Origin of the sequence: Acinetobacter sp. CIP 102529 (assembly GCF_000368325.1) — a bacterium.
Taxonomy (GTDB): domain Bacteria; phylum Pseudomonadota; class Gammaproteobacteria; order Pseudomonadales; family Moraxellaceae; genus Acinetobacter; species Acinetobacter parvus.
Genome location: NZ_KB849355.1, coordinates 235175 through 282251 on the forward strand (window position 1 = coordinate 235175; position 47077 = coordinate 282251).

Below are 47077 nucleotides of genomic sequence, written 5' to 3' on the forward strand. Positions count from 1 at the left end.
ATTCAAATCAATCGCAGTACGTTGTATTACAAGCCCAAAGAGATTTCATCAACTGATTTGAGTTTGATGCGTCTGATCGATGAAATTCATCTCGACTACCCATTTATGGGCAGTCGAATGATACGAGATATGCTACAGCGTCAAGGGCATCAAATAGGTCGGCGTAAAGTCCGACGTTTAATGCGCTTGATGGGAATACATGCCTTGTATCCAAAACCCAATACCAGTAAGCCTAATCTTGCACACCGTATTTTCCCATATCTGTTGAAAAACATGGTCATCGATCACTCTAATCAAGTCTGGTGTACAGATATCACATACATTCCTATGGCTAAAGGCTTTGTCTATTTGTGTGCAATTATAGATTGGCATAGTCGTAAAGTACTGGCTCATCGTGTATCGATCAGTATGGAAACAGACTTTTGCATAGATGCGTTGCAAGAAGCAATTGTGAAATATGGTTGTCCTGAGGTGTTTAATACAGACCAAGGCAGTCAATTCACAAGCGAGGCATTTTTGAATGAGTTAAAATTGCGAAATATCCGTATCAGTATGGATGGGAAAGGACGGTGGAGAGATAATGTGATGATTGAGCGGTTATGGCGCAGCTTGAAGCATGAGGAAGTCTATTTGAAGGCTTACGATACGGTTAAACAAGCGAAACAATCAATTGCTGAATATTTGGATTTTTATAACATGATACGTCCTCATTCAAGTTTGAATAAGGCAACACCAAATGAATTTTATGATCAACATTTACTAAAAGTAATGGCAGCATGATTTAAATATTTAGAGCGGATTTATCACTTATAAAACTGAATTGAGTGGTCTAATTAACGGAACCACATCAGTGTTCATCTACTCCAAATAAAGAACTCACTCCACCAAAAATTGGTATGGTAAATCCAGCAAGCAAGTTTTGTGTAGAGCAGGGTGGTCAGTTAGAGATCAGAAATGAAGCCAATGGTCAGGTTGGCTATTGTAAGTTGGCCAATGGTCAGATTGTTGAAGAATGGGAATTCTTCCGTGCTAATCAACCGAAATGCTTGGCGGATGAAGCACGAAAATTGATTGGCCAGTCAGGTTTAAGTGAAGAACAAATCAAGCAAAAAACCAAATCTGAGATTGTTCGTAGTGTTGGGCCAAACCAACCAGTCACAATGGATTATCGGGAAAATCGTGTGACGGTGACCATTGATCCACAAACTAAAAAAATCAGCAATGCAAACTGTGGTTGATCTTTAGAGAAAGCCTAAGCTCTCAATTAGTGATGATTTAATTGGGAGCTTTTTTATGCAGCTCACACTAACAGCACTTGATAAATTGAAAAAAGTACCCATCAACTTATTTATTGAATTCATTTTATGTATTGTGTCAGCCTAATTGACCAGTTTTTTGCACAAGTTTTTAATTTTGAGATTTGAAATGACTCTACTTCTTATCGTGGTATTTGGCACAATTGCTGAAGTTTTAGTATGGATTGGCGTGGGCGACCTCGTTGGAAGTATGTGGTATGTCTTTTTCTGGTTCATCATTGCATTTTTCATTGGTCTGAACCTTGTTCGCTCAAGCACCTCCAACATTATGCCGCAATTACAGCAAATGCAGATGACTGGACAGCTTGGGAGTGATCCAGCAGTAACCAAGAAGCTGGCAATTGCGATGTCTGGTTTTCTGCTAATGTTACCAGGTTTGATTTCCGATGTACTGGCTGTATTGGTACTTATCCCAGCCGTTCAAACTGCTTTCCGCAACGCGCTCATGAAAACGATGGCCAAGCGTCAACAAGCCCTGATGGACCAAATGATGGGTGGAATGGGTAGCGGTGCGGCTGGTAGACAGAATCCATTTGCTGATCTTATGCGTCAAATGCAGGAGATGCAAAATCAGCAAGGTGGCGGGCAATATCGTGATTCAACTGTGATTGACGGGGAAGCGCGTGAAGTGAAACCTGAGCAAAAGAAAATTGAATTTAAAGATGTGAATTAATTAGCGTTGATTTTAATAAAGGCACACTTTCAAACAGTGTGCTTTTTTATGCCTCATTTTTAGATGGGCTGTCCTTTTTTTGCTCTGGCTGGGTATGTTGGTCTGTTTCTTTTAAACCAGCACGATATTGGTTTGGAACCAGTGTCGTTAATTCATTTTCAGATTGTTTGTATTTACGAGTGCGGTTTGCACGTTCGCGAAATCCACCCTTGTTGATCAATTGAGTCATAACCATGTATCCGAAATGATTGAAATTGTATTTTAGCAAATGCTGTGCAAGATCAAAATAATATAGTTCCCAATGTAAATTTTAGGACATAGGTGAGGAGAGCATAAAAAAGCTCGCGATGAGCGAGCTTTTAAAATGAGGTAAGACGTTACAGTCCAGCTGCATCTTTTAACACATCAACCTTATCGGTTTTTTCCCATGTAAATGCAGTGTCTGAACCCTCACGACCAAAGTGGCCATACGCAGCAGTTTGCTTATACATCGGTTGGATCAGGTTCAACATGCGGGTGATACCGTATGGACGTAAATCAAAGTGTTCACGAACCAATTGAATAATCAACTCATCTGAAACTTTGCCTGTATTGAATGTATTGATTGAAATGGAGGTTGGCTCTGCAACACCGATTGCATAACTCACCTGAATTTCACATTTGTCAGCAAGACCTGCAGCAACAATATTTTTCGCAACATAACGACCTGCATAGGCTGCAGAACGGTCAACTTTTGATGGATCTTTACCAGAGAAAGCACCGCCACCATGACGTGCCATACCGCCATAAGTATCGACAATAATCTTACGACCAGTTAGACCACAGTCACCTACAGGACCACCAATCACAAACATACCTGTTGGATTGATATGGAATTTTGTACCTGCATGGAACATTTCAGCAGGAATAATCGGTTTTACGATTTCTTCAATCACAGCTTCTTTTAAGTTAGCTTGACTAATTTCAGGATCGTGCTGAGTTGATAATACAACTGCATCTAAACGAACTGGCATACCATTTTCATAAGCAAAGGTAACTTGGCTTTTTGCATCTGGACGTAACCAAGGTAAAGCACCTGAACGGCGTAATTCTGCTTGACGCTCCATTAAACGGTGCGCATAAGAAATTGGGGCAGGCATGAGTACATCTGTCTCACGGCTTGCATAACCGAACATTAAGCCTTGGTCGCCAGCACCTTGATCTTCAGGTTTTTGACGGTCAACACCTTGAGCAATCTCTGGAGATTGTTTACCAATCATATTGATCACGGCACAAGTTGATCCGTCGAAACCTAAATCAGAGTGATGATAGCCAATACCATTTACGGTTTGACGCACAATTGCTTCAAAGTCGACATTTGCTGTCGTTGTAATTTCACCAGCAAGAACAACCGCACCTGTTTTTACTAATGTTTCACAAGCGACACGCGCATACGGGTCTTCTTTTAGGATTGCATCTAAAATAGCATCACTAATTTGGTCAGCCATTTTGTCTGGATGACCTTCGCTTACAGATTCTGAAGTAAAAACAGCATACTCGCGCATGAACGTCCTATCATGGTTATTTTCAAAAAGACAGAGTATGTTACATCGACTTGGCGGATAGGACTAGCATAAGCTGACTAAAATGCATGAATTTATTTCATTTTCATTGTGTTTTTATTGATATGCGTATCAGTAAAACTAATATTAATGCTTTAATTAATAAAGTTTTCCTGAATTGTAAATTTTCATATTGGAATGAATGTATTTTAGTGGTTGTTTAGATGGTGAGCATTTATATAAAGAATTGTATTTGAATGATCAAAATATAAGAAATATCGTGTATTGCACTTTACCCCATCTTGTTTTTTTAAGACAATAGTCGCAGTTTTTGAAAGATGATTTCTCATCTTCTCTACATCTTATTGATTTAATCGGATTCTGACTTATGACAACCCCTTTAAATGAACGCCGTATTGCAAATGCAATTCGTGTCTTGGCTATGGATGCTGTGCAACAAGCAAACTCAGGGCATCCTGGTGCTCCAATGGGGATGGCAGATATCGCTGACGTAGTTTGGCGCGAATTTTTAAATCATAACCCAAGTAACCCTCAATGGGTGAACCGTGACCGCTTTGTATTGTCTAATGGTCACGGCTCAATGTTGCAATATGCATTATTGCATTTGACGGGTTATGAATTATCTATTGAAGATTTAAAACAGTTCCGTCAATTACACTCTAAAACTCCAGGTCATCCAGAATTGGGTTATGCACCTGGTATCGAAACCACAACAGGTCCATTGGGTCAGGGGATTGCCAATGCTGTTGGTTTTGCTTTAGCTGAAAGAACTTTAGCTGCGCAATTTAACAAAAATGGTTTAAACGTTGTTGATCACTTCACTTATTGCTTCTTGGGTGATGGCTGCTTGATGGAAGGTATTTCGCACGAAGTATGTTCACTTGCAGGTACTTTAGGTCTTGGTAAGTTGATTGCTTACTACGATGACAACGGGATTTCAATTGATGGTGAAGTAGAAGGTTGGTTTAGTGATGATACTGAGCAACGTTTCAAAGCTTATGGCTGGCAAGTGCTTCGTGTAGACGGTCATGATGCTGATGCGATTCGTCAAGCAACTGTTGAAGCGAAAGCTGAAAGCAATAAGCCAACCATCATCATCTGTAAAACGATTATTGGTTTAGGCTCACCAAACAAACAAGGTAAAGAAGATTGCCACGGTGCGCCACTGGGCAAAGACGAAATTGCTTTAACACGTGAAGCATTAGGCTGGAAAGAAGACGCATTTGTTATTCCTGAAGATGTTTATGCTGCTTGGGATGCAAAAGCAAAAGGTCAAGCATCTGAAACCGCTTGGAATGAATTATTTGCTGAATATCAAGCAAAATATCCAACTGAAGCGGCTGAATTATTACGTCGTATCAATGGCGACTTACCAGCAGAATTTGCTGCACAAGCTGATGCATTCATTGCTGAAACCAATGCAAAAGCTGAAACCATTGCAACTCGTAAAGCAAGCCAAAATACTTTACAGGCATTCGGTCCATTACTGCCTGAATTATTAGGTGGTTCTGCTGACTTGGCTGGCTCTAACTTAACACTTTGGAAAGGTTGCCAAGGCGTACAAGAAAATCCAGCGGGTAACTACGTGTATTACGGCGTTCGTGAATTCGGTATGACCGCAATCGCAAATGGTGTAGCTTTACACGGTGGTTTTGTTCCTTACGTTGCAACATTCTTGATGTTTATGGAATATGCACGTAATGCAGTACGTATGTCAGCATTGATGAAGCAACGTGTGATTCATGTTTATACACATGACTCAATTGGTTTAGGTGAAGATGGCCCTACGCATCAACCAATCGAACAAATTGCATCGTTACGCGGTACACCAAACTTAAATACCTGGCGCCCATGCGATACGGTTGAAGCGGCTGTTTCTTGGAAATCTGCTCTTCAGCGTAAAGAAGGTCCAACAGCATTAATATTCTCTCGTCAAAACTTGCCATTCCAAGTGCGTAATGAAGCTCAAATTCAAAACGTTGCAAAAGGTGGTTATGTACTTGCTGAAGAAAAAGGTGAGTTGAAAGCAATCATTATTGCTACAGGTTCAGAAGTTTCATTGGCAATGGAAGCGTATGCACAACTTGAAGGTGTGCGTGTAGTGTCTATGCCATGTGCTGAAGAGTTTGTGAAACAAGATGCTGCATATCGTGAAGCTGTATTACCTGCACATATCCGTGCGCGTGTAGCGGTTGAAGCGGCTCATGTGGATTACTGGTGGAAGTTTGTTGGTTTAGACGGCAAAGTGATCGGTATGACAACTTATGGCGAATCTGCTCCAGCAAAAGACTTGTTCCAATTCTTCGGTATTACCACTGAAGCGGTTGTTGCTGCGGTTAAAGAGTTGACTGCTTAATTGAATTAATAGTTAAAAAGCGTCCTGAATAGGGCGCTTTTTTTTGTGAATGAAATTAAATGCTAAGTTCAGTTTGAATCGAAATATTAGACGTTAATAATTTATGAACAGGACAACTTTCCGCAACTCTTAATAAGCGTTTATGCTGTTCTTCGGTAAATTCACCTTTTAGTGTAATTTTACGCTCAATATTGTTTTGACCTGCTTCAGGTTCACCATTTGGGTTTAAAGCCAAATCAACCTGAACATGATCAAGTTTAATTCCTTTATGGTTTGCATACATTTCCAGTGTAATGGTTGTGCACGCACCTAAAGCTGAAAGTAGCAGTTGAATTGGGTTAGGAGCTGAGTCTTGACCACCTTTATCTGTTGGTTCATCTGCATACCAAGTATGACCCGAAGAATCCGTCAACGAAACGCGATAAGGTGTAGATGTACTGAGTGCTTGTGCTGTATGTGCCATGTTTTACCTTTTTGTTTATCTTTAAAAATTTGAATAAAAATATGTCAATTGATGATGTCGTTCTAGCGACAATATGTATAGTACCGAATAGTCTTATGATATTCGTTTTACGTAACAACTGTAACGCTTTTATTGTTGCACTGGTGAAACATATCGTTTTATAAAGAATGGTGAATAAAATTATGTGATCTATAAACTAAACAACATATCAAACAAGGATACGAAAAATGCAGTTTAAAACATTAAGCCTCGGTTTAGCAGTTGCCATCGCAAGTTCAGTCACTTTGGCGGCACCAGTAGACTATAAGATTGACCCAACTCATACAGCGACTGTATTTAGCTGGAACCATTTTGGTTTCTCTACACCAAGCGCGAATTTTACTGATATTCAGGGTGTAATTAAAGTTGATAATGCAAAACCAGCGAATTCTTCTGTAGAAGTGACAATCCCTTTAAGCAGCGTAAATACCAATGTTCCTGCTTTGGATAAAGAGTTCCAGGAAGAAGCTTGGTTTAACGCTGCTAAGTATCCGAATATCACTTTTAAAAGCACTAAAGTCGAAACTAAAGACAAAAAACACTTCAAAATTACGGGTGATTTAACTGTTAAAGGTGTAACAAAGCCTGTGGTTTTAGATGCTGTGCTGAATAAACAAGGCGAGCACCCAATGGCGAAAGTGCCAGCGATTGGCTTTAATGCCACAACATCATTTAACCGTTCTGCATTTGGCATCGGAAATTACGTGCCGAATGTAGGAGATAAGATCACTGTCAATATTACCACTGAAGCAACTGCTGCAAAGTAAAATCAAACAAATTATTAGATTGATAAAAAAAGCTCATGGAACTAGTCCCTGAGCTTTTTTTAATTTTGCTTGTAAATTGTAAGCGCCCGCTGAACCCCATGGCTGTTTTTTAATTTTGGTCGGATTTCCAGCGGTGTGGTAGTAATTCTTCGCTTCGCAAGAGATGCGATGGATGTCTGGTTATTTGTAGTCATAAATTTAAGTCCCCACTTATTTTTAACTGGGGACTAAATTAAGGCTTATAGGACAAATTCATAAGGTGTGTTCAGCGGACGCTTACATTTATGGTGAGTATCATGATAATGTTTCATGACTTTTTCACGTAAATCTACAGAATATATTTTAGGCATGAGTGAAGTCTCAAATAAATCCAAGTGTAGCTTATATTTTGCTAATTGCTATATATTGCTTATTATGAAATTCCTTGCATTTCAAGGAGTTTACTATGCCTCATATTGTTGTCATCGGTGCAGGAATTACAGGCGTTACCTCTGCCTATTAAAGAATAAAAGCCGATGTATAAAAACATCGGCTTTTGAAATTCAATCATTCAAGTTTAGTCATATAAACGGTAGATGCCTGTAAAACGTTCGCAGCCTTTTTGATCTGTTTTAACAATCAGTAAGGCCTTTTGAAAATCAAACTGATATTGGCATTTCTTTTCATTATCAGTGATCTGATTTTTTTGTTCAGGTGTACTGTAGGCAAGCAATGACAATATTTGGGTTTCCAGCCGATTGTTTGGGTTGCGATAAGCAATACCCTCAATTTTAAGCTTGTCTTTATCCAGTTGATGAATCTGTAAATGAATGGGTTGAGCGGCTAATTTTCCCTGTTCATATTTTAGATAATGCTGGGTTAGCTTCTGGTTCATTGAGGTATAAAAATTCAGGTCATCCAAACGCAATTCAAACTGTTGTTGATAGCAGGTTTTAGATTTGCATTGCTGTAACTGTTTTAACCATAATCTCTGGGTATCATGTAATAGCTGTAAGGGGGCATCGGTCACCAAATAAGCAGTTAAAAACTTATTGTTGAGTTTAATTCGCTGTTCATCATATTGCTTGGAACATATCTTTTTAAGGGTAAGTGTACGATCTGAGCAATCGATTGATTTCGCAAATGTAAATGTTGAGCAAAAACAACTCAATGTGATGATATAACCGACGTTCTTTAATTGATTTCTTACCGTATTCAACAGCATAATGACGCATACTTTCAGTCTAATTTGCTCAATGTACTATAGCGAAATAGAAAGCCAGAATACAAGATTTGTTCAGTATATTGTAAAAGGAAAATCATATGGTTGCTCACATTCGTATTGGACAGGGAATGGATGTACATGCTTTTGAAGAAGGCAGCTTTGTTACCTTGGCGGGTATTCAGATTCCCCACACACATGGTTTAAAAGCCCATTCTGATGGAGATGTGGTGCTGCATGCATTGTGTGATGCATTATTGGGCGCATTGGCTTTAGGGGATATAGGGCAGTATTTCCCTGACACTGACCCAGAATATAAGGGTGCAGATAGTCGGGTATTGCTTAAGCATGTATATCAGTTGATTTTAGATCGTGGTTATCATCTCAATAATGCTGACATTACTGTGGCCTGCGAACGGCCAAAACTTGCCAAACATAATCTGGAGATGCGTCAAAGCATCGCAGATGTCATGAATGTGGATGTTACACAAATTAGTATTAAGGCGACCACAACTGAAAAACTAGGTTTTACTGGCCGTCAGGAAGGCATTCTGGCAATGGCAACAGTGCTTGTTTCCCATCAGGCAAAATGATCTGCATTGATCAATGACTGCTGTAATTCCTGTGTTGCTTTACGACCTTGCAGTTGTAAGGTAATGCTGTGAATCAGGCCTGTCCAGGTCTCATTCGGTTCCCAGATTTGATGAAGCAACTCTTGGGCAATAGGTAATTCAATATTCATATAAAACTGCCGATATAAATACATCAAGCAACTGACACGCATATTCTGGGCACAATGTAACCAGACAATTTTATTTTGAACCAGATGGTCAATTAAATCCAAAATAAAAAGACACTGTTCTGAGCAGGGAATATCCCAGTCAATGGGGATATGAATATAGTTTAGCCCCAAACCCAGACAAATTTGATCCTGTTGGGATAAGTGATTTTCAGACTTACTCGTCGCAAGGTTAATGACTGTACTACAACCATATTCTTTAATCTGCTGCAACTGCTCAACTGAGGGTTGGGCAGAGCTAAACAGGTGCTCATGCACCAAAGAAAAACCCGGTATCTGAGATAAAGCTTGTTCGAGTGAAGTCATAAGGTTCGCTATACAATGATTGAAGTTCTCATGATATGAGAAACTTATTTTTAAAATGCTGGCTTTACTATAAGTGTTTTTATTTCAGTGTTCAATTTAGATTGGATAAATAAAAACAGCATCATGAGGATGCTGTTTTTTGTATTTAGTCTTTGTTTAAATTCTCATTGAGCAGGAATTCCATTAATGCCTTTTGAGCATGCAAACGATTTTCCGCTTCATCCCAGACCACTGCATTTTTATGGTCCAGCATGTGTTCAGAAATTTCTTCGCCGCGGTGTGCGGGTAAGCAATGCATAAATAAACAATCTGGATGAGCCAGATCCATCAATTTTTCATTCACTTGGAAATCAGCAAATGCTTTTTCACGAAGCTTTTGTTCTTCTTCTTGCCCCATGCTTGCCCAAACATCTGTTACGATCAGGTCTGCATTAACCGCTGCATCTTCAGCCTTGTTGAACACTTCCACACAGTCAGCAAACTCGGCAAGAAACTCAGGTTTTGGCTCATAACCCTCAGGAGAGGCGATCTTGAGTTTAAAACCCATCAGATGTGCCGCTTCAACATAAGAGTTGCACATATTGTTACCGTCACCAATCCAGGCTACTGTCTTGCCTGCAATGCTGCCACGATGTTCCTGATAGGTTTGTAAATCAGCAAGTAACTGGCAAGGGTGGTGATCATCCGTAAGACCGTTAATGACAGGTACTTTAGAATAAGAAGCAAAACGCTCTACGATGTCATGCCCAAAAGTACGGATCATCACAATATCAAGCATGCTTGATATTACGCGGGCAGAATCTTCAATTGGCTCACCGCGACCCAGTTGGGTGTCACGTGGCGAAAGAAAAATCGCATTACCCCCAAACTGGCAGATGCCTGCTTCAAAAGAAATACGGGTACGTGTACTCGACTTTTCAAAAATCATTCCTAAAACTTTACCAACAAAAGGTTGATATACCGTATTGCTGTGCTGCATACGCTTGAGTTCTTGCGCACGATCTAAAATGCGTTGCAGTTCTAATGAGGATAGGTCACGTAAAGTTAGGAAATGCCGAAGCGCCATAGCTACTCCTACAATAATTATTGAATAAAAACAATAATTAATTGTTGTTTGACGAGTGGTGAATAAAAAGGAATTGACTACTATACTACACCACCTAAAAAATGCAAAAGAATTAGAGTTTTTGATGAGCTTTTAAGAATAAATCAACGGAATAATTAATATAATCAGTTATTTCAGCGTCATTTGCTGATACTTCTAAACCCATTAAAAGTCGCCATTCCACATCACGTAAAATTCCGAAATACATCATGGCGGAGAAATGGGGGTTAGAGCAGTATATTGCATTGAGGTCGTTTGCCTGACCTAAAGCAAATGCAATCGTATTCTGTATATTTAAAGCACATTGGTCATAAAAATAGTGCGCTAATTGTATATCTTTTTGAGTTTGCTCTGTGAACAGACGCATAAAGGCAATGTTCTCGGGCTTTATGATATGTTGATAAAAACGGATCAAGGTCTGGTTTAGATAGTTTTTAAGATCAATCTTTTCTGGAATATAGGGTACGCAAACCCCTTTGAAAAAAACTTCTCGCCGATAATCACAAATGGCGGTAAACAAACCTTCTTTATTGCCGAAATATTTATAGATAGACGTTTTTGATCCACCTGCATGATTGACAATATCATCCAGCGAAAAAGCATCATAACCGCGTTCCAGAAATAGATCGGTTGCACAAATGAGCAAGGCAAGACGACGTTCCTGTCCACGCCGAGTTTGAGGCTGTTCGCAACTTGGGTAACAAATATCAGTCATTGTATTCAAGAGAAGTGGGTTGAGTGATTTGTATTATAGCAAAAACCATATACATTGTATGGCTATGAAGTTGATGAGTGTTGCAAATCCTCCTGATAATAAAAAAGCGAGACATGATTTGCTCGCTTTTTTAATGGCTTAGTCTTTTAGGCTGAACGAATTTCCTCGTCATCATCATCTTCAGATGAATCCATGCCAAGCTCCTTGAGTTTACGTGTTAGGGTATTGCGTCCCCAACCCAAAAGCTCAGCAGCATGACGTTTACGTCCACGTGTTTGTTGGAGTGCGGCATTAATCAATGTGCGTTCAAACATCGGTGTTGCGATATCCAGAATTTTCATTTCCCCATTTTTGAGCTTTTGAATTGCCCATTGACCCAACAACTCATCCCAATGATGCACTGCAATTCGTTCAGCCAATGCTGGGCTGGCCGCTGTTGGCTGCACGGCATCACTTGTGGCTTTCTGGATGGAGACTTGCTTAAGCTCAGCAGGTAAATCTTCAGGATAAACCTCACGACCCGTGATCATCACTGTCAGCCAGCGACAGGTATTTTCTAGCTGACGAACGTTGCCTGGCCACGGTAGCTGTTGCATATAATCCGTTGTTTCAGTGCGTAGGATTTTTGGACTTACGCCGAGTTCCTTGCCTGCACGTGCCAGAAAGTGCTGTGCCAGCATTGGAATGTCTTCACTACGATGGGCAAGTTTAGGAATGTGAATACGGATTACGTTGAGACGATGATACAAGTCTTCGCGGAAACGTCCTTCATTAACCAGCTTTTCCAGGTCCTGATGGGTTGCCGCCACAATGCGCACATCTACTTTTACTGGAATATGTCCACCAACACGATAGAATTCACCATCCGCAAGCACACGGAGTAGACGTGTCTGGGTTTCAAATGGCATATCACCAATTTCATCCAGGAATAATGTACCGCCATTGGCTTGTTCAAAACGTCCTTGATGCTGGGTGTTTGCACCTGTAAATGCACCTTTTTCGTGACCAAACAACTCGGTTTCAATCAAGTCTTTTGGAATTGCCGCCATATTCAGCGCAATAAAAGGTTTGGCACGGCGAGGCGAATGTTTGTGCAGTGCATGGGCCACCAGCTCTTTGCCTGTACCAGATTCACCATTAATCAATACAGTAATATGCGATTGTGATAAACGTCCAATGGCACGGAACACTTCCTGCATTGCAGGTGATTCACCGATAATCTCAGTGGATTGTAATGGTGCAGCCGCCGCCGCTTTGCTGGCTTCCTGCTGTTGAAGCTTGGTGATATGCAAAATGGCACGATTGACCAATGCCAGTGCCTCATCAATATCAAAAGGCTTTGGCAGGTACTCAAAAGCACCAGTCTGGTAACTTGATACCGCTGACTCCAAATCGGAGTGGGCGGTCATGATAATCACAGGCAGGTCAGGATGGGTATTCTTTACTTTAGACAGAAAAGTTAAACCATCAATTCCAGGCATGCGAATATCAGTCAAAATGACATCAGGGGCATCATCATGTAAACGTTCCAGCGCTGTTTGTGCTTCTTCAAAATTGGTAACGTCAAAACCTTCTTCTTTAAAAGTCTTTTCGAGTACCCAGCGCATGGCACGATCATCATCAATTACCCAAATTTTATTTCGTGACACGGTCTGACTCCCAAGGTAGATATAAGCTAAATACGGTTTTTCCTGGAACGGATTGACATTCGATCATTCCGTTATGTTGATGCATGATGTTTTGCGCGATACTGAGGCCAAGTCCTGTACCTTTCGCTCGTCCAGTCACAAGCGGGTAAAATACCGACTCTAATATACTTTCTGGAACACCTGGTCCATTGTCTTCAATATCAATTCTTATCGATGAGCGATTTAGAACACCGTTAATTGTCACTAAGCGTTGAATGCGCGTTCTTAAAATCAGCTCTGGTTCTGAATCGACAAAAAAATCTTTATTTTCAGTCATTGCTTGCACAGCATTGACGCTGATATTGAGCATGACCTGAATCAGTTGATCACGGTCAGCCATCACATCAGGTAAAGACAGGTCGTAATCACGAGTAATCTTAATTTTTTTCTTCGTTTGATTGACAATAAGTGAACGAACGCGTTCCAGTGGTTCATGCACATTGACCAGCTCATAGCTCGGTAACTGACGTGAGCCAAGCATAGTATCTGCCAGATTGGTTAAGCGATCTACTTCACTAATAATAATGTCGGTAAACTCACGATAGCTTTCATCATTTAAGCTGCGAGCAAGTAATTGTGTTGCACCACGAATGCCCGCTAAAGGATTTTTAATTTCATGTGCCACGCCGCGAACTAGTTGGCGGGCAACCTGATGCTGCTGAACCAGATTTTCTTCCTTGGAAATTTTTAGCATCCGATCAATTGGGTTCAGCTCAATCAATAACAGGGGATGGTAGCTCTTTCCTGTATTAAGCTGTGAAACTGTATAATCCACATGAATCGGTTTGAAATTTACATTGATTACCGCTTCACGACGTGTGTAATGCTGTCCACTTTCTAATGTGTTGAGTAAAGCTTCGTGAGTATTAAAGGTATCATCGTGGGCATGCAGTAAATTTAGGATAGGCTGACCTGATGCACGTAGTAAGCTGACATCAAATAACGCTTCACAAGCGGAGTTCAAATAAAAAATATTAAGCTTACTATCGACCAGTAAAATGGCAGTCGTTAAATTATCTACTAGGAGTCGATAGTCGATAGTGTGGTGTTGATCCATTTGTGAATCGTCCTGTATTAAAATGGCGCAATAAATATATGTATAAATGAATAGCCATTCATGTCTAAGGTTTATGTAATGCAAAATATAAGCCAATTTTTGATAGGCTAAATTTCAACAACTTAGTTAAAAGATATGACGTTTATGCTGTATTTTTCACATAGGTACGGTTTTATGTGGATTTTATAATGTTCTAAATTGGTGCAATGTAGGATTTTATTTAAAATATTGGTTGTATTTTGGTGCATTGATTAAACTGTGCAATCCCCACCTGTTTTTATCACTCGAAAAGTCATACAATACGCCGATTCAAGTGGAGCGCAGATTCATGAAGACCCCCAAAGTCGGTTTTGTATCTTTAGGTTGTCCTAAGGCATTGGTAGATTCTGAACGAATTTTAACCCAGTTAAAAACTGAAGGTTATCAAGTGGCATCAGATTATGACGGTGCTGACCTGGTTGTTGTTAATACCTGTGGTTTTATTGAGTCTGCGGTACAAGAGTCGCTGGATGCGATTGGCGAAGCCATGAGTGAAAATGGTCGTGTGATCGTCACGGGCTGTTTGGGCAAAGATGAAGATAAAATCCGCCAAATGCACCCAAATGTACTGAAAGTGACAGGTGCGGCAGCCTATCAGGACGTGATGGAGGCAGTGCATGAGTATGTGCCTGCACCACCAAAGCACAACCCGTTTATTGATCTAGTTCCAGAGCAGGGTGTGCGTTTAACACCGAAGCATTATGCTTATCTCAAAATATCCGAAGGCTGTAACCACCGCTGTACATTCTGCATCATCCCAAGCATGCGTGGAGACCTTGTTTCTCGTCCAGTAGGGAAAGTATTGGATGAAGCGGCAGCATTGAAACGTGCGGGTGTAAAAGAGGTTCTGGTGATTTCCCAGGATACCTCTGCGTATGGTGTGGACACCAAATATAAGCTGGATTTCTGGAATGGCCAGCCTGTTAAAACCAAATTCTATGATATGTGTGAAGCACTTGGTCAGCTTGGTATTTGGGTGCGTTTACATTATGTCTATCCTTACCCACATGTAGATGCAGTCATTGACCTGATGGGGCAAGGTAAAATCCTGCCTTATTTGGATATCCCTTTTCAACATGCCAGTCCGCGCATCTTAAAATTGATGAAGCGACCAGCCCACAGTGAAAACACCTTGGAACGCCTTAAATTGTGGCGGGAAAAATGCCCTGAATTGGTGATTCGTTCAACTTTTGTTGTGGGTTTCCCTGGTGAAACTGAAGAAGATTTCCAAATACTGTTGGATTGGTTGAAAGAGGCACAGCTTGACCGTGTCGGTTGCTTTACCTATTCACCTGTAGAGGGAGCGACAGCCAATGATCTTCCAGACCATGTGCCTGAAGAAATCAAGCAAGAGCGTTATGAGCGTTTCATGGAAGTTCAGCAGGAAATTTCAGCGGCAAAACTGCAAAAGCGTATTGGTCAAACGATGACAGTGCTCGTTGATAGCCTGGAAGAAGAATTCCCAGTTGCGGTTGCCCGTTCTTATGCAGATGCACCAGAAATTGATGGCAATGTATTTGTTGAAGATATTGATAAAAGCGTGATTAAGGCAGGTGACCTGCTTGAAGTCGAAATTACTGATGCAGATGAATACGATTTATTTGCAAAGTTAATTCAGGTTAAATCTGCTTAACACAAGATATAAAGAAAATTTTGAGATTGATCGGTTTGGAGTAAAGGTATGTCAGCTTCTAAGAATCCACGTTATGCACGAATTTTGCTCAAGCTTTCTGGTGAGGCTTTAGCTGGAAATAAAGATATGGGTATTGATGCCCAGGTACTGGACCAAATGTCACTTTCGATTGCCCATCTGGTTGGCTTGGGTGTGCAGGTGGGTATCGTTGTTGGTGGTGGTAACTTATACCGTGGTAGCCAGTTGCAGAAAGATGGTCTGGTTGGTCGTGTAACAGGTGACCAAATGGGCATGTTGGCGACGGTGATGAATGGTTTAGCGATGCGTGATGCATTGGTGCGCCGTAATATCAAAACCCGTTTGATGTCTGCTTTGTCAATTGGTACGGTAGTCGAGTCCTATTCTAGTCGTGACGCGATTCGCCATTTAAGTCAGGGCGAAGTATGTGTGTTTGTTGCGGGTACAGGTAATCCATTTTTTACCACAGATACCGCAGCTTGCTTACGTGGTATCGAAATTGAAGCAAACTTGATCCTGAAAGCAACCAAGGTTGATGGCGTTTATAACAAAGACCCAAGTAAATATGAAGATGCAGTTAAATATGACAATTTAACTTTCGATCAGGTTTTGGATGAGAAACTTGGTGTGATGGATTTAACTGCAATCTGCCTATGCCGTGACCACAATGTGCCATTGCAGGTGTTCGATATGAACAAGTCTGGTGCATTGCTTTCTGTTGTGATGGGTGAAAAAGAGGGAACTCACGTTACGAATTAATATACGTGAACCATAAAGCGCTTTATACTACGTTAAATATTTTGTAATACCTCAGGAATAAGTAAGGAAGATCATATGATTAACGATCTCAAAAAAGACAGCGAACAGCGCATGCAGAAAACCCTTGAGTCTTTGGAACAGGGTTTTGCAAAAGTTCGTACTGGACGTGCTCATCCATCTATCTTAAATGGCGTGATGGTTCCTTACTATGGTTCAGATGTTCCATTGAATCAGGTGGCGAACGTGGGTGTTGAAGATTCACGTACCTTAATTGTTCAGCCATTTGAACGTAACATGGTGTCTGCGATTGATAAGGCAATCCGCGAAAGTGACTTGGGCTTAAACCCGATTACCACTGACTCTATTCGTGTGCCGTTGGCTGCCTTAACAGAAGAAACCCGCCGTGACATGCAGAAAGTTGCCCGTTCAGAAGCGGAGAATGCCAAGGTTGCCATCCGTAACATCCGTCGTGATGTTTTAGGTGACATTAAGGCCCTACTGAAAGAAAAAGAAATTTCTGAAGATGATGAGCGCCGTGCAGGTGAAGATATTCAGAAAATCACTGACAAGTTTGTTGCGGAAGTGGACAAACGTCTTGCAGCCAAAGAAGCAGAATTGATGAAGGTCTAATTATATGACCTCACAAGAAGAACAGCTTCTTCCCCAGCATGTTGCCATCATTATGGATGGCAACAATCGTTTTGCCAAAAAAAATCAGATGCAAAAAGGCGATGGGCACCGTGAAGGCAAAAATATCCTTGACCCCATTGTTGAGCATTGTAAAAGTGTCGGCGTAAAAGCATTAACGGTTTTTGCATTTTCAAGTGAAAACTGGAATCGACCACAGTATGAAGTCGATTTACTCATGAAGTTGTTAGAAGATACGATTCATGAGCAACTTCCTCGTATGGAAAAATTTAATATTGCTCTACGTTTCATTGGTGACCGATCACGTCTCTCAGGTCATTTAAGGGATTTGATGCAATATGCAGAACAAAAAACAGCCGCCTTTGATTCCATGACCTTAACTATTGCGATTAGCTATGGTGGCATGTGGGACATGGCGAATGCTGCAAAATGTATTGCTCAGGATGTTCTTGCTGGGAAAGTTCAAACAAACCATATAAATGTTGATTTATTTGATAAATATGTCAGTCTAAATGACCTGCCTGCTGTGGATTTATTAATTCGTACAGGGGGAGATTATCGCCTTTCAAATTTCTTATTGTGGCAAGCTGCATATGCAGAATTGTACTTTACAGAAACTTTATGGCCAGAGTTTACGGTCGAAGAATTGGATTACGCATTTCGTGTTTTTTCAGGGCGTGAGCGACGTTTTGGCAAGACATCCGAACAGATTCAACAAGTGAAAATAGAGAATTAATAATGTTAGAGCGGATAATTACCGCATTGGTATTAGTTGCAGTTGTTTTAAGTTGCATGTTTGCAACGCAATCACATTATCCAATGTTCATGCTTATGATTTTAGCGGCAGGGGTTGCAGGCTACGAGTGGTCTAAATTGATGCCACAGGCGTCGGCGATTGTCTCAAAACCTAAAGCCTGGGTATATGGTGGTTGTGTTGCACTGGTATCAACACTGGCATTGTTTTTTAATGATATTGCCTTACTGCTTTGGGTTGCATCCATTCTTACCTGGCTGGTGAGCATTTACTGGATTAAAAATTTCCCCGATGCTGATAACTGGTACAACGTTTCACTTCACTTGATTGGGTTTGTTTTAATTTCAGCCGCTGTTACTGCAATTTATGCTGTATGGCATAGCTCACCGTGGTGGCTGATGTATTTATTTCTATTGGTTTGGGGCGCTGACAGCGGTGCCTACTTTGTTGGCCGTAAGTTTGGTAAAAAGAAACTTGCCCCGAAAGTCAGTCCAAATAAATCCGTTGAAGGTTTATACGGTGGTATCGCCACAACAGTGATTATTATGCTGGTTGTACAATATTCCTATTTAAATTTAACCGCATTGCAGCTTATTTTATTCCTGATTCTTTCAGTCATTACCGTGTTTGCATCAGTGCTGGGTGACCTGTTTGAATCCATGATCAAGCGTCGTGCAGGGATTAAGGATTCTGGCCGTGTGTTGCCAGGTCATGGTGGTGTGCTGGACCGTATTGATTCACTGCTTGCGGCAGCACCTATTTTTGCTACGGGTATATATATTTTAAAACTGATTGGTGTAGATCTTTAAATGACTCAAGCTGTTTGCATATTGGGTGTAACGGGTTCAATTGGAAAAAGTACTTTAAAAGTATTGGAACAGCATCCAGACGATTACACCGTATTTGCAGTTTCTGCATATAGCCGTTTGGATGAACTTTTAGAAATTTGTAAAAAATACCATCCCAAAATTGTTGTGGTGCCGAATGAAAAAGCATTTGAGTTGCAACAACGTTTAAATCAAGAAAACTTAAAACATATCGAAATTTTGACTGATGAAGCGGGCTTAATCACTATTGCTGAGCATGCCGATGTTGACATCGTCATGGCTGCTATTGTTGGTGCGGCAGGTTTGTTGCCAACTCTTGCCGCAGTCAAGGCAGGTAAGCGTGTCTTGCTTGCCAATAAAGAATCTTTGGTCATGTCTGGCGACATCATGATGCAGGCTGCCCGTAAGCATAATGCACTGTTACTACCCGTTGATTCTGAACATAATGCGATTTTCCAGTCCTTGCCGCATGACTATCTAAATGCTGAAAGGACAGGCCAGCCCCAGTTGGGTGTTTCCCGAATTTTACTGACAGCGTCTGGTGGGCCATTTCTCAACCATTCATTAGAACAATTGCATGATGTAACACCACAACAGGCGTGTAAGCATCCAAACTGGTCTATGGGTCAAAAGATTTCGGTTGATTCTGCGACTTTAATGAATAAAGGGCTGGAATTGATTGAAGCGTGTCATTTGTTTTCAATATCAGAACATTTTGTTACAGTCGTGGTTCATCCACAAAGTATTATTCATTCCATGGTGCAATATGTGGATGGATCAACTTTGGCACAAATGGGTAACCCTGATATGTGCACACCAATTGCACATGCATTGGCCTGGCCTAAACGCCTGGCAACAGATGTTCCTGCGTTAAACTTGTTTGAGACTGCTCAATTGAATTTTCAGCAACCTGATATTGTCAAGTTTCAAGCATTGGACTTGGCTCGTCAGGCGATGCGGGCAGGTGGTTTGGCGCCTACAGTATTAAATGCAGCAAATGAAGTTGCAGTTGCTGCATTTTTGCAGCAAAAAATTCGCTTTACTGAGATTGCGCAAATTGTCGAGAACACTTTGCAAGTTGTACAAAATGCCAAAGCAGAAAACATAGACATCATTTTACAGACTGATATGATCGCTAGACAGGTTGCAGAGACGTATATTGTGGATATAGGGGGCTAAATCGTATGAATGCACTATTTATGATTGTTGCAGCGATTTTATTACTTGGTCCACTGATTGCAATTCATGAGTTTGGCCATTATTGGGTGGCGCGTAAATTAGGTGTCAAAGTCTTGGTTTATTCCATTGGTTTTGGCCCAACCTTGCTGAAATGGCAGTCTAAAAAATCAGGTATTCAATATCAGCTTTCTGCTTTGCCACTTGGTGGTTATGTCAAAATGCTGGACGAGCGTGAGGGCAATGTTGCTGAAAAGGACCTGCCTTACGCCTTTAACCGTCAGTCTCCGTGGAAGCGTATTGCCATCGTTGCGGCTGGTCCATTGATCAATCTTATTTTTGCCGTGTTATTGTTCTGGATTTTATTTTTACCAGCCCAGGAACAGTTGAATACCCGTATTGGCAAGATTATGCCCAATACTCCCGCAGCGCAGGTTGATTTGCAAGTGGGTGACAAAATTCTGGCAGTTGATGGTCAAACAACGCCAACATGGGAAAAACTTAATTATACCTTGGTCAATCGTGTGGGAGAAACAGGGCAAGTTTCCATTATTGTTGATCGTGCAGGTACTGAAAAGCAGTTTAGTTTACCAATCAAGGATTTCCTTAAGGATCAAAGCCAGTCACCTTTGGATATATTGGGCTTCTTGCCTTATCGTCCAGTCATTCCTGCAACCGTGAAAGAGTTGAGTGCAGATGGTGCTGCTTCACGTCAGGGAATGAAAGTCGGTGATCGTATCGTGGCAATTGACAATGTTGTCATGAAAGACTGGTTTGATGTGGTTGATGTGGTTCAGAATTCACCTGAAAAACTTTTGAACATTGATGTGATGCGTCAGGGAAAACTGCTGCATTTGCAGGTGATGCCACAAGGTCAACGTGACAATATGGGCAATACCACAGGCGTGCTGGGGGTGAAAAGTGACGCGGGCAAGATCACCATTCCTGCTGAATACAAACAAACCATTCAGTATTCACCGATCGAAGCGTTGGGTGTTGCGGTAGATAAAACCACACAGCTTTCAGGCATGATCTTTAACTCAATCATCAAGATGGTGCGTGGCTTGATTGGACTGGATAATTTGTCAGGGCCAATTACCATTGCCAAAGTGGCTGGACAAAGCGCCGAAATGGGGTGGCAAACCTTTATCTCATTTATGGCCTTGATGAGTGTCAGTCTGGGTATTCTCAATTTGCTTCCAATTCCAATGCTGGATGGTGGGCATTTGGTTTATTACTTTATTGAAGCCATTCGTGGCAAACCTGTTTCTGAACAAATACAGATATTTGGTCTAAAAGTTGGTATGGTACTGCTCGGTAGCATGATGCTTTTGGCTTTATTTAACGACTTCATGCGTTTATAAAAACGCAAATGGAATTTAACTTACTGGAAAATATATGGGCATGCGTCACACACATTTATTAATGCCTTTGGCACTGGTTAGTGCGATGGCAGTGGTACAACAAGCATACGCAGCAGATGAGTTTCTTGCACGAGATATACGAATTGATGGCCTAGTGCGTTTAACACCTGCAAGTATTTATTCGATGTTACCAATAAATAGTGGCGATAGAGTAAGTGATCCAATGATCGCTGAGGCAATCCGCACCTTATATGCTTCAGGCTTGTTTGATGATATCAAGGCTTATAAAGAAAAAGACGTTCTAGTTTTTAAGGTTGTTGAACGTCCAGTCATTTCCAAGCTTGAATTCAAGGGCAATAAACTCATTCCAAAAGAAGCTTTGGAGCAGGGCTTAAAGAAGATGGGTATTGCTGAGGGCGAGGTCTTTAAAAAGTCAGCCCTGCAAACCATCGAAACAGAGCTGGAACAGCAATATACCCAGCAAGGACGTTATGATGCCGATGTGACGGTGGAAACGGTTGCTCGTCCAAACAACCGCGTTGAGTTGAAGCTAAACTTTAATGAAGGTACGGCTGCAAAAGTTTTTGACATTAATATTATTGGTAACACTGTTTTTAGTGACAGTGATATCAAGCAGGTATTTGCCGTTAAGGAAAGTGGCTGGGCCTCTGTTGTGACTCGTAATGACCGCTATGCGCGTGAGAAAATGGCGGCAAGCCTGGAAGCCTTGCGTGCGCTGTATTTGAACAAGGGTTATATCAATTTTAACATCATTAACTCTCAACTCAATATCAGTGAAGATAAAAAGCATATTTTCATTGAGGTTTCAGTTGATGAGGGTAGCCAGTTCAAGTTCGGCGAAACCAAGTTCCTCGGCGATGCATTATATAAGCCAGAAGAATTGCAGATGCTTAAGCTGTATAAAGATGGTGAGACCTATTCACAAGAAAAAGTAAACGCGGTTAAGCAACTATTGCTCCGTAAATATGGGAATGCAGGCTATTACTATGCTGAGGTAAACATCGTACCTGAGATTAACAATCAGACAGGTATTGTCAACCTCAATTACTATATCAACCCAGGTCAGCAAGTGACAGTTCGTCGTATTAACTTTACAGGCAATAGCAAAACAGCCGATGAAGTGTTGCGTCGTGAAATGCGTCAAATGGAAGGCGCGTTGGCAAGCAATGAAAAAATTGACTTGTCCAAGGTGCGTCTGGAACGTACAGGCTTCTTTAAAACGGTTGATGTCAAGCCTGTTCGTGTACCAAACTCAACTGACCAGGTTGACCTGAATGTCAATGTTGAGGAGCAGCACTCTGGCACAACCACACTTGCGGTTGGTTATTCTCAAAATGGTGGTGTGACATTCCAGGCTGGACTCAGTCAAACCAACTTTATGGGAACAGGCAATCGTGTTGCGATTGACTTGTCCCGTTCAGAAACACAGGATTACTATAATCTCAGTGTGACTGACCCGTACTTTACCATTGATGGTGTGAGCCGCGGCTACAACGTTTATTATCGTAAAACCAAGTTAAACAAGGACTATAACGTCAATAACTATGTCACTGACAGTGTTGGTGGAAGTTTAAGTTTCGGTTATCCGATTGATGAAAATCAAAGTTTAAGTGCCTCTTTAGGTATTGATCAAACTAAAGTACGTACTGGTCCGAGCGTTTCGACCTATATCCGTGATTATTTATTAGCGAATGGTGGTAAAGAGACTGGACGTTCTGGGGATTATTGTAGAGTTGATCGTGTACCAATTATGGGGCCAGATCCGAATGATCCGTCAAAACAGATTATTACTGATTATGAACCGTGTCCATCAGATCAAATTTATAATTATGGCAATCAATTTGAAGGCACCTTCCTTACCTATAACCTAAATTTGGGCTGGTCATATAACACCTTAAACCGACCAATCTTCCCAACTTCAGGTATGTCTCATCGTGTCGGTTTAGAAATTGGTTTACCAGGCAGTGATGTTGATTATCAAAAAATGACTTATGATGCGCAAGCGTTTAAATCGCTCTGGGGCGGATTTGTACTTCGTGGTTATGGTAAATTAGGTTATGGTAACGATCTGCCATTCTATAAAAACTTCTATGCAGGCGGTTATGGTTCTGTGCGTGGTTACGATAATAGCTCGTTAGGTCCTAAATACCCAAGCGTCATCTTCCAAGAAACTAAGCAAAATGACCTTGATCCAGAAGAAGTTGGCGGTAATGCTTTAGTTCAATTTGGTACAGAACTTGCGCTTCCTTTACCATTTAAAGGGGATTGGACGCGTCAAGTTCGCCCAGTTCTTTTTGCTGAAGGTGCTCAAGTCTTTGATACACAATGTGATGTGCCAAGAGGTAATGTCACGATTGATGGTAAAGAAGTTGATATCAAACAATATTGCAAAGATAACAATAAGTTAGATTTTGGCAATATGCGCTACAGTGTGGGTGTTGGCTTTACATGGATTACCATGATTGGCCCATTATCGTTGAGTTATGCATTCCCACTGAATGACAAGAAAGGCGATGATACCAAATCAATCCAATTTGAAATCGGTCGTACATTCTAAGTGCGACCTTAGTTTTAATACTGCAACAGAAATAAAGGATGCAATAATGAAAACATTAACAATGCTGATGTTAGGTTTAGGATTAACGGTTTCAGCAGTTGCAAATGCGGGCGGTATAGGTGTTGTGGACCTGGCTAAGGTCGTTGAAAGCAGTACCTATTTAAAACAGCAAAATGACAGCCTGGGTCAATCAGTTAAACCGACTTCAGCTAAACTGGAACAGTTAGGTAAAGAGATTGAAAGCTTACAGAAAAAAGCCCAGTCCGCTAATCAGGCCGATTTACAGAAATTAAGTGGCCAGTATCAGGCCAAGGTCAATGAGTTTAATACGACTCAACAAGGTCTACAGACCAAAGTACAGACGACTTTGCAAACGATGAATACAAATTTTGAGAGTCGTGTGAAACAGGTCGCTGAACAATTAAGAAAAGAAAATAACTTGGATTTTATTTTAAATAAAAATTCTACGATTGCCTCTGACGCTCAGTATGATTTAACTGATAAAATGATTCAAAAGGTTAATGCAATGAAATAATCAATGAATAGACGTAGTTATCGTTTAGAAGAAATTGCTCACCTTGTCAAAGGTGAGTATTTCGGTGAAAAAGATTTTCAGGTTTTTAATTTAGCGAGTTTAGAACAGGCACAAAATCAGCATATCTGTTTTGTGAATGGGGATAAGTACCTATCGCAAGCAGAAGCAAGCCAGGCAGGTGCTTACATTGTCACCGCAGCGCTCAAGCAACAGCTTTCCTCAAAAAATAACTTTATTGTCGTTGATAATCCTTATCTCGCGTTTGCGACTTTGACCCATATATTTGAAAATAAAATTATCCAAAGGGGAATTTCAAGTACTGCTAAAATCCATCCCTCAGCCATCATTGCTGATGATGCCTATATTGGTCATTATGTGGTGATTGGTGAAAACTGTGTGGTGGGCAGCAATACCATTATTCAGGCCCATACCTTTATTGATGATCAGGTTGAAATTGGCAAGGACTGTTTTATTGATGCACATGTCACCATTACAGGGGCTGCCAAGCTTAAGAACCGTATTCGTATCCATGCCAATACAGTGATAGGTTCAGAAGGGTTTGGCTTTGCACCTTATCAGGGGAAATGGCATCGCATTGCACAACTGGGTTCGGTTCAGATTGGTAATGATGTGCGTGTTGGTTCAAATTGCAGCATTGACCGTGGTGCCTTGGATGATACTATTCTGGAAGATGGTGTCATTATTGATAACCTTGTGCAAATCGCGCATAACGTTCAAATTGGTCAACATACAGCCATCGCTGCAAACACGGCAATTGCTGGAAGTGTCCGAATTGGCAAAAACTGTATTATCGGTGGTGGCAGTGCAGTTGCAGGGCATTTAAATATTGCGGATAATGTGACGCTTACTGGAATGTCAATGGTCACAAAAAGTATTTCTGAGGCGGGAGTCTTTTCTTCGGGAATTGGACTGTTTGAAAATAGTCATTGGAAAAGAACTGTGGTACGCCTTAGACAATTAGCAGATGTGCCATTGACCCAGATCACCAAAAGGCTTGATCATATGCAAGCTCAATTAGAGTCCCTTGAATCAACCCTTAAGTTACGTAAATAATTTATTATGACCGAGTCAACATTTCCAGCATTCACAATGCCTGAATTACCGATGGATATTCTTACCATTCGTGAATATTTACCGCATCGTTATCCTTTCCTGTTAGTCGATCGAGTTACGGGAGTCACTGAGAACAGTATTGTCGGTTATAAAAACGTATCTATCAATGAAGAGTTCTTGCAGGGACATTTCCCAACCTACCCAATTATGCCAGGTGTACTCATCATTGAAGCACTTGCCCAGGTTTCAGGTATATTGGGTTTTGTTTTGACAAATCAGAAGCCGAGTGAGGGTTCCTTGTTTCTTTTTGCTGGTGCGGAAAAAATAAGATTTAAGAAACAGGTTGTTGCAGGTGACCAGCTTATCTTAAAATCTGAACTTGTGATGCAAAAACGTGGTATTTACAAGTACAATTGTACTGCCAGTGTTGACGGTATTGTTGCTGCAACAGCCGAGATCATGATTTCCCACCAAAAAATTGAGCAGACATGACTAGTCAAAATTTAATACATCCTACAGCAATAATTGACCCGTCTGCAAAAATTGCCTCTGACGTACAGATTGGCCCATATTGTGTGGTTGGGCCAAATGTCAGTATTGATACTGGTACAAAGTTACATTCGCATGTGGCCATTGGTGGTTTTACACGAATTGGTAAAAACAACGATATTTTCCAGTTTTCTAGCATTGGGGAAATTTGTCAGGATTTAAAATACAAGGGTGAAGAAACCTGGCTGGAAATTGGCGATCACAACTCCATTCGTGAACATTGTACCTTGCATCGGGGTACGGTACAGGATCAGAGCTTGACCAAAATTGGTAGTCATAACCTGTTGATGGTGAATACCCACATCGCCCATGATTGTATGATTGGGGACCATAACATTTTTGCCAATAATGTTGGTATTGCAGGGCATGTGAATGTCGGTAACCATGTCATTGTTGGTGGGAATGCAGGCGTTCATCAATTCTGCCGTATTGATTCATATAGCATGATTGGCGGGGCTGCACTCATTCTTAAAGATGTGCCAGCTTATGTACTGGCTTCTGGTAATCCAGCACATGCACATGGTTTGAACATTGAAGGAATGCGACGTAAGGGCTGGTCACGGGATACGATTCAGGGTTTAAGAACAGCCTATAAATTGATTTATAAATCAGGTTTGACCACTGAACAGGCCATTGCACAGATTCGTAATGAAATTTTAGATAATGTGCCAGAAGCCCAACTGTTGATTGATTCTTTAGAGAAATCAACACGTGGGATTGTGCGTTAGGTTTAATTTCAATATAAAAAAGACACTTCGGTGTCTTTTTTTATTGGCTTAATTTTCTTCCTCAACAAACTGTTGTCGGTATTTTTTGGGAGACAGTTCAAAGGTGCGTTTAAACGCCTGGTTTAAATCAATCCCTTTAGGTAAATATTGCCTAATTAAACCATTCATATTTTCGCATGTGCCTTTTTGCCAGGGTGAATGTGGGTCACAGAAATATACATCTATGCCTAAATCTTCTTCGAGTGTTTTATGTTCTGCCATCTCACCTCCACGGTCATAGGTCAACGTTTTACGCAGTTCTGCAGGTAAATATTTCAGAGCTTCAGTTAAGCCTTGCGCACTGATTCTGCCTTTGCATCAGGTAATGTTGCCAAGATACAGAGCCGTGTATTTCGTTCAATATAGTCAAATCATTATAAAACTAATACAACTCAGTCTATGAATTATTTCGATTTTTTTTCGAATCCTGTATGGATAATAAATTATTTTTACTATAAGGGTTGCTATCGAACTTTTGATGATGGTATGACAATTTTATATACTCTATAAACCCTTTAAATTAATTAGGTGGTTTATGTCGCACTTCAAGTTTTAGTCTGCCCTTCCCCATGTGAATCATCCAGAAATGACGATTCAGGATATTCAGATCATTGTCATTCAAATGATGATTCCAGTTCAGATTCTAGTGGTTGTGATAGTAGCAGCAATGATTAAAAAGCTTGTACCCCTTGAGGGGCAAGGGGTACAAGATAAACCGAGTTTAAGGTAAGTCAAACCAAATCATTTGGCTATCCTGCGATGCAGTAATAGTTGCAGTTTCATCGAATACTAATGCATCACCCGCTTTAACCAAGTGATCAGCAATCATCACTTCACCAGAAATGACATGAACATAGTTCACTTTTTTCTTTGCAGTAATCTCCAAGTGTTGATCTTTCTCAATCACCGCCGTTTTCACCTCAGCATTTTGACGGATCAGCATTGGTGCAGACTCATCACCTGCGATCAAATGCCATTGGTTTGGGTGATCTTTCGGATTCAGCTGAATTTGCTGATAAGTCGGTTCAGCATCCTGTACATTGGGTTGAATCCAGATCTGTAATAGATGCACCGCCTTGTCATGCTTGTTCATTTCACTATGGGTGATACCTGTACCCGCACTCATCAACTGCCATTCACCTGCATTGATTTGTCCCTCATTGCCCATGCTGTCCTTATGGGAAATGGTGCCATCAAGCACACAGGTCAGGATCTCCATATTGTCATGGGGGTGGGTACCGAAACCGTTATGGGCGGCAATCGTATCATCATTGATCACGCGGAGTGCACTGACACCCATATATTTCGGGTTGTACCAGCTACCAAATGAAAAGCTGTGGTAGGTATCTAACCAGCCTGCTTTGACATGACCACGGTTTTCACTACGATGTAGATAAGCATTCATCTTTCATCTCCCAGTTATTATATTTTGCTTGATTGTTATATTATCGATTCATAATGGTGATAAATAGTCTTTTATTGCGACATATTGTTCTATAAATGCAATGATTTAATCGTGTGTATGTTTTTGGATGAAATAAAAAAGGCTGAATATTTTATTCAGCCTTTTTAGGTGAGATAAATTTATTTATCAAACGCTTATTTTGATTTGTTTTCCAATTGAGGAATTGCAGAGCCTTGACCAACAGCAAGTAAACCTGTTTCAGTATAGATACCGAGTTTTGCACGTGTATCAGTAATGTCGAGGTTACGCATGGTGAGCTGACCAATACGATCCATTGGCGTAAACATAGAATCACCTTTCTCCATGGTTAAACGCTCAGCCTCATAGGTGAGGTTTGGAGATTCAGTGTTCATGATGGTGTAGTCATTACCACGGCGTAGTTCTAGAGTGACAGTACCTGTAATGGCTTTGGCCACCCAGCGTTGTGCTGTTTCACGCAGCATAAGCGCCTGAGAATCGAACCAGCGACCTTGATAGAGTAAACGACCTAAACGTAAACCATTAATACGGTATTGTTCAATCGTATCTTCGTTATGAATACCAGTCACTAAGCGCTCGTAAGCGATATGTAATAAAGCCATACCTGGTGCTTCATAGATACCACGAGATTTCGCTTCGATGATACGGTTTTCAATTTGGTCAGACATACCAAGACCATGACGACCACCAATACGGTTTGCTTCTAGAATGAATTCAACTGGATCTTCAATACGTTGGCCATTCAATGCAACTGGCATACCTTGTTCAAAAGTAATGCTTACTTCTTCTGGTTGGATTTCAACGTCGTCTTTCCAGAACGCAACGCCCATAATTGGGTCTACGATTTTAATACCAGCATTGAGGTATTCTAAATCTTTTGCTTCATGCGTTGCGCCCAACATATTTGAGTCAGTCGAGTAGGCTTTTTCCTTTGACATTTTGTAGTCAAAACCATTGTCGATCAGGAACTGCGACATTTCGGCACGGCCGCCTAACTCATCAATAAAGGTTTGGTCTAACCAAGGTTTATAGATTTTAAGCGCAGGATTGGTCAATAAACCGTAACGATAGAAACGTTCAATATCGTTGCCTTTATAAGTTGAACCGTCGCCCCAAATGTTGACGTCATCTTCTTTCATCGCTGTTACAAGCATTGTACCTGTTACTGCACGGCCTAGTGGTGTGGTGTTGAAATAAGGAACGCCACCAGTGCTAATGTGGAAAGCGCCACACTGAATTGCAGCAATACCTTCAAGGGCAAGTTGTAAACGACAATCGATTAATCGAGCTTTGACTGCGCCGTATTGTTCAGCTTTCTTTGGAATTGCATCATAGTCATCCTCATCAGGTTGACCCAGATTCGCTGTATAGGCATAAGGTTGTGCACCTTTCTGCTTCATCCACAATAAAGCTGCTGAAGTATCGAGACCACCAGAAAAGGCAATCCCAACTTTTTTGCCTACAGGTACGTGCTGCAAGATAGTTGCATTATCAGTCATTGCTTGTCCTAACTTTTATGAGTAAAGACCCCGAACAGGTAGTCTTGGAGAATCAAAAATCGGTAGCATTGTAACACTTTTCATTAAGCTTGTTTTCTTCAAAGAAAAACTATCCAGAAAATTTATGCTCTAATGGGTTCAGTTTTTTAGTTTTTAAGATGGAAAACATGATTGTTACAAGTGTTTTGACTTTAGTGTCAGCACTTTCTCAAAAAAAAGTCATAAACACGCATAAAAATTCAGTTAGAGTATTATGCAACAAGTTGCAAAGCCAAAAATATAGAAGGAATATCATGACTAGCTATGCAAATATTTTAAAGCCATTACATCTCGGATTTACGACCATTAAAAACCGTGTGGTCATGGGGTCGATGCATTCAGGCTTGGAGGATCGTTTTTTTAATTATCCTAAACTTGCTGCTTATTTTGGTGAGCGTGCCAAAGGTGGCGTCGGCTTAATCATCACGGGTGGGATTTCACCCAACCGTCAAGGCTGGTTATTACCTGCGGGCGGTACCATGAACACTCTGGCAGATATTCCTCATCACCGTCTGGTCACACATGCTGTGCATAAGCATGGAGCAAAAATCCTGATGCAAATCCTGCATTCAGGTCGTTATGGTTATCATCCATTTTCGGTTTCTTCTTCGCCAATTCAGGCACCAATTAATCCTTTTAAACCACGTCAAATGTCGGATAGCCAGATTTTGGCCACCATAGAAGATTATGCCCGTTGTGCAAGCCTGGCAAAAAAGGCAGGCTATGATGGCGTGGAAATCATGGGCTCTGAGGGTTATTTGATCAATCAGTTTCTGAGCAACCATGTCAATAAGCGCACAGACCGTTGGGGTGGTGATATTGAAAACCGTATGCGTTTTCCCGTGGAAATCGTCAAGGCGATTCGTGCCAAAGTCGGTGAAAAATTCATTATTTGTTTCCGCCTGTCCATGCTTGATTTAGTGCATGATGGCAACACTATGCAGGAAGTGATCATTATTGCTAAAGCATTGGAAAAAGCGGGAATCACACTTCTAAATACAGGAATTGGCTGGCATGAGGCGCGTATTCCGACCATTGTAACATCAGTCCCACGAGCTGCATTCGTGGATTATACCGCTGAGGTTAAACAGCATGTTTCAGTACCAGTGATTGCATCAAACCGTATCAATATGCCAGATGTTGCTGAAGAGATTGTTGCTTCAGGACAGGCCGATATGGTGCAAATGGCACGACCATTCCTTGCTGATCCATACTGGGTTAATAAAACTGCAACCAACCGTGTTGATGAAATTAATACCTGTATCGCATGTAATCAGGCGTGTTTGGACCATGCCTTTAAAAATGAGCGTGTTAGCTGTTTGGTTAACCCGCAGGCATGTTTTGAAACAGAATTGGTTTATATCAAAACCAAGAAACCAAAACGTGTTGCGGTTGTGGGTGGCGGCGTTGCAGGGATGTCGGCTGCAACAGTGGCGGCAAGTCGTGGGCATGCTGTGACATTATTCGAAGCAAATAATGATGTGGGTGGTCAGTTTAATTTAGCGAAAGTTGTTCCTGGAAAAGAAGAGTTCCATGAAACTATCCGTTATTTTAAAGTCCAATTAAAGCAGACAGGTGTGGATGTTCGCTTAAATACCAAGGTCAATCGTGAACAGTTGGAACGTGAGGGTTTTGATGAAGTTGTGATTGCAACAGGTGTGGTGCCACGTACCCTAAAAATTCAGGGTAGTGATGCACCACAAGTCTTGTCTTATGCAGAAGTGCTAAAAGGCGCTAAGGTTGGATATAAGGTTGCTGTGATTGGGGCGGGTGGTATTGGCTTTGATGTGTCAGAGTTTTTGCTAAAACCACCACATCAACCACAGCCACAACCATTGGCAGAATGGCAACGCGAATGGGGCGTTGATCCAAACCCTAACTATACTTCTAAAGGTGGTACGCAACGTCCAGAAGTTGAAATGCCGGTACGTCAGATTTATTTATTGCAACGTAAAACAACGCCGTTGGGTATTGGTTTGGGTAAAACCTCGGGCTGGGTGCATCGCGCACAATTGAAAAAGCATGGTGTGCGTATGTTGCGTGGCGTACAGTATAAGGCTGTAACTGACGAAGGCCTATGGGTTGAGCACAATGGCCATGACCAGTTATTGCGTGTGGATACCATTGTCGTATGTGCAGGCCAGGAGTCTGTAAAAGATTTAGTACCACGTGAAAATGAAACCACACTGGCAAAATATCATGTGATTGGTGGTGCTAAGTTAGCAGGTGAGCTGGATGCCAAGCGTGCGATTCGTGAAGGTGCTGAACTGGCGGCTAAACTTTAACAATTGATGAAACAATATGCATTTGAATACATTGCAGTTAAATTTTTCTTGAATAAAGGAAACAAGCTTTGTATTCTTAGGCACATGGAAGCGTGGCAGAGCGGTTTAATGCACCGGTCTTGAAAACCGACGAGGGTGTGAGTCCTCCGTGAGTTCGAATCTCACCGCTTCCGCCAAATATTTAAATAAGCCCTTGTTTTTACAAGGGCTTATTTTTTGTCTGTGCTTTTGTCCCACATTGTAACCCACATTAAAATTCTGATTAAATCAATTGTAACTGGATGAAATTGGTAGCCTTTGGATAGCTGTTAAAAGTTACGAGTTGTTTATCGTACTTCAAAATAAGAAAGGCTCTATACTATGTTCAAATGGCGATTCAGCGTTTAATTGGTTTTGGGAAAAAGCAGAGTTTAAGGAAATTCTGGCAATTTTAAGAAAGCAGAAGCCTGATAGGATAAGGGTTCTGTGAAATTTGTCGTGTACAGAGAAGTATTTTAATACTTTTTTGAATCCGTCAATGCCTAAGTCCTAAAACTGTCTAAACATAAAGCATTAAAAATAAGGCATTATAAAATAACTCTCTGCCAAGCATGGCGTTTTGTGGAGCCTATGCCTATAATACGCTTACTTGAAAAATCAGTAGACTGTGATTGGTATGTTATATTCATTGGCCCGCCCTTTGTTGTTTACTTTGGCACCAGAGCGTGCACATGAACTCACACTCTCCATGCTTGATAAAGCGCATAAACTTGGCTTTATGCACCAGAAAGTTGCTGCTAAACCCTTAAAATGTATGGGCATTGAATTTCCAAACCCCGTTGGTCTTGCCGCTGGTCTAGATAAAAATGGTGACCACATTGATGCATTGGCTGCCTTGGGTTTTGGCTTTATTGAGATTGGTACCATTACCCCACGTCCACAGGCAGGCAACCCTCAACCGCGTTTATTCCGCATTCCTGAAGCAAAGGCAATTATTAACCGTATGGGTTTTAATAATGACGGGGTGGATAAACTGATTGAAAATGTAAAAGCCTCAAAATTCAAGGGTGTGCTAGGCATCAACATTGGTAAAAATGCCGATACGCCTGTTGAAGATGCTGTTTCAGATTATTTGATTTGTTTAGAAAAAGTTTATAATTACGCATCCTATATCACGGTCAATATTTCATCTCCAAACACCAAAAATTTGCGCAGTTTACAAAGTGGCGATGCACTTACAGAGTTGCTACAAACCTTGAAAGGTCGCCAACTGGAACTTGCGCAACAATATCAGCATTATGTTCCTTTGGTACTTAAGGTTGCGCCAGATTTAACACCTGAAGACATTAATTTTATTGCAGTGCAATTACTGAAGTTCAAGATTGATGGCCTGATTGTCACCAACACCACACTTGGTCGTGATGGTGTGGAAAACCTGCCGAATGGCAATGAGGCGGGCGGTTTGTCGGGTGCGCCAGTATTTGAGAAAAGTACCGAATGTTTAAGCCAGTTTGCCGAAGTGCTGGATGGCCAGATTCCACTGATTGGGGTGGGTGGTATTTTATCGGGTGAGCAGGCTGTGGCAAAGCAACAGGCAGGCGCGAGCCTTGTTCAGGTTTATAGTGGGCTGATTTATGCTGGCCCAACATTGGTTAAAGACTGTGTTAATGCGATGACAGGGTGAAATGAACACGCTTGATATCATTATTCTGATCATCTTGCTCATTGGAGGGCTGAACGGTTTGCGTCAAGGATTTATCAAAGCCTTTGCGAACTTGGTCGGATGGATATTCGCATTGATCGTGGGGGCCAAATACGCCGTTATATTGGCGCCTGCAATGAGCAGCCTAAGCCAAGACCCTGTCGTGCAAAAAATTGCAGCTTTCGCTTTTATCGTACTGATCATTGTGGTGTGTATCTGGATTGTTTCTGCATTGCTGAATGGCCTCTTGAAAAGCTTGAAACTGGGCCCATTAAATCGTTTAGCAGGTGGGGCATTTGGTTCCCTAAAAGGCCTGCTGATTGTTTTGGTCACCATGCAGGGCGTTGGTCCGTGGGTGGAAAGCTCACCACACTGGAAACAGTCCAAATTTGTACAAATCCTATTACCCTATGCACCTTTAGCAACAGAAATCTCTAAAGATGCTGCAAATCAAGCTTTACATCAAATGACATCTGAAGGTGCCTTGTTACAGCGCCCTTCAACCGAAATGGACGAGTCAGAACGTGCTGCGGTTGATCAGCGTTCTGATCATTCGACTAAAAATCCTTTTTATTAATTGGGGTTAAACCCCGTTCCTAGCTTGTCGCGAGGTTGCTATGTGTGGAGTTGTTGGGATAGCCGGTAAATCGCCAGTGAACCAAATGTTATTTGATGCTTTGACGATGTTGCAACATCGGGGACAGGATGCAGCGGGAATCGTCACTTGTCATCAAGGGCGTTTATTTCTCCGCAAGGATAATGGCATGGTGCGTGATGTGTTCCATACCCGCCATATGCGTGCATTGCTGGGTAACTACGGGATTGGGCATGTTCGTTACCCAACCGCGGGTTCATCCAGCAGTGCGGAGGCACAGCCATTTTATGTGAACTCTCCGTACGGTATTACCCTTGCACACAATGGTAACCTGACCAACGCCGAAGAAATTCATGAAGATCTGTTTAAGACAGATTTGCGTCACATGAATACCGACTCCGATTCGGAAGTTCTGTTGAATGTGTTTGCACATGAATTACAGAAAATTGGCACATTAAACCCGACACCAGCAGATATTTTCCATACTGTTTCCCGTGTACATGAACGCTGTAAGGGTGCTTATGGGGTTGTGGCAATGATTACAGGTCATGGTCTGGTGGGTTTCCGCGATCCAAATGGAATTCGCCCATTGATTTATGGTTCACGCGAAACGGAACAGGGCACTGAATATATTATTGCCTCTGAATCAGTTGCGATTACCGCGCTTGGCTTTAAGATTGAGCGTGATATTGCGCCAGGTGAAGCGATTTTCATTGACAGCAAAGGCCAGTTATTTTCAAAACAATGCGCAGTTGACCCTGAATATCGTCCTTGTATTTTTGAATATGTTTATTTTGCCCGTCCAGATGCCACGATTGATGGAATCTCGGTATATAAAGCGCGTTTGAAAATGGGGGAGAAACTTGCCCATAAAATTCTGCAAGAATGGGGTGAGCAACATGATATTGATGTGGTGATTCCAATTCCTGATACCAGCCGTACCTCTGCCTTGGAGTTGGCGAATATTCTGGGTGTGAAGTTCCGTGAAGGGTTTATGAAAAACCGTTATATCGGACGTACCTTTATTATGCCTGGTCAACAGCAGCGTAAAAAATCGGTTCGTCAGAAACTGAATCCTGTGGAACTTGAGTTCAAGGACAAAAACGTTCTATTGGTGGATGATTCGATTGTACGCGGTACAACCTGTAATGAAATCATTCAGATGGCGCGTGATTCAGGGGCAAAAAAAGTATTTTTTGCCTCCGCCGCACCGATGGTGAAATATCCCAATGTCTATGGCATTGATATGCCAGCAAAGTCTGAACTGATTGCGTCTGAGCGTACCGTTGAGGAAATCCGCGAAATTATTGGTGCAGACCGTTTGATATTTCAGGACCTGGAAGATTTGAAAAATGCAGTTCGTACCAGCAAGGTGCCTGATTTAAGAGAGTTTGACTGCTCTGTTTTTGATGGTGTTTATGTGGCGGGTGGTATTGACAAGGAATACCTTGCTGAACTTGAGCAAAAACGTAATGACACAGCAAAAAAGAAAGCCGATGGCTACATTGATGTAAATATTGATGCCGCTTCAGTGGACTTAACAGGGATTAAGGAAGAGTAAGCATTTTAATCTCTAGAAAAGCGGGAATTTCCCGCTTTTTTATTTTATGATACTGGAGGCGCTGGAGCCTCTGACAGAAACAATGTAATAAGGAAAATTTACATTGAAAGAAATGAGCCATTATTTAATTGAAAATAAGAATATTGCATGGTCAGTCAGCTTTTGTCTGCTTGCCATGGCATTGACTCTCTTTATTCTCAATTTAATTTTGGGTTTGGTGGTACATTTCTTTGACTATACCCAGCCAGTTTGGTGGCATGTTTTAAGTCCTTATTTTATCTGCCTATTATTCTTTATCCTGATTTGGTCTGTCAGTACTGAACTGTATGTACTGCGTGAGGGCGGACATTCCCTGGCAAAACAACTAAAAGCACGCCGCCTGGTGTTTGATGAAAGTACGCCTGAAGAAAGTACTGCTTTAAAAGTGGTGGAACAGGTTGCACGCAGCTTTGCGATTGATACCCCCGCAGTGTATGTATTGCCTGATGAGGTGGGGGTAAATGCATTAACCGCTGGTTTCAGGTCGCAGGATATCGTGATTATCTTGACCTGGGGGGCATTGCAGAATTTGGATGAACTTGAGCTTTATGGTTTGTTGAGTTATGAGTTTAACCAGATTCTATCAGGTGAAGCAGTTGAGAATACCAAACTTAAAATTCTATATAGTGGTTTGACCACATTTAGCCAATGGGGAAGCAAGCTCGCACAGGCAGGTTACAATCCCTATGCAACCTCATACCGTAATAAATTTGAGACCATTTTTGTGGCGATTGGCGGGGTAATTTGGCTGATTGGAAGCTTGGGTATCCTGATCACCCGCTTAATCAAGTATCTCACCTTAAGTGGCCGAACCTTTCGCAATGACCTGAAAACCATGCGTTTGATGAATAACAACGCCAATATTCAAACCTTGCTACGAATTTATGTGCATCATTCAGGTTCCCAAATTCACAGCGCATACTCTGAGTCAATTTCGCATATGTGCTTTGCCAACTCACTGAGTCCGCAAAGCTGGCTGAATATTCATCCAGGTATTAAAGATCGAATTTATGAGTTAAATCCAAGTTTATTACAGGATTTGCAATTAGAAAATTTAAGAAAAATACGCAATCGACCTTTATTTAGCCTATTTCGTTCTTTAGAAGAGGAAGCTACTGATATCACTATGGCATGGAGTTCCCCACAACCTTTGCCTTTGCTACGCTTATCACCGATTAGCTTTGCCTTGAATGATGCGATCAAGCCACTCAACCCCGAGATGCGGAAAAATAAAAAACGCCCAGAACTGATTCAGCGTGCCATGCAGACCGCGACGGGTTCAAGAGAGGTGATGGTGGCGATTTTGATGATCCGCCAGTACCGTGAGTTTATTCCACAGGATGCGGCGGTGAGTCATGCGATTGTGGATGTATTGTTAAATCTGGATGGGCGGATTCATGTGCAGATTTTCCATGATGCCTGCAAGAACATTGGTCATATGCCCACCAGTATTGCACGTCAGTTTCTCACCAAACTGGCCTGTATTATTCAGGCGGATGGTGAGGTTGGCTTACTGGATGCACTATTGCTGGAGCGGGTAAAATATGAGTTGAACCTGATGCCAGCACATTTGCCCACAGCGTTTGAGGATCTGAAATCGCAAATTGTGCATTTGATTGATGCATTGCTGCATGTACAGCAAATTAACAGTCCAAATCAGCTTGAGGTCCGTGAACGGATTTTGCAGGAGCTTCTTACGCAGGAAGAGTTGCAAACCTATGCTGATATTTCGGATGAACCACTGGATCTGGCTGAAATCCTGAATGATGTTTCAGGTTTGTTATTGCGTGATCGCCTCAATATTTTAGCAATTGCAGAACGCTGCCTATGGAGTGACCGAATCATTACTCAAGATGAACTGGATGTTTTAGAGCTACTGTATTGGCGTTTGGGCTTTGATACCCGTGAGGTGGTTGAGCAAATGCAGAAGAAAAATAGCTTGATGATTATTTAAGATAACTTCCCAAATTTTTATATCTAACAGCATGTTAGGTTAGAATTTCAAAAGCCCCCATATTTTTAAAAACGTTACGTGACAATAACATAAAAAATACCTATTTCATGGTAAGCTTGCCGTTAATTTTTTTATTGAATTTTAGATGGGGGCTTTCGAGTAAGTTATGGAACACATTGAAATTTTAAAGGCGTTGTTTTTAGGGTTTATTGAGGGGCTGACAGAGTTCTTGCCCATTTCAAGTACAGGGCACCTGATTTTATTTGGTCATATGATTGACTTCCATTCAGACGATGGCCGTGTCTTTGAAGTCGTGATCCAACTTGGGGCAATTCTGGCAGTCTGCTGGTTATACCGCCAAAAAATTATTGATCTACTAAAAGGTTTTTTTAGTGGTGATTCAGAAGCACGACACTTTGCTTTTAGTGTTCTGATTGCATTTTTTCCTGCTGTCGTGATTGGTATTTTTGCGGTCGATTTTATTAAAAGCGTCCTATTTAGTCCACTTGTGGTGGCAGTTGCCTTGATTGTCGGTGGCCTCATCATTTTCTGGGTGGAATCAATCAAGTTTGAGCATAAGACCACAGAGGCAACCATGATCACCTATAAACAGGCTTTTCTTGTGGGGTGCGCGCAGTGTGTGGCGATGATTCCAGGAACATCACGTTCAGGTGCCACTATTGTGGGAGGAATGTTTTCAGGCCTATCACGTAAAGCTGCGACGGAGTTTTCTTTCTTTCTGGCCATGCCAACCATGCTGGGTGCGGCAACCTTTGACCTTATTCGTAATGCCGATGTACTGACACAGGACAATATGCTGAATATTGCGGTGGGATTTGTTGCTGCCTTTATTGCTGCATTACTGGTGGTGAGTGCCTTGGTGAAATTTGTTGAGCGTCATACCTTACGTGTATTTGCTTGGTACCGTATCGTGCTTGGCGTGATTTTATTATTCATTTTCCTTTAAAATTGAAAACCCGTCTCTTTTACAGAGATGTTAAAAGAGGCGGATTCGGGTAAAATTTCCATTCTTTATTTTTCCAATATTTCATATCTTAAAACTGGTTCTAGCATAAGATGACAATAGCTAAAATGAACGCCCGAGACTTGATTATTGATCTACTTTTAGGGTTACAAGGTCGAGAGATCTCAATTAAACAAATTATTATTGCTGCCAAGCTTTTTGAGATTAGTGAAAACAGTATTCGTGTTGCCGTAACCCGTCTATCTGGTGATGGCGTGATCGAGGCGATTGAGCGCGGTATCTATCAGTTCACGGTCCAGTCGCATGAATGGGCCAATGTGATGCTGAACCGTAAGAACGGGATTAAGCAGACCAAGAAATGGACGCATCAATATCTTGCAGTTTTTACAGGTGAGCTGGGCCGAGTTGACCGTACTGCGCTGAACCGTCGTGAACGGGCATTAAAACGATTTGGCTTTAAGGAGTTGGAACAGGGGATTTATATTCGTCCCGACAATTTGGCGATTACATTTGATCATCTTTTTTCCGAGTTGAAAGCTTCAGGTTTGGAAATGACCGCCAAGATTTGCCAGATTAGTCATTTTGATGAAACGACTTTGGCAATCATTCCCAGCTTGTGGTCAACACAAACACTCAACCAGAACTATGAGAAATATAGCCAAATGATTCAGAAATGGTTGGCTACGGTTGACCGAATCTCATTGGAGGATGCTGCGCGGGAATCGTTATTATTAGGTCGCCAGACAATTTCTCTGCTCATGAACGATCCTTTATTACCTGAGGATTTTGTTGATGTGCAGCTTAGGGAACAATTCGCCCTGAGTGTGCAACAACTGGATCAGACAGGTTTGGAACTGTGGCGCAAGTTTTATGAACTGAGTGTCGTGTAAATACCAATTACAAATATTACTAAAAATTTAATTTTAATTTATTGACAGAAATATTACTTAATTTAGAATAAAGTGAATAGTTATGTGGTTTTATAAAAATATAAAAATTGCAGGATAGGATATGAACACACGTACGGCTATTAGTGATTTGTTCACACGGGAAGAAATCACGGAATTGACTGCCAAATCGGATCTGCATGGTAGCTGGGCTGTTTTATCAACCTGGGTGGTGATTGGTGGAACCTTTGCCACTGTTGCTGGCTTTTGGGAATATTTGCCAAACTGGGGCAGGTTGCTCATATGTATTGTAGCCTTGGTTATTCTGGCTGGCCGTCAATTGGCGCTGGCTATCCTTACGCATGATGCTTCACATCAAAGTCTGTTTAAAACCAAATGGCTCAACGATACCTTAACCGACTGGTTATGTGCCCGTCCAGTCTGGAATGACCTGCATAAATACCGTAAGCATCATCTCCGCCATCACAGTAAAACATCAACGGTAGATGATCCGGATTTATCACTTGTTACAGGTTTTCCGACCTCTAAAAAATCAGTAATGCGTAAATTCATGCGTGATTTATTGGGGGTGACTGGTTTTAAATTTGCGCTTGGGCGTGTGTTAATGGATGTTGAGAAAATGGAATGGACGGTTTCCAATGACCGTCGTTGGATCGATCAAACAGGACGGCACTGGTCTGATTATCCAAAGGCATTTATAAAAAATAGCGGTGGGGCCATTGCCACCAATACCGCTTTATTTTCGGCACTTTGGGCAGCAGGACATCCCAAACTCTATGCGCTTTGGGTGTTGGCCTATGTAACGCCGTTCCCACTGTTGCTACGTGTTCGTTCCATGGCGGAACATGCAGGAATGGAAACCAGCAATAGTGCCTTGACCAATACTCGCACGACTAAAGCAGGTTATATCGCAAGGGCTTTAGTTGCGCCGATTCATGTCAACTATCATAAAGAACACCATTTGATGGCGGCAGTGCCTTATTTTAAGTTGCCAAGAATGCACCAGATATTACGTGAGCGTGGTCATGTTGCTGAACCACCCACTTATTGGCAAGTGTTGAATGAGCTTTCAGCAAAAGCAGATTAAAAATTGATGATCCTTGTTTTTGTTCAAGAGAAGTAGGTTGCTTCCTGTTTCTTGAGTATAAACTGAAATGGATGATAGGTTGTAACATTATAGGTTTTGAGAGATATGGCAGCGAATAAACAGGAAATCATTGAGTTTCTGGCTCAGGAATTTTCACAGGCACTTAGAAAGAACACGATTGAACAGATTACCCCTAAAGGTGCGCAATTGTTGTATCGCGTGGATCAGGATGACCTGCGTCCTGGTCAGACTGTGTCTGGGCCAACCCTAATGCTGGTGGCAGACTTTGTCCTGTATGTGGCAATTATTGGACATTTGGGATTGATTAAAATGGCGGTCACCACCAACATGAATATCAATTTCTTTCGTAAGCCAGATGGAACACGGGATATCAGGGCAGTCTGTAAGTTGATTAAAGTTGGCAGAACCCTAGTGACAGGGGAAGTGTGGTTATATTCTGTAGGTGATGAGGAACCAGTGGCGCATGTGATTGGGACCTATGCGCTTCCGCAAAAATCATAAGTTTTTAAAAATGATAAAATGAAATGCTTAAAAATCATAACAACATTTAAGTATGCGAAATAGTAAGAACATGCTACAACTAATAGCGATCAAATTTATTTGTTCTTACTATTTTTTACTTCTATGACTATACCGCTCGACTTAACCCCTTTATCACAACTTGAACTGAATCAAGAACATGTTCTGGCGATTAAGCGTAATGATTTATTGCCTTTAATCACTGATCCCCATCGTTTAAATCATTATGCAGATCATTTGGTGCAGGCGCAAAGTGTCCTGTTGAATGGTGTCGATCCGAAGTTAAACCAGCAGCTCAGTGAAGTGATTACCCAGATTGTTCAGCAACTGTCACGCTCAAAAAATTATGTGGGCGGGCGAAAATTTAATGCACTGCAAAAATGGCTGGGGATTGACGTTGAATATGATGCTGGACAGGTCAAATATGTCAAAGACCTGGATCGTTTAATCAGTGAGGCAAACCACTTAAGCCAAAAGCTAAAGGTTGAGATTCAGAAATCGCAGTCACGTTTGCAGCAGGCTCTGGGTTTAAGGGAACAGATGGCGGCGTATATACAGGCTGCTGATGAGTTTTTAAAAGAATATCCCCAGTTTAGTAAACAGCAGGTACTTGATCATTTCGTTGAGCGTCTATCTAAAAAGATCAATACATTACAAACTTTACAGACCAGCAATGACATTGCAATGAAACAGATGCAATTGTCACAGCATTTATCTTTTAGCCTTTTAGACCGTTTTAAAGAGGCGCAGCAGGTGTTGATTCCAGCGTGGCGTTATCATCTAGAGCAAAGTCGTGAGTCTAACTCATCAAAGACCATTGAGCAGTTGGACAAAAGCCGAGAAGATTTAATCCAAAATCTGAAAAAATCATTACAGAAATAAGAGGGGAATATCATGTCAGATTCAGAACTTATAAAATCATCCAGCGAACTTGCAATGAGGCAGGAGCAGCGTTTTGAACAACTTAACCTAAAAGAGTTAGGCTTGCAGCCACAGGACTTTGCCGAGGTTATGGATGCGCATAAAGAACTTGCAGACATCAGTACCACTGTGGTGGCCGAATACGGTAAAAACATTGCCAATAAAACATCAACCTATACAGATGAGTTGTTGGGTTTGGTTCAAAACAAAGACCTTGATACAACAGGCCAAAAGCTCAATGAAGTGGTTCAGGTCGCGCAGCAACTCAATACTTCCAGTATTTTAAACAAGTCAAAAAGCTCAGGCTTTTTTGGTGGTTTGTTGAGCAGGTTTAAGAATGCCAAGCAAAGTTTTGACCAGCATTTTAATACCACCAAAGAGCAGATTGATGTTTTGGTGAAAGAGATTGAAAGCTCGCAATCGGGTCTTAAGGCGCGGGTGGGAACACTCGACAAGATGTTTGATGCTGTTCAGGATGAATATAAACAACTTGGTGTTTATATTGCTGCGGGGCAGTTGAAACAGCAGGACATCCAGCAACAAATTTCAAGCTTAAGTACGCAAGAACAGGATCAGCAAACCACACAGCAGATTTATGACCTGAATCACCTGGCCAATAACCTTGAGAAAAGAGTCAGTGATTTACAGGTTCTACAGCAATCTGCGATGCAAACTTTGCCGATGATTCGGATTATCCAGTCAAATAACCTAATGTTGGTGGATAAGTTCTATGCGATTAAAAACATTACCTTGCCTGCATGGAAAAACCAGATTAGTTTGGCAATTTCATTGCAGGAGCAGAAGAATAGTGTACAACTTGCCAAGGCCATTGATGATACTACCAATGAATTACTGCGCCGTAATGCTGAACTATTGCATCAGAACTCAGTCGATACCGCTAAAGCGAATCAACGTTCAGTGATTGATGTGGAAACCCTTGAACATGTACAAAATACCCTCATTAAAACAGTAAACGACGTGATTCAAATCCAGAAAGAAGGGATGCAGAAACGTGCTGAAGCAACCACACGTTTGCGTGCATTACAGGATAGTTTGAATCATTTGGTTCTTGAAAATAGCGGGCAGAATCCCCCGAAAAAACTGAATGAGTAATTTTAAGAGGAAAGATCATTGTCACCCATAGACGATTTGAGTGTACAGCCGATTGATCAGCGTTTAGATATTTTAAAGAAACGCCAACGTCACCTGATGATCTGGTTTTTTCTGACCAGCACATTCGGGGTTGTCATCATTGCATCCCTGTTTTTGCAAAAAGAGTTTATCTATCGTTTCTTTGATCTTTCCGTGCATGTTCAGGCACTGGATTTGCCTTATCATGTTCAAGAATTGGTGCCATTTAAACAACCAGTCGACTATTTTTTTAATTTATTATCATGGTTTGGTTGGTTGTTTCTAAAAATTTTGGTTTCGTTTATTGGGGCATTTTTACTAGTCAGTTGGATGAAGAAATTTAAGTTTTTTCAGCAACGTTTCCAAGCATGGACACAGCGTATTCTGGCATGGGTGATTTCGTTTATCTTGCTTTGGTCTGGTCTGAGTTACATCCAATACGACTGGAAAGATGAAACCAAGCAGGCGTATCAACAATGGATGAGCTATGAGAACAATATCGTTGAAAGCCAGATTGCGCAGGACCTAAAGCAGGCAAACATTTCATCGACTGAAAAAGCCTATGTGTTGGCACAAGTGGCTTTATTACATCAGCCTGTTGATCGTAAAACTGCCAAGGTCTATGTGAATCAATTGATTTTCGCTGAGAAGAATAACCCAGTTCAGTTTAAAGAATATGATTTTAAACCTGAGCAGTTATGGGTCATGCAGCAGCAACTTTATGGCAAAAGCATCACCGCTTTGACACAACCACTGGATTTACGTGCGCAACAGGCAGAGCGTGTTTCACAAATCGTAAATGTGGTTCTGTGGGGGATGATCTTCTTGGTTGCCGCTTTAAGTGCAATTCTATATATCCTCGCCAAGCACCTAAAAAATCGCCGCGTTCGAATTACACAAAAGCTTGATGATTTATAGATTCGCTTTATAACAAGATTTTAAGTTGAATCTACTTAACGTCTATCTAGAATAATGCTGATTTAATTAAAGGTAAAGACAATAAAAGTTCGATAGCAACACTTATTGAACGAAATACACGGCTCTGTATCTTGGCAACATTACCTGATGCAAAGGCAGAATCAGTGCGCAAGGCTTTAACTGAAGCTCTGAAATATTTACCTGCAGAACTGCGTAAAACGTTGACCTATGACCGTGGACGCGAGATGGCAGAACATAAAATACTTGAAGAAGATTTAGGCATAGATGTATATTTCTGTGACCCACATTCACCCTGGCAAAAAGGCACATGCGAAAATATGAATGGTTTAATTAGGCAATATTTACCTAAAGGGATTGATTTAAATCAGGCAGATCAGCATTATTTAAATCAAGTTGCCATGTCACTGAATACTCGTCCTAGAAAAGCGTTAGATTGGCTCACACCATTAGGAAATTTGCTCAGTTTGTTGATTATCATAAGGCTTTTAAAACTGTCTCACCTTATGTTTGAATTCGCCATCTATAGAAGAGAAAACTATAAATCACATGCAGTTGATATTATGAGGCAATGATGACAAGACATTATGATTATATTGCGATTGGTGGTGGAAGTGGTGGGATAGCATCTGTTAATCGTGCCGCCATATATGGGAAGACATGTGCCTTAATTGAAAAGGGTGAGATTGGCGGAACCTGTGTCAATGCAGGTTGTGTCCCTAAAAAGGTGATGTGGTACGCGGCCCAAGTTGCGGAAACCATTCACAAATATGGCCCAGACTATGGTTTTGATAGCAGGTTGGATTCATTTGACTGGCAAAAGTTAGTCCGCAATCGACAGGCTTATATAGAACGAATTCACCACTCCTATCAAAATAGCCTAAGTAATAATCAAGTGGATCTCATTCATGGAACTGCAACTTTTATTGATTCACATACTATTGAGGTGAATGATGAGCAATTAACCGCAGATCACATTCTGATTGCCACTGGAACGCAGCCATCGTTACCCAAGATAGAGGGGGCAGAATATGGTATCGATTCGAATGGTTTCTTTGAATTATCGGACTTACCTAAGACAGTCGCTGTGGTTGGTTCTGGTTATATTGCCGTTGAGTTGGCTGGCGTATTGAATGCTTTAGGCTCTCAGGTTGGGCTGTTTATCCGTAAGGATTTGCCTGTACGTCGTTTTGAGCAGTTCATCAGTGAAACTTTAGTTGAGGCGATGCAAACGGATGGTATCAAGGTACATACGCAGGCTACGCCTAAAAAGGTGACAAAGAAGGCTGATGGTTCGGTGATGTTGCATTTGGAAAATGGTGAAAGTCATACAGTAGATTGTTTAATCTGGGCAATAGGACGAGAGCCGAACACTGCAAGTTTGAATCTGGATAAGGCAAATGTTCAGCTTGATGAACGAGGTTATATTCAAGTTGATCAATTTCAGAATACATCACAGGTAGGAATCTATGCAGTGGGTGATATTACTGGCAAAATGGAATTAACACCTGTGGCTGTGGCGGCAGGCAGAAAACTGTCTGAGCGATTGTTTAATCATAAACTTGATGAATATTTGGATTATGACAATATTCCGACCGTGGTGTTTAGCCATCCACCGATTGGAACAGTTGGAATGACTGAAGCACAGGCGATTGAAAAATATGGCAGGCAAGCTGTAAAAGTATATCAATCAACATTTACGGCAATGTTTAGTGCGGTTACACAACATAGACAGCTTACTAAAATGAAACTGGTTTGTGTGGGAGAACAGGAAAAAATTGTCGGTATTCATGGAATTGGTTTTGGTATGGATGAAATATTACAAGGCTTTGCAGTCGCATTGAAAATGGGCGCAACCAAGAAAGATTTTGATAATACCGTTGCCATTCATCCAACTTCTGCGGAAGAGTTTGTGACGATGAGATAATGATAGCTGCCTAATCTCAGTTTAATTTACGATTAGATCTTAAATTAAACTGAATTTAAGCATTTGTCTTGCTTTTAGTGATCGTAAAATGATTAAAATACCCATTCAATTTAGGGGCTGTCCTCATGTGATAAAATAGCTCAAAAAATGACTATTTACATGCTTCAGATGGAATGTTTAACGACCAAGTTGCTGTTTTATCAAACAAAATGTAGGCTAATTTGCTTCATTCAGTGAGATGAGAACATGCCCTAAAGTCTTGAGTATCTAAATTTCACAGACTGCGCTGTGCCCAGTGATAAATAAATTAGTTATCATGCATCTTAATAAAAAGGAGATGAGCTTTGGGGTTGTATCTCATATGCATGAGATCAAAAAATATTTGTTCAGGGAAACCTTTTTGTTCTCGTTTTCGAAATTCTAAAAACTTACTTTCAATTTCAGGATCAGCTTCATAGGTTTGATGAGTTTCGCAAATTTCTGCAACTTCTTTTACATACCTATTTGAACCATGTACGATAAATGAATCGTGAACTTCATAATCTTGATGATCTTTTGCATATTCAGAGGGTTGCACATAATGAAACGTTAGATGAGGAGACATCCATTTAGTTTTGATTGTGGGTTTAATACAATCATAAAATTTAGGACTTACGCACTGTTATTTATAGACTCTCTGTGGTAGCAGATGATTTTTATCGAGAATAAAGTCATCAATGAAGTTTTTGATCATTGGTCTAAATAATTTCTTCTGCCAATGATATACATTTTCAAAGA

43 protein-coding genes, 1 tRNA gene and 5 pseudogenes are annotated in these 47077 nt (G+C 41.2%); 35 read left to right on the forward strand and 14 right to left on the reverse strand.

Annotation, left to right across the window (positions count from 1 at the left end; genetic code table 11):
- The 3 genes and pseudogenes from F972_RS06195 to F972_RS06205 all read left to right on the forward strand — a co-directional run.
- Positions 1–780, forward strand: a 780-nt coding sequence (locus F972_RS06195; protein ID WP_081399034.1) for an IS3-like element ISAcsp5 family transposase, incomplete at its 5' end; no start/stop codon positions are given.
- Between the two features lie 71 nt (positions 781–851).
- Positions 852–1238 (forward strand): annotated as a pseudogene (locus tag F972_RS06200) (I78 family peptidase inhibitor); the annotation flags it as partial.
- Positions 1239–1425: 187 nt separating this feature from the next.
- Positions 1426–1989 (forward strand): FxsA family protein, encoded by a 564-nt coding sequence (locus tag F972_RS06205; RefSeq protein ID WP_004758145.1) that lies wholly within the window; start codon positions 1426–1428, stop codon positions 1987–1989.
- A 46-nt stretch (positions 1990–2035) separates the two neighbouring features.
- Here the strand turns inward: F972_RS06205 and F972_RS06210 are convergent, their stop codons facing one another.
- Positions 2036–2218, reverse strand: coding sequence for a hypothetical protein (locus F972_RS06210; RefSeq protein ID WP_004677645.1), 183 nt, complete (start codon positions 2216–2218; stop codon positions 2036–2038).
- Positions 2219–2366: 148 nt separating this feature from the next.
- On the reverse strand, positions 2367–3533 hold the full coding sequence (gene metK, locus F972_RS06215; protein ID WP_004758144.1) for a methionine adenosyltransferase: 1167 nt from the start codon (positions 3531–3533) through the stop codon (positions 2367–2369).
- A gap of 385 nt (positions 3534–3918) precedes the next feature.
- Here metK and tkt point away from each other — a divergent pair, with 385 nt between their 5' ends.
- Entirely contained in the window at positions 3919–5907 is a 1989-nt protein-coding gene (gene tkt / locus F972_RS06220; protein ID WP_004759990.1) for a transketolase, read from the forward strand.
- Positions 5908–5962: 55 nt separating this feature from the next.
- Here tkt and F972_RS06225 read toward each other — a convergent pair whose 3' ends face one another.
- Positions 5963–6370 carry an OsmC family protein gene (locus tag F972_RS06225; RefSeq protein ID WP_004769292.1) on the reverse strand — a complete coding sequence of 136 codons (408 nt, stop codon included), beginning with the start codon at positions 6368–6370 and terminating at the stop codon, positions 5963–5965.
- A gap of 227 nt (positions 6371–6597) precedes the next feature.
- Here F972_RS06225 and F972_RS06230 point away from each other — a divergent pair, with 227 nt between their 5' ends.
- Positions 6598–7176 (forward strand): YceI family protein, encoded by a 579-nt coding sequence (locus F972_RS06230; protein ID WP_004769294.1) that lies wholly within the window; start codon positions 6598–6600, stop codon positions 7174–7176.
- A 556-nt stretch (positions 7177–7732) separates the two neighbouring features.
- On the opposite strand, the gene F972_RS06235 is transcribed toward F972_RS06230, so the two are convergent.
- Positions 7733–8380, reverse strand: a complete 648-nt coding sequence (locus tag F972_RS06235; RefSeq protein WP_004758142.1) for an A1S_1983 family putative colistin resistance protein — start codon at positions 8378–8380, stop codon at positions 7733–7735.
- Positions 8381–8478: 98 nt separating this feature from the next.
- Between F972_RS06235 and ispF the strand changes: the two genes are divergently transcribed.
- Complete coding sequence (ispF, locus tag F972_RS06240; RefSeq protein WP_004680840.1) at positions 8479–8970, forward strand: 2-C-methyl-D-erythritol 2,4-cyclodiphosphate synthase; 492 nt, start codon at positions 8479–8481, stop codon at positions 8968–8970.
- Here the strand turns inward: ispF and F972_RS06245 are convergent.
- From F972_RS06245 to glnL, 5 genes are all read right to left on the reverse strand, one after another.
- On the reverse strand, positions 8958–9482 hold the full coding sequence (locus F972_RS06245; RefSeq protein WP_004769297.1) for a protein tyrosine phosphatase family protein: 525 nt from the start codon (positions 9480–9482) through the stop codon (positions 8958–8960). The genes ispF and F972_RS06245 overlap by 13 nt on opposite strands.
- Positions 9483–9627: 145 nt before the next feature.
- Positions 9628–10548, reverse strand: a complete 921-nt coding sequence (gene argF / locus F972_RS06250; protein WP_004758140.1) for an ornithine carbamoyltransferase — start codon at positions 10546–10548, stop codon at positions 9628–9630.
- Between the two features lie 112 nt (positions 10549–10660).
- A complete protein-coding gene (locus F972_RS06255; protein WP_004769298.1) occupies positions 10661–11302 on the reverse strand; it encodes a TetR/AcrR family transcriptional regulator in 642 nt (213 codons plus the stop codon).
- A gap of 146 nt (positions 11303–11448) precedes the next feature.
- A complete protein-coding gene (glnG, locus tag F972_RS06260; RefSeq protein WP_004680836.1) occupies positions 11449–12951 on the reverse strand; it encodes a nitrogen regulation protein NR(I) in 1503 nt (500 codons plus the stop codon).
- Positions 12938–14047: a nitrogen regulation protein NR(II) gene (gene glnL, locus F972_RS06265; protein WP_004758138.1), complete on the reverse strand. Its 1110-nt coding sequence runs from the start codon at positions 14045–14047 to the stop codon at positions 12938–12940. Before glnL ends, glnG begins: the two co-directional genes overlap by 14 nt.
- Before the next feature lie 328 nt (positions 14048–14375).
- On the opposite strand from glnL, the gene rimO reads away from it, so the two are divergent.
- From rimO to lpxA, 12 genes are all read left to right on the forward strand, one after another.
- Complete coding sequence (rimO, locus tag F972_RS06270; protein ID WP_004758137.1) at positions 14376–15719, forward strand: 30S ribosomal protein S12 methylthiotransferase RimO; 1344 nt, start codon at positions 14376–14378, stop codon at positions 15717–15719.
- Between the two features lie 48 nt (positions 15720–15767).
- Positions 15768–16496: a UMP kinase gene (gene pyrH, locus F972_RS06275; RefSeq protein ID WP_004677620.1), complete on the forward strand. Its 729-nt coding sequence runs from the start codon at positions 15768–15770 to the stop codon at positions 16494–16496.
- 75 nt (positions 16497–16571) lie between these two features.
- Positions 16572–17126 (forward strand): ribosome recycling factor, encoded by a 555-nt coding sequence (gene frr, locus F972_RS06280; RefSeq protein ID WP_004677618.1) that lies wholly within the window; start codon positions 16572–16574, stop codon positions 17124–17126.
- Positions 17127–17130: 4 nt separating this feature from the next.
- Positions 17131–17880 (forward strand): polyprenyl diphosphate synthase, encoded by a 750-nt coding sequence (gene uppS, locus F972_RS06285; protein WP_004680833.1) that lies wholly within the window; start codon positions 17131–17133, stop codon positions 17878–17880.
- Between the two features lie 2 nt (positions 17881–17882).
- Positions 17883–18707 carry a phosphatidate cytidylyltransferase gene (locus tag F972_RS06290; RefSeq protein ID WP_004680832.1) on the forward strand — a complete coding sequence of 275 codons (825 nt, stop codon included), beginning with the start codon at positions 17883–17885 and terminating at the stop codon, positions 18705–18707.
- Positions 18708–19904: a 1-deoxy-D-xylulose-5-phosphate reductoisomerase gene (gene ispC, locus F972_RS06295; RefSeq protein ID WP_004680831.1), complete on the forward strand. Its 1197-nt coding sequence runs from the start codon at positions 18708–18710 to the stop codon at positions 19902–19904.
- 5 nt (positions 19905–19909) lie between these two features.
- Positions 19910–21265: an RIP metalloprotease RseP gene (gene rseP, locus F972_RS06300; RefSeq protein ID WP_004769299.1), complete on the forward strand. Its 1356-nt coding sequence runs from the start codon at positions 19910–19912 to the stop codon at positions 21263–21265.
- A gap of 34 nt (positions 21266–21299) precedes the next feature.
- Positions 21300–23843 carry an outer membrane protein assembly factor BamA gene (bamA, locus tag F972_RS06305; protein ID WP_004769300.1) on the forward strand — a complete coding sequence of 848 codons (2544 nt, stop codon included), beginning with the start codon at positions 21300–21302 and terminating at the stop codon, positions 23841–23843.
- A 46-nt stretch (positions 23844–23889) separates the two neighbouring features.
- On the forward strand, positions 23890–24378 hold the full coding sequence (locus F972_RS06310) for an OmpH/Skp family outer membrane protein (protein ID WP_004680828.1): 489 nt from the start codon (positions 23890–23892) through the stop codon (positions 24376–24378).
- A gap of 3 nt (positions 24379–24381) precedes the next feature.
- A complete protein-coding gene (gene lpxD / locus F972_RS06315; protein ID WP_004680827.1) occupies positions 24382–25452 on the forward strand; it encodes a UDP-3-O-(3-hydroxymyristoyl)glucosamine N-acyltransferase in 1071 nt (356 codons plus the stop codon).
- A gap of 6 nt (positions 25453–25458) precedes the next feature.
- Positions 25459–25944, forward strand: coding sequence for a 3-hydroxyacyl-ACP dehydratase FabZ (fabZ, locus tag F972_RS06320; RefSeq protein WP_010589348.1), 486 nt, complete (start codon positions 25459–25461; stop codon positions 25942–25944).
- Positions 25941–26729: an acyl-ACP--UDP-N-acetylglucosamine O-acyltransferase gene (gene lpxA, locus F972_RS06325; protein ID WP_004769301.1), complete on the forward strand. Its 789-nt coding sequence runs from the start codon at positions 25941–25943 to the stop codon at positions 26727–26729. The genes fabZ and lpxA overlap by 4 nt, the downstream gene beginning before the upstream one ends.
- Positions 26730–26777: 48 nt before the next feature.
- Here lpxA and F972_RS15210 read toward each other — a convergent pair.
- Positions 26778–27130, reverse strand: a pseudogene (locus tag F972_RS15210) (IS30 family transposase); the annotation flags it as partial.
- A gap of 209 nt (positions 27131–27339) precedes the next feature.
- Here F972_RS15210 and F972_RS15810 point away from each other — a divergent pair.
- On the forward strand, positions 27340–27498 hold the full coding sequence (locus F972_RS15810) for a hypothetical protein (RefSeq protein WP_154647836.1): 159 nt from the start codon (positions 27340–27342) through the stop codon (positions 27496–27498).
- On the opposite strand, the gene F972_RS06335 is transcribed toward F972_RS15810, so the two are convergent.
- Both F972_RS06335 and argG read right to left on the reverse strand, forming a co-directional pair.
- A complete protein-coding gene (locus F972_RS06335) occupies positions 27490–28173 on the reverse strand; it encodes a pirin family protein (protein ID WP_004680823.1) in 684 nt (227 codons plus the stop codon). The genes F972_RS15810 and F972_RS06335 overlap by 9 nt on opposite strands.
- A 194-nt stretch (positions 28174–28367) precedes the next feature.
- Positions 28368–29711 carry an argininosuccinate synthase gene (argG, locus tag F972_RS06340; protein WP_004758126.1) on the reverse strand — a complete coding sequence of 448 codons (1344 nt, stop codon included), beginning with the start codon at positions 29709–29711 and terminating at the stop codon, positions 28368–28370.
- A 293-nt stretch (positions 29712–30004) separates the two neighbouring features.
- Between argG and F972_RS06345 the strand changes: the two genes are divergently transcribed.
- The 16 genes and pseudogenes from F972_RS06345 (at position 30005) to gorA (ending at position 46300) form a co-directional block, all read left to right on the forward strand.
- The gene (locus tag F972_RS06345; RefSeq protein ID WP_004758124.1) at positions 30005–32035 is read left to right on the forward strand and encodes an FAD-dependent oxidoreductase; all 2031 of its coding nucleotides are present in this window, start codon (positions 30005–30007) and stop codon (positions 32033–32035) included.
- An 86-nt stretch (positions 32036–32121) separates the two neighbouring features.
- Positions 32122–32211: transfer RNA gene (locus F972_RS06350), tRNA-Ser, on the forward strand.
- A gap of 174 nt (positions 32212–32385) precedes the next feature.
- Positions 32386–32504, forward strand: a pseudogene (locus tag F972_RS15815) (IS4 family transposase); the annotation flags it as partial.
- A 186-nt stretch (positions 32505–32690) separates the two neighbouring features.
- Entirely contained in the window at positions 32691–33698 is a 1008-nt protein-coding gene (locus F972_RS06355) for a quinone-dependent dihydroorotate dehydrogenase (RefSeq protein ID WP_004769302.1), read from the forward strand.
- Position 33699: 1 nt separating this feature from the next.
- A complete protein-coding gene (locus F972_RS06360) occupies positions 33700–34293 on the forward strand; it encodes a CvpA family protein (RefSeq protein ID WP_004680820.1) in 594 nt (197 codons plus the stop codon).
- Between the two features lie 40 nt (positions 34294–34333).
- Positions 34334–35872 carry an amidophosphoribosyltransferase gene (gene purF / locus F972_RS06365; protein ID WP_004769304.1) on the forward strand — a complete coding sequence of 513 codons (1539 nt, stop codon included), beginning with the start codon at positions 34334–34336 and terminating at the stop codon, positions 35870–35872.
- A 103-nt stretch (positions 35873–35975) separates the two neighbouring features.
- Complete coding sequence (locus F972_RS06370; RefSeq protein ID WP_026040049.1) at positions 35976–37865, forward strand: M48 family metalloprotease; 1890 nt, start codon at positions 35976–35978, stop codon at positions 37863–37865.
- A 166-nt stretch (positions 37866–38031) separates the two neighbouring features.
- On the forward strand, positions 38032–38832 hold the full coding sequence (locus tag F972_RS06375; RefSeq protein ID WP_004758120.1) for an undecaprenyl-diphosphate phosphatase: 801 nt from the start codon (positions 38032–38034) through the stop codon (positions 38830–38832).
- Between the two features lie 110 nt (positions 38833–38942).
- Entirely contained in the window at positions 38943–39740 is a 798-nt protein-coding gene (locus F972_RS06380) for a PaaX family transcriptional regulator C-terminal domain-containing protein (RefSeq protein ID WP_004677484.1), read from the forward strand.
- Positions 39741–39861: 121 nt separating this feature from the next.
- Complete coding sequence (locus F972_RS06385) at positions 39862–40845, forward strand: fatty acid desaturase family protein (protein ID WP_004769306.1); 984 nt, start codon at positions 39862–39864, stop codon at positions 40843–40845.
- A gap of 105 nt (positions 40846–40950) precedes the next feature.
- On the forward strand, positions 40951–41367 hold the full coding sequence (locus tag F972_RS06390) for a PaaI family thioesterase (RefSeq protein WP_004769308.1): 417 nt from the start codon (positions 40951–40953) through the stop codon (positions 41365–41367).
- Between the two features lie 123 nt (positions 41368–41490).
- Positions 41491–42267 carry a hypothetical protein gene (locus F972_RS06395; RefSeq protein ID WP_004769310.1) on the forward strand — a complete coding sequence of 259 codons (777 nt, stop codon included), beginning with the start codon at positions 41491–41493 and terminating at the stop codon, positions 42265–42267.
- Positions 42268–42279: 12 nt separating this feature from the next.
- Positions 42280–43419, forward strand: coding sequence for a toxic anion resistance protein (locus F972_RS06400; protein ID WP_004760033.1), 1140 nt, complete (start codon positions 42280–42282; stop codon positions 43417–43419).
- 18 nt (positions 43420–43437) lie between these two features.
- Positions 43438–44355, forward strand: coding sequence for a hypothetical protein (locus tag F972_RS06405; protein WP_004769312.1), 918 nt, complete (start codon positions 43438–43440; stop codon positions 44353–44355).
- 56 nt (positions 44356–44411) lie between these two features.
- Positions 44412–44887: pseudogene (locus F972_RS14760) on the forward strand (IS30 family transposase); the annotation flags it as partial.
- A gap of 60 nt (positions 44888–44947) precedes the next feature.
- Positions 44948–46300 carry a glutathione-disulfide reductase gene (gorA, locus tag F972_RS06415; protein ID WP_004680810.1) on the forward strand — a complete coding sequence of 451 codons (1353 nt, stop codon included), beginning with the start codon at positions 44948–44950 and terminating at the stop codon, positions 46298–46300.
- Between the two features lie 307 nt (positions 46301–46607).
- Here gorA and F972_RS06420 read toward each other — a convergent pair whose 3' ends face one another.
- Together F972_RS06420 and F972_RS15820 are read right to left on the reverse strand one after the other, a co-directional pair.
- The gene (locus tag F972_RS06420; protein WP_228127139.1) at positions 46608–46877 is read right to left on the reverse strand and encodes a hypothetical protein; all 270 of its coding nucleotides are present in this window, start codon (positions 46875–46877) and stop codon (positions 46608–46610) included.
- An 84-nt stretch (positions 46878–46961) separates the two neighbouring features.
- Positions 46962–47077 (reverse strand): annotated as a pseudogene (locus tag F972_RS15820) (IS701 family transposase); the annotation flags it as partial.

Excerpts from the sequence above, each read along its gene's own strand:
- F972_RS06290 (WP_004680832.1), top strand. The coding sequence starts at position 17,883 with ATGTTAGAGCGGATAATTACCGCATTGGTATTAGTTGCAGTTGTTTTA.
- frr (WP_004677618.1), top strand. The coding sequence starts at position 16,572 with ATGATTAACGATCTCAAAAAAGACAGCGAACAGCGCATGCAGAAAACC.
- F972_RS06225 (WP_004769292.1), bottom strand. The coding sequence starts at position 6,370 with ATGGCACATACAGCACAAGCACTCAGTACATCTACACCTTATCGCGTT.
- fabZ (WP_010589348.1), top strand. The coding sequence starts at position 25,459 with ATGACCGAGTCAACATTTCCAGCATTCACAATGCCTGAATTACCGATG.
- pyrH (WP_004677620.1), top strand. The coding sequence starts at position 15,768 with ATGTCAGCTTCTAAGAATCCACGTTATGCACGAATTTTGCTCAAGCTT.
- lpxD (WP_004680827.1), top strand. The coding sequence starts at position 24,382 with ATGAATAGACGTAGTTATCGTTTAGAAGAAATTGCTCACCTTGTCAAA.
- lpxA (WP_004769301.1), top strand. The coding sequence starts at position 25,941 with ATGACTAGTCAAAATTTAATACATCCTACAGCAATAATTGACCCGTCT.
- F972_RS06355 (WP_004769302.1), top strand. The coding sequence starts at position 32,691 with ATGTTATATTCATTGGCCCGCCCTTTGTTGTTTACTTTGGCACCAGAG.
- bamA (WP_004769300.1), top strand. The coding sequence starts at position 21,300 with ATGGGCATGCGTCACACACATTTATTAATGCCTTTGGCACTGGTTAGT.
- F972_RS06385 (WP_004769306.1), top strand. The coding sequence starts at position 39,862 with ATGAACACACGTACGGCTATTAGTGATTTGTTCACACGGGAAGAAATC.
- metK (WP_004758144.1), bottom strand. The coding sequence starts at position 3,533 with ATGCGCGAGTATGCTGTTTTTACTTCAGAATCTGTAAGCGAAGGTCAT.
- F972_RS06390 (WP_004769308.1), top strand. The coding sequence starts at position 40,951 with ATGGCAGCGAATAAACAGGAAATCATTGAGTTTCTGGCTCAGGAATTT.
- F972_RS06400 (WP_004760033.1), top strand. The coding sequence starts at position 42,280 with ATGTCAGATTCAGAACTTATAAAATCATCCAGCGAACTTGCAATGAGG.
- ispC (WP_004680831.1), top strand. The coding sequence starts at position 18,708 with ATGACTCAAGCTGTTTGCATATTGGGTGTAACGGGTTCAATTGGAAAA.
- F972_RS06345 (WP_004758124.1), top strand. The coding sequence starts at position 30,005 with ATGACTAGCTATGCAAATATTTTAAAGCCATTACATCTCGGATTTACG.
- F972_RS06395 (WP_004769310.1), top strand. The coding sequence starts at position 41,491 with ATGACTATACCGCTCGACTTAACCCCTTTATCACAACTTGAACTGAAT.
- F972_RS06255 (WP_004769298.1), bottom strand. The coding sequence starts at position 11,302 with ATGACTGATATTTGTTACCCAAGTTGCGAACAGCCTCAAACTCGGCGT.
- F972_RS06205 (WP_004758145.1), top strand. The coding sequence starts at position 1,426 with ATGACTCTACTTCTTATCGTGGTATTTGGCACAATTGCTGAAGTTTTA.
- gorA (WP_004680810.1), top strand. The coding sequence starts at position 44,948 with ATGACAAGACATTATGATTATATTGCGATTGGTGGTGGAAGTGGTGGG.
- F972_RS06380 (WP_004677484.1), top strand. The coding sequence starts at position 38,943 with ATGACAATAGCTAAAATGAACGCCCGAGACTTGATTATTGATCTACTT.
- F972_RS06335 (WP_004680823.1), bottom strand. The coding sequence starts at position 28,173 with ATGAATGCTTATCTACATCGTAGTGAAAACCGTGGTCATGTCAAAGCA.
- purF (WP_004769304.1), top strand. The coding sequence starts at position 34,334 with ATGTGTGGAGTTGTTGGGATAGCCGGTAAATCGCCAGTGAACCAAATG.
- rimO (WP_004758137.1), top strand. The coding sequence starts at position 14,376 with ATGAAGACCCCCAAAGTCGGTTTTGTATCTTTAGGTTGTCCTAAGGCA.
- argG (WP_004758126.1), bottom strand. The coding sequence starts at position 29,711 with ATGACTGATAATGCAACTATCTTGCAGCACGTACCTGTAGGCAAAAAA.
- tkt (WP_004759990.1), top strand. The coding sequence starts at position 3,919 with ATGACAACCCCTTTAAATGAACGCCGTATTGCAAATGCAATTCGTGTC.
- F972_RS06235 (WP_004758142.1), bottom strand. The coding sequence starts at position 8,380 with ATGCTGTTGAATACGGTAAGAAATCAATTAAAGAACGTCGGTTATATC.
- F972_RS06310 (WP_004680828.1), top strand. The coding sequence starts at position 23,890 with ATGAAAACATTAACAATGCTGATGTTAGGTTTAGGATTAACGGTTTCA.
- argF (WP_004758140.1), bottom strand. The coding sequence starts at position 10,548 with ATGGCGCTTCGGCATTTCCTAACTTTACGTGACCTATCCTCATTAGAA.
- F972_RS06230 (WP_004769294.1), top strand. The coding sequence starts at position 6,598 with ATGCAGTTTAAAACATTAAGCCTCGGTTTAGCAGTTGCCATCGCAAGT.
- F972_RS06210 (WP_004677645.1), bottom strand. The coding sequence starts at position 2,218 with ATGACTCAATTGATCAACAAGGGTGGATTTCGCGAACGTGCAAACCGC.
- rseP (WP_004769299.1), top strand. The coding sequence starts at position 19,910 with ATGAATGCACTATTTATGATTGTTGCAGCGATTTTATTACTTGGTCCA.
- F972_RS06375 (WP_004758120.1), top strand. The coding sequence starts at position 38,032 with ATGGAACACATTGAAATTTTAAAGGCGTTGTTTTTAGGGTTTATTGAG.
- uppS (WP_004680833.1), top strand. The coding sequence starts at position 17,131 with ATGACCTCACAAGAAGAACAGCTTCTTCCCCAGCATGTTGCCATCATT.
- ispF (WP_004680840.1), top strand. The coding sequence starts at position 8,479 with ATGGTTGCTCACATTCGTATTGGACAGGGAATGGATGTACATGCTTTT.
- F972_RS06360 (WP_004680820.1), top strand. The coding sequence starts at position 33,700 with ATGAACACGCTTGATATCATTATTCTGATCATCTTGCTCATTGGAGGG.
- glnL (WP_004758138.1), bottom strand. The coding sequence starts at position 14,047 with ATGGATCAACACCACACTATCGACTATCGACTCCTAGTAGATAATTTA.
- F972_RS06245 (WP_004769297.1), bottom strand. The coding sequence starts at position 9,482 with ATGACTTCACTCGAACAAGCTTTATCTCAGATACCGGGTTTTTCTTTG.